At 60.9% G+C, this 54,080-nt stretch carries 44 protein-coding genes (1 of these 44 running past the window's edge); 17 read left to right on the top strand and 27 right to left on the bottom strand.

Going from position 1 to position 54,080, the window contains the following annotated elements:
• Positions 1-274: 274 nt before the first annotated feature.
• From HBO41_RS24905 to tssA, 12 genes are all read right to left on the bottom strand, one after another.
• Positions 275-940 carry a hypothetical protein gene (locus tag HBO41_RS24905; protein ID WP_169988100.1) on the bottom strand — a complete coding sequence of 222 codons (666 nt, stop codon included), beginning with the start codon at positions 938-940 and terminating at the stop codon, positions 275-277.
• Positions 937-5,268 carry an RHS repeat-associated core domain-containing protein gene (locus HBO41_RS24900; RefSeq protein WP_169988098.1) on the bottom strand — a complete coding sequence of 1,444 codons (4,332 nt, stop codon included), beginning with the start codon at positions 5,266-5,268 and terminating at the stop codon, positions 937-939. The genes HBO41_RS24905 and HBO41_RS24900 overlap by 4 nt, the downstream gene beginning before the upstream one ends.
• Positions 5,269-5,280: 12 nt before the next feature.
• Positions 5,281-5,715, bottom strand: a complete 435-nt coding sequence (locus HBO41_RS24895) for a DcrB-related protein (protein ID WP_169988095.1) — start codon at positions 5,713-5,715, stop codon at positions 5,281-5,283.
• Positions 5,716-5,730: 15 nt separating this feature from the next.
• Complete coding sequence (locus HBO41_RS24890; protein WP_169988093.1) at positions 5,731-7,671, bottom strand: type VI secretion system Vgr family protein; 1,941 nt, start codon at positions 7,669-7,671, stop codon at positions 5,731-5,733.
• A gap of 187 nt (positions 7,672-7,858) precedes the next feature.
• Positions 7,859-10,513 carry a type VI secretion system ATPase TssH gene (gene tssH, locus HBO41_RS24885; protein WP_169988091.1) on the bottom strand — a complete coding sequence of 885 codons (2,655 nt, stop codon included), beginning with the start codon at positions 10,511-10,513 and terminating at the stop codon, positions 7,859-7,861.
• Positions 10,506-11,549: a type VI secretion system baseplate subunit TssG gene (tssG, locus tag HBO41_RS24880; RefSeq protein ID WP_017135819.1), complete on the bottom strand. Its 1,044-nt coding sequence runs from the start codon at positions 11,547-11,549 to the stop codon at positions 10,506-10,508. The genes tssH and tssG overlap by 8 nt, the downstream gene beginning before the upstream one ends.
• Complete coding sequence (tssF, locus tag HBO41_RS24875; RefSeq protein ID WP_099550248.1) at positions 11,513-13,372, bottom strand: type VI secretion system baseplate subunit TssF; 1,860 nt, start codon at positions 13,370-13,372, stop codon at positions 11,513-11,515. Before tssF ends, tssG begins: the two co-directional genes overlap by 37 nt.
• The gene (gene tssE, locus HBO41_RS24870) at positions 13,369-13,884 is read right to left on the bottom strand and encodes a type VI secretion system baseplate subunit TssE (RefSeq protein ID WP_026013585.1); all 516 of its coding nucleotides are present in this window, start codon (positions 13,882-13,884) and stop codon (positions 13,369-13,371) included. Before tssE ends, tssF begins: the two co-directional genes overlap by 4 nt.
• A gap of 78 nt (positions 13,885-13,962) precedes the next feature.
• Positions 13,963-14,451: a type VI secretion system tube protein Hcp gene (locus HBO41_RS24865; RefSeq protein ID WP_005792512.1), complete on the bottom strand. Its 489-nt coding sequence runs from the start codon at positions 14,449-14,451 to the stop codon at positions 13,963-13,965.
• 172 nt (positions 14,452-14,623) lie between these two features.
• Positions 14,624-16,120, bottom strand: a complete 1,497-nt coding sequence (gene tssC, locus HBO41_RS24860) for a type VI secretion system contractile sheath large subunit (protein WP_017135822.1) — start codon at positions 16,118-16,120, stop codon at positions 14,624-14,626.
• A gap of 2 nt (positions 16,121-16,122) precedes the next feature.
• The gene (gene tssB / locus HBO41_RS24855; protein WP_017135823.1) at positions 16,123-16,629 is read right to left on the bottom strand and encodes a type VI secretion system contractile sheath small subunit; all 507 of its coding nucleotides are present in this window, start codon (positions 16,627-16,629) and stop codon (positions 16,123-16,125) included.
• Positions 16,630-16,683: 54 nt separating this feature from the next.
• Positions 16,684-17,703, bottom strand: coding sequence for a type VI secretion system protein TssA (gene tssA, locus HBO41_RS24850; protein WP_169988089.1), 1,020 nt, complete (start codon positions 17,701-17,703; stop codon positions 16,684-16,686).
• A 393-nt stretch (positions 17,704-18,096) separates the two neighbouring features.
• Here tssA and tagH point away from each other — a divergent pair, with 393 nt between their 5' ends.
• From tagH to HBO41_RS24785, 13 genes are all read left to right on the top strand, one after another.
• Complete coding sequence (tagH, locus tag HBO41_RS24845; protein WP_017135825.1) at positions 18,097-19,419, top strand: type VI secretion system-associated FHA domain protein TagH; 1,323 nt, start codon at positions 18,097-18,099, stop codon at positions 19,417-19,419.
• A gap of 56 nt (positions 19,420-19,475) precedes the next feature.
• Complete coding sequence (gene tssJ, locus HBO41_RS24840) at positions 19,476-19,985, top strand: type VI secretion system lipoprotein TssJ (RefSeq protein WP_169988087.1); 510 nt, start codon at positions 19,476-19,478, stop codon at positions 19,983-19,985.
• A gap of 16 nt (positions 19,986-20,001) precedes the next feature.
• Positions 20,002-21,336, top strand: coding sequence for a type VI secretion system baseplate subunit TssK (tssK, locus tag HBO41_RS24835; RefSeq protein ID WP_169988085.1), 1,335 nt, complete (start codon positions 20,002-20,004; stop codon positions 21,334-21,336).
• Between the two features lie 6 nt (positions 21,337-21,342).
• Positions 21,343-22,632: a DotU family type VI secretion system protein gene (locus tag HBO41_RS24830; protein WP_169988083.1), complete on the top strand. Its 1,290-nt coding sequence runs from the start codon at positions 21,343-21,345 to the stop codon at positions 22,630-22,632.
• Positions 22,629-26,129 carry a type VI secretion system membrane subunit TssM gene (tssM, locus tag HBO41_RS24825; protein ID WP_186353551.1) on the top strand — a complete coding sequence of 1,167 codons (3,501 nt, stop codon included), beginning with the start codon at positions 22,629-22,631 and terminating at the stop codon, positions 26,127-26,129. Before HBO41_RS24830 ends, tssM begins: the two co-directional genes overlap by 4 nt.
• Positions 26,126-26,779, top strand: a complete 654-nt coding sequence (gene tagF / locus HBO41_RS24820; RefSeq protein WP_169988081.1) for a type VI secretion system-associated protein TagF — start codon at positions 26,126-26,128, stop codon at positions 26,777-26,779. The genes tssM and tagF overlap by 4 nt, the downstream gene beginning before the upstream one ends.
• Positions 26,780-27,499 carry a PP2C family serine/threonine-protein phosphatase gene (locus HBO41_RS24815; protein ID WP_017135831.1) on the top strand — a complete coding sequence of 240 codons (720 nt, stop codon included), beginning with the start codon at positions 26,780-26,782 and terminating at the stop codon, positions 27,497-27,499.
• Positions 27,496-30,474 (top strand): serine/threonine-protein kinase, encoded by a 2,979-nt coding sequence (locus HBO41_RS24810; RefSeq protein ID WP_169988079.1) that lies wholly within the window; start codon positions 27,496-27,498, stop codon positions 30,472-30,474. Before HBO41_RS24815 ends, HBO41_RS24810 begins: the two co-directional genes overlap by 4 nt.
• Positions 30,474-31,178: an ABC transporter ATP-binding protein gene (locus HBO41_RS24805; RefSeq protein WP_017135833.1), complete on the top strand. Its 705-nt coding sequence runs from the start codon at positions 30,474-30,476 to the stop codon at positions 31,176-31,178. The genes HBO41_RS24810 and HBO41_RS24805 overlap by 1 nt, the downstream gene beginning before the upstream one ends.
• Positions 31,178-32,362, top strand: coding sequence for an ABC transporter permease (locus tag HBO41_RS24800; RefSeq protein ID WP_017135834.1), 1,185 nt, complete (start codon positions 31,178-31,180; stop codon positions 32,360-32,362). Before HBO41_RS24805 ends, HBO41_RS24800 begins: the two co-directional genes overlap by 1 nt.
• Positions 32,355-34,067: an SUMF1/EgtB/PvdO family nonheme iron enzyme gene (locus tag HBO41_RS24795; protein WP_099550256.1), complete on the top strand. Its 1,713-nt coding sequence runs from the start codon at positions 32,355-32,357 to the stop codon at positions 34,065-34,067. Before HBO41_RS24800 ends, HBO41_RS24795 begins: the two co-directional genes overlap by 8 nt.
• An 84-nt stretch (positions 34,068-34,151) precedes the next feature.
• Positions 34,152-35,078, top strand: coding sequence for a type VI secretion system-associated lipoprotein TagQ (gene tagQ / locus HBO41_RS24790; RefSeq protein WP_017135836.1), 927 nt, complete (start codon positions 34,152-34,154; stop codon positions 35,076-35,078).
• A 124-nt stretch (positions 35,079-35,202) separates the two neighbouring features.
• Positions 35,203-35,583 carry a hypothetical protein gene (locus HBO41_RS24785; RefSeq protein ID WP_017135837.1) on the top strand — a complete coding sequence of 127 codons (381 nt, stop codon included), beginning with the start codon at positions 35,203-35,205 and terminating at the stop codon, positions 35,581-35,583.
• Between the two features lie 57 nt (positions 35,584-35,640).
• Here HBO41_RS24785 and HBO41_RS24780 read toward each other — a convergent pair whose 3' ends face one another.
• From HBO41_RS24780 to exbB, 7 genes are all read right to left on the bottom strand, one after another.
• On the bottom strand, positions 35,641-36,531 hold the full coding sequence (locus HBO41_RS24780; protein WP_169988077.1) for a hypothetical protein: 891 nt from the start codon (positions 36,529-36,531) through the stop codon (positions 35,641-35,643).
• 320 nt (positions 36,532-36,851) lie between these two features.
• Positions 36,852-38,252 carry an aminoacyl-tRNA deacylase and HDOD domain-containing protein gene (locus tag HBO41_RS24775; protein WP_169988075.1) on the bottom strand — a complete coding sequence of 467 codons (1,401 nt, stop codon included), beginning with the start codon at positions 38,250-38,252 and terminating at the stop codon, positions 36,852-36,854.
• Between the two features lie 77 nt (positions 38,253-38,329).
• The gene (recG, locus tag HBO41_RS24770; protein WP_026013586.1) at positions 38,330-40,405 is read right to left on the bottom strand and encodes an ATP-dependent DNA helicase RecG; all 2,076 of its coding nucleotides are present in this window, start codon (positions 40,403-40,405) and stop codon (positions 38,330-38,332) included.
• A gap of 8 nt (positions 40,406-40,413) precedes the next feature.
• The gene (locus HBO41_RS24765; protein ID WP_017135841.1) at positions 40,414-41,334 is read right to left on the bottom strand and encodes a hydrogen peroxide-inducible genes activator; all 921 of its coding nucleotides are present in this window, start codon (positions 41,332-41,334) and stop codon (positions 40,414-40,416) included.
• 177 nt (positions 41,335-41,511) lie between these two features.
• Positions 41,512-42,261 carry an energy transducer TonB gene (locus HBO41_RS24760; RefSeq protein ID WP_017135842.1) on the bottom strand — a complete coding sequence of 250 codons (750 nt, stop codon included), beginning with the start codon at positions 42,259-42,261 and terminating at the stop codon, positions 41,512-41,514.
• Positions 42,258-42,683 carry a TonB system transport protein ExbD gene (exbD, locus tag HBO41_RS24755; RefSeq protein ID WP_003195519.1) on the bottom strand — a complete coding sequence of 142 codons (426 nt, stop codon included), beginning with the start codon at positions 42,681-42,683 and terminating at the stop codon, positions 42,258-42,260. The genes HBO41_RS24760 and exbD overlap by 4 nt, the downstream gene beginning before the upstream one ends.
• 6 nt (positions 42,684-42,689) lie before the next feature.
• Positions 42,690-43,673, bottom strand: a complete 984-nt coding sequence (exbB, locus tag HBO41_RS24750) for a tonB-system energizer ExbB (protein ID WP_017135843.1) — start codon at positions 43,671-43,673, stop codon at positions 42,690-42,692.
• Between the two features lie 189 nt (positions 43,674-43,862).
• On the opposite strand from exbB, the gene HBO41_RS24745 reads away from it, so the two are divergent.
• A complete protein-coding gene (locus tag HBO41_RS24745; RefSeq protein WP_017135844.1) occupies positions 43,863-44,714 on the top strand; it encodes an SDR family oxidoreductase in 852 nt (283 codons plus the stop codon).
• Between the two features lie 126 nt (positions 44,715-44,840).
• Here HBO41_RS24745 and HBO41_RS24740 read toward each other — a convergent pair whose 3' ends face one another.
• The 6 genes from HBO41_RS24740 to HBO41_RS24715 form a co-directional block, all read right to left on the bottom strand.
• The gene (locus HBO41_RS24740) at positions 44,841-45,584 is read right to left on the bottom strand and encodes a hypothetical protein (RefSeq protein ID WP_169988073.1); all 744 of its coding nucleotides are present in this window, start codon (positions 45,582-45,584) and stop codon (positions 44,841-44,843) included.
• A 56-nt stretch (positions 45,585-45,640) separates the two neighbouring features.
• The gene (locus tag HBO41_RS24735) at positions 45,641-46,021 is read right to left on the bottom strand and encodes a RidA family protein (RefSeq protein ID WP_003176922.1); all 381 of its coding nucleotides are present in this window, start codon (positions 46,019-46,021) and stop codon (positions 45,641-45,643) included.
• Positions 46,022-46,045: 24 nt separating this feature from the next.
• Entirely contained in the window at positions 46,046-48,151 is a 2,106-nt protein-coding gene (gene spoT / locus HBO41_RS24730) for a bifunctional GTP diphosphokinase/guanosine-3',5'-bis pyrophosphate 3'-pyrophosphohydrolase (RefSeq protein ID WP_016975931.1), read from the bottom strand.
• Between the two features lie 60 nt (positions 48,152-48,211).
• Positions 48,212-48,475, bottom strand: a complete 264-nt coding sequence (rpoZ, locus tag HBO41_RS24725) for a DNA-directed RNA polymerase subunit omega (RefSeq protein WP_003176920.1) — start codon at positions 48,473-48,475, stop codon at positions 48,212-48,214.
• Positions 48,476-48,642: 167 nt separating this feature from the next.
• Entirely contained in the window at positions 48,643-49,263 is a 621-nt protein-coding gene (gmk, locus tag HBO41_RS24720) for a guanylate kinase (protein ID WP_010168203.1), read from the bottom strand.
• A 10-nt stretch (positions 49,264-49,273) separates the two neighbouring features.
• Positions 49,274-50,137, bottom strand: a complete 864-nt coding sequence (locus HBO41_RS24715) for a YicC/YloC family endoribonuclease (RefSeq protein ID WP_099550260.1) — start codon at positions 50,135-50,137, stop codon at positions 49,274-49,276.
• Between the two features lie 219 nt (positions 50,138-50,356).
• On the opposite strand from HBO41_RS24715, the gene rph reads away from it, so the two are divergent.
• On the top strand, positions 50,357-51,079 hold the full coding sequence (gene rph, locus HBO41_RS24710) for a ribonuclease PH (RefSeq protein WP_003213280.1): 723 nt from the start codon (positions 50,357-50,359) through the stop codon (positions 51,077-51,079).
• Positions 51,080-51,101: 22 nt separating this feature from the next.
• Positions 51,102-51,470, top strand: a complete 369-nt coding sequence (locus HBO41_RS24705; RefSeq protein ID WP_017135847.1) for a DUF4870 domain-containing protein — start codon at positions 51,102-51,104, stop codon at positions 51,468-51,470.
• Positions 51,471-51,528: 58 nt separating this feature from the next.
• Here HBO41_RS24705 and HBO41_RS24700 read toward each other — a convergent pair whose 3' ends face one another.
• On the bottom strand, positions 51,529-52,308 hold the full coding sequence (locus HBO41_RS24700) for an exodeoxyribonuclease III (protein WP_003176915.1): 780 nt from the start codon (positions 52,306-52,308) through the stop codon (positions 51,529-51,531).
• Between the two features lie 82 nt (positions 52,309-52,390).
• On the opposite strand from HBO41_RS24700, the gene pyrE reads away from it, so the two are divergent.
• Complete coding sequence (pyrE, locus tag HBO41_RS24695) at positions 52,391-53,035, top strand: orotate phosphoribosyltransferase (RefSeq protein WP_017135848.1); 645 nt, start codon at positions 52,391-52,393, stop codon at positions 53,033-53,035.
• A 168-nt stretch (positions 53,036-53,203) separates the two neighbouring features.
• Here the strand turns inward: pyrE and argB are convergent, their stop codons facing one another.
• Positions 53,204-54,080, bottom strand: the 3' portion of a protein-coding gene (gene argB, locus HBO41_RS24690; RefSeq protein WP_015886532.1) for an acetylglutamate kinase. Its footprint extends 29 nt past the window's final position; only the last 877 of its 906 coding nucleotides appear in the window; the start codon falls outside the window, past its right edge; its stop codon occupies positions 53,204-53,206.

Below are 54,080 nucleotides of genomic sequence, written 5' to 3'. Positions count from 1 at the left end.
CATTGGTCTTGGAGAGTACGCCATCTTTGAGGCCCGTCTCTTTATAGTCAACGGTAGAAATGTCCTTATGGTCGTTGAGCATGCTCACCCCTTCGTTATTGACGGTCGCTACCACGCGGTACTCTTCACGGCGAAAAAGGGGATGAATTATGATGCTTGAACGAGCCGGAAATAATCTGTCCCCATACTTTTTATTGGGCGAATATCGGTGTGTGCTGACGCTTTAATGCTTGATCGAACTCTGAGTTAAACATGATGTTGCGGACTACGTGCGTCATAGCTTATCGAGGCTGGCAGCGGTGGTGGTGTAAAACGGCATGCCTGACTTGTCGATGACTTTTATTCTTCCGTTTTCTTCCTTGATATCCTTTAGGTAAGGAAGGAAGACCACTTCATCGGGAGCTGTTCGCAAGATCTCTTTGTCGAGCACACAGGTGTTGCTCTTCAAAACTTTAAAACTCAATAAGAAAAAATCGATTGTCAGGCGGCATTCAAGTACGCAGGTACACGCAGGGTTTTTTATTTTTTTACTCTTGAAAACCCACTCGTTTTTAAAGTGGTTACGGCGAAACTCATCAAGGGTGTCTTTGAATAGGGCGACAGGAAGCGCTATGTGCTTTATCGCTTTTGCCAACCCATTCAACAGCAGGCTTATAAAAAACTCATTGAGTTCGTCGGACGTTACGCAGTTTTTATAGGCGACCTCGTCCATAGTCACCGGCACAATGAGTGCGCTGCTGGAGTTCACGTAGACCTCCTGCGTAGTTTGCCTGGTTCCGACAAAACAAATTTTTTTGAAGCCCACCGCCTCGAATTTTTGGGCGCTCAAATGGCGTTCCAGGAAATTGCAGACAGACCGGCTTTGATCGCGGAACGGATGAATGATCTCGTCGCTGTATTCGGTCAAGTCCGGGTACAGATACACTTCTTTTAAAATCATGGCCTTGAATGCCTCGCTGGGTCTAATTCCTGCCTGCGGCGGTTCGCATTTCGTTGCTCCCAACGCTCGATTTTCCACCGAGCGCCGGGGCCAGCCGGCACCTTTTTGATTACTCTGGACTCATACCGTCCCGTATTACCCGGTTCTGCGTTCCAGTCTCTAACCTGTTTTTCGGCTCGCGCCGATTTTCCATTTTTCTTTATTCTGCCGCCACTCACACCGGTCTTCGCAACTTTTCCGGTGCGCGTGTCTACGACTTCATAGCCGTGTTGTGCCTTGCGGCTTTTTCTCGAGTTGCCGTGGCATGACCAGCCCCAAGGATCTATCCACCCTAAAGGGTTGGGAGCGTATTGGTAAAGGTTGATTCCCCCCAATAGCTCGATGGGGTCTGGTGTGGTGAATCGCCCAATATCCGGATCATAGAAACGAAAGGTATTGAAGTGCAGGCCTGTCTCGCGATCCAAATATTGGCCCTGGAATCGCAGATTCTGCTCTTCGATGTAGTGAGGCTCACGAACCTCTTCAATGGTATTGCCCCAAACCCGATAACGAGCATGCCAGACGATATTACCCGTGGCATCCGATAGTTGTTCGGGCAGTCCGTTCTGATCATTGTGGTAATACCGAATTTTCTGTTGGGCACCCACACCATCCACACGTGAAAGCGGCTCATGGCTGTCTGTTCCATAGAGGTACAGGCTGTTCAGACTGTTCTTTTGCTCTTGAAGCAGCCGCAATCCGTCCCAGATGAAATAGGTCTCGCCTAGTGGAAACCCTCGGATGTCATGTTCAGTTTTTAGTGTCCTTCGACCGAGGGGGTCGTAGCACATTTTGACGACAGTTTCTTGAACTCCGTTGATGTTGTGAACTTCAATCAAACGATGCTCTGCATCATAAAAGAAGCGTTGCACTCGATGACTACCGGTACGCTTCTCTACCATTCGACCGAAGGCATCGTAGCGATATCGTTTGTCCTGATAGGTCAGTAGTTTGTTATGTACCACCAGCCCTGCACCGGGCTGGGGACCGTCCAGCAAGTTGGCGGCAGCGTCGTAGGCAAACGTTTCGCTCAGCCCCTGAAGGTTGTCTTGGTTGGCGACAATACGTCCCGTCGCATCGTAGTGGAGCAATTGTTGACGACTGGCAACCGGCGTACGGTCAATGCGGGTGATCAGATTGTCGTTGGCGTCGTAATTGAACTGCTTCTGTATTCTGGGCGGTAGCAGTGTTGGCTGGTCGGCATTGCGCAGTATGCGCGAACGCAGGCGCCCACCACGGTCATACTCGCTCCGCGTAGTAATGTGTCCCTGAGTACGCAGAACCTCACGATGCAGCCGGTCCCGCTCGAAATCACTGATCAACTGACCATCGAGGTTCAGTTGGTGCAGATGACCACTTCCGTAGTAGAGACGGTTGATATGGCGCCCATCGGGCAATTGCGTTTGTATCAGGTTACCCAGTTCGTCGTAGTGATGACGCAGGCTGCCTGCTGAGCTTTGTTCTTCCAGCAATTGGCCGACAGCATCGTAAGTAAATGACAGGCTTTGCTCGCAGCCTCGGGTATCTGTGAATGTGGCAACGGTAAGTTGGTTGACGCTGTCGTAGGTGTAGTCGGTTCGACCATCGGCCGTTACTTTTCCGATCAATCGGCCAGCGGCGTCCCGTTCCAAATGATGAGTGATGGGATCTATTGGTGTATCGGGTACAAGTGCCAGTCCAGAACCATAGGGGGCGGGTATATGGGACTCGAGAATGGCATTGCCTAATCCGTCGTAGGCATAGCGTCGGGCGCTGCCATCCAGGTCTTGTTGCTCGACGATTCGGTCGACCGCATCCCAGATAAATCGATACTGTTCACCATTTTCATTGGTCAGTGCCTGGAGACGACCATAGGCATCATAGTTAAATTGAACGTGGCGTCCGTGGGCGTCGATGCGTTGGCGAACTTGCCCACGTCCATCGTATTGATAGGCGGTGGTGTGGCCGGCCGCATCGATGTGTTGGGTGAGCTGGCCACTTGTGTCACGCAGGTATTCTTCAACGCGACCATCTGGCAGCTGATAATGCAGCAGACGCCCGCGAGCGTCATGCAGGAAAGTCGTGCGCTCGCCGAGCGCATCGGTGATGGTCTGTAAATAACCGCGATGGTCGTAGTTGAACTTTGTTGAGTAACCTGAGCAGTCGATATGCTCTGACAGCTGCCCGTATTTATTCCAACGCAAGGTGTTGCTTTTACCTGCGGGGTCGACAATCTCTACGATCTGGCCACCAGCGTTATAACGGTAGCGAGTGACGAGACCCAGCGGGTCTGTTTCGCGGACACAATTGCCGCTGGCGTTATATTCGTATTGCCAACTGCTGCCGGCACTATCGGTTTCAACCAGTGGAAGAGACCAATGTTCCAGCCATAAAACGGATTCAATACGGCCCAAGGGGTCACTGGATGTACTGAGGTTACCGCTCTCATCGTAGCTGTACTCATAGCGCCCACCCAGAGGATCAGTCGCGCTGAGCAACTGACGTTCGTCATTCCACTCGAACAGCCAGGTCTGGCCAAGGTTGTCGCTGTACTGAATGATCTGATGCTGAGTGTTCCAGTACCGCGTACTCACGCGCTGCAGGCCGTCGGTGATGCGCGTGAGGCCAGCCTGCAGGTCATAGTCGAACTGGTAAGCGTCGCCCTCATCGGTCCAATGCCGAACCACGCGCCATTCCAGGCCTTCGATCAACGCCCACTCATAGAAACAGCGCAATCCGGTGGGTAATTGATGCTCCACCATTCGGCGCCCGGCATCGTAGGCAAAACGCCGCTGCACTTGATCGGTTGCATCACGCACTTGCGCGAGATTGCCTGCCGCGTCGTAGCCATAGCTCACCAGCACTTCGCGACGTTGTTCCGGGTACAGGCGTTCAATGCGGTTCACATGGCCCTGATCACGGATCAGCTCAACCTGCACCAGATCGAACGTATCGCGCAGACGCACCAGGCGCCCCGCTTCGTCATAGTCGATATAGATACGGTTGTCGTTACGATCACCCAGTTGGCTCAGACGCAGTTGCGACGGGTTCGCTGGCGCAGCTTCGAACAAGCGGTACATGCCGTCGTCGCTTTCGATCAGCAACTGCCCATTGAGGTGTCGTCGCACCGCAAGCCCTTCACCGGCGCTGAACACTGCGCCGCCCAAGGGAATGGTGCCCATGTCGATGGGCCGGCCCTGCTCGTCGGTATAGACCAGCGTTTCGCCGCCCTCGGGATGCGGCTGAATGTCGACGCATACTTCGTAGGGCACGCTCCAACCGACGCCAAACAGGCTGCCCTGGCGTTCATCACGGCTGTTGTAGAAGCGCTGCCAGTCGATAGGCAGAATGCCGGGCAGCACAAAATCCAGGTCGTCGACACCGCCCAGTACCTTCGCGCCCGTCGCGGCATGCACCGGGTTCGACGAGCCCATCGCGGCGTTGGCCGCAGCGTCCATCGCGCTGCTGATGGCCATCGACGTCGCGCCGCTGACCAACATGCATGGCAACTTGCTGAAGAACTTGCCCTTGCCACCCTTGAGCATCAACAGCGCTGTAACCGCCAACCCGACGCCAGGCGTCTTGCCGCTGCGAATCTCACGCACCACCACCGAACCGCCACCAATGGTCACGTTGGAGGAAATCAGCCCGGACGACACCACCGTCGCATCGCAGGTACTGCGATCACCACTGCGCACGGCGGGTTGGCCGTTGATCGTGACCTTATCCGAGCCTTCGGCCAGAAACTGCGGCGGCATGGGCGGGTGCTTCATGCACACCACCAGGTCCAGCGGCTTGGGCACGGCACCCGGCGCAGGTGTGGCGACGGTAGGGCGCCACATCTGCGAAAAGAAACCTGCGGCCATGTCCAGATAACTGGCTTCGGGTTCCGGTTCGGGCGCTTCCAGCTCGGTACCGGCCGGTGTGACATGGGAACTGATCGCCCCGGCCGCACGAGCCGCAGGCATGTTATTGGTCAGGGTGTCGGTGGAACCGGTGAGAATGTTCGCCTGCACCGTGGGCGGAAACAGGGCGTTACTGAAGGCATCGCATATCTTGGTCAGCCCTTTGTCCGCGCCACTTTTGCTCATGGCCAGGCCAACAATCGTGCCCACCACCGCACCCAGCAGGAAGCAGCCGAGGCCACCGGTGACCACGGTAATGCCGGTGGCCGCAACCACGGCCGCCGTCGCCACCGCCGTGATCGCGATATTGGCCGCCACTTCCAGCACACCGCCGAGGATGTCCGCCATCATCGAGGTGTGGGAAAGCGCATCGCCCATCCGGGCTGCCCATAACGGGTCAGACATACAGGTGGCTCATCAAGAAATGGCGTCGAACGACAACGAGCTTTTTATCAATGCCCAGTGCGCCGCCTCGGCATCGCCGAGCGCCTGCGCCTTTACGTAACTCAAGGCGAGCATCTTGCGGGTGCCAGGTATTACCAACGCCAGCTGATACTGGAAAACCTTGTCATTGCCCTTGTTGAACTGGCTGCGCAGCTCGATAGCGTCGACTTCCTGTGCCGCACCCAGGCGCACATCGATGCCGGGCTGGCAGCGCAAGTCCTGCACCTGTTTTTCCAGACGCTTGAGCTGGTCGTCGAAGTTGCTGTGCAGGGTTTCGCCTTCGGTGAGCATGCTGCGGCTGATGATCAAGGAGGTGCCTAGCTCGGGGAACTTGAGGATATTGATCGTCGCGTCCAGCAGCTCTGTGGTCGGCAGTTGAAACTGGAATTCGTTGATTCGGTACGTCATGGCAAACAGGTCTCGTCAGGAGCTTTTAGGCGCGGGGAAGACCGCTTTTATATTGGCGTCGATGCTTTTTTTGTTGCCCTGGCCCTCGGGGGTGGCGCCGGGGCCGTGGCCGTTGTTCAGGTGCAGTACGCCCTTGGTGTTGAACTCTGCGTCGCCGCTGGCATAAAAGCTGATATTCACCCCAGTGAGGTTGATCTGCCCGCTGGCATTCAACTCCAGGATGCTTTCGCCGCACACAAGGCGCAGGTTTTCCCCCACTTCAATCACGTAGCTCTGGCTGATGCTGTCGGTCTTGCGCTGGCCCACCACCAGCACATCCTCCTGCTTGACCATGCGCGTGCGGTTATTACCAATGGTCACCGTCTCGTTATGCCCAATGCTCTTGTTGCGGTCATGCCCCACCGAGTGGCTTTCATCCACCTCCACCACGATGTCCTGATTGCGCTCGGCGTGGATATACAGCTGCTCCAGCCCCTTCTTGTCCTCCATACGGATTTCATTGAAGTTGGCCGGCGTGCCGCCTTTGCTGGAGCGGCTTTTCATGCCGCTCTGGGTGGCGTTTTCCGGCAGGTCGTAAGGCACGGTCTGTTCGGCGTTGTAGACACGGCCGGTGATGATCGGGCGGTCCGGGTCGCCTTCCAGAAAGCTCACGATCACTTCCTGGCCGATCCGTGGGATCTGCATCGAGCCCCAGTTTTTACCGGCCCAGGACTGCGACACACGAATCCAGCATGAGCTGTTTTCGTTGGATTGGTCGTGACGGTCCCAGTAGAAGTGCACCTTCACGCGGCCGTACTGGTCGGTCCAGATTTCCTCGCCCTTGGGACCGACCACCAGCGCAGTCTGCGGGCCTTTGACGATGGGCCGATAGGTGCTGGCCAGCGGTCGGAAGCTTTGTTGGGCGTCAATACAGGTGAGGCTGCTTTCGAACTGCGCCGACCCCGAGCCGCCGCCGGTTTCCAGGCTTTCCTGGACGATGGCATAGCGGCAACCGACGATCAGGTACTCGCGGTTCTGGTCCTGGCGGCTGAAACCGGTGAGGCTGAACAAATGGCCTGAGCCCAAGCCCCGCGCATTACCGTTGAACTCGATCTGCTCATGCAGGGTTTGCAGGGCTTCGATGCGGGTGCGCGCATAGTGCTCACCGTCGGCGCTTTGCACGTAGGTGCCGGGGTAGTCGTACAGCGGGTAGTCGCCGGCGGTGTGCGGGCGCGGCATGGCCGAGCGCACGTCGATACTGGCGCTGGGGCGCTGGAAGTCGTAGTCGTTAAGCTCCAGCGACCCAGGCTGCACTTCCTGCGCCAGGTGCCAGTTGTGCATATGGTCGCGTTCGCGCTGCTGCTCGTCCTTGGGGTAGTACGGGATCGACGCATAGCCCGGCACCGTGGTGTGGGCGCCATAAGCATCGGCCAACACCAGCACATGACGGTCCTGTTCATGGCGGAAGAAGTAGTAGATACCTTCCTGTTCCATCAAGCGGCTGACGAAATCGAAGCTGGTCTCGCGGTACTGCACGCAGTATTCCCACTCGCGATAAGGGCGGCTCAGCGCGTCTTCGAAGTCGGAGAAGCCCAGGTCGCGGAACACTTGCTTGATGATCTGCGGGATGCTCAGGTTCTGGAAAATCCGGCAGTCCGAGGTGCGGCTGAGCAGCCAGAACCATGGGCGCAGGGTCACCTGATAACTGGCGAACTGGCCTTGGTCGATATTCTGGCTGCAACGCGCAACGATGCCGTGGAAGTGCCGCTCGCCACCGTCCGCCAGCTGCACGCCAACGCTCATCGGCTTGCCCAGCAACTGGTTAAGGTCGATGTTGGCGTCCAGAGAGGTCAGTCGCAGCTCATAGTTGAACAACCTGCCCAGCTCTTCGCCGCCGCCCATTTCATTGAGCAGCAGCACATCCGGCCCGAGCGGGCTGGTGATCTTGGCCAGGCGTGAGGCTTGGTTGAATAGCATCGGTAGTCCCGTAAATACCTAAATAACTGAAGAAACCGAATCCAACTGTGGGAGCTGGCTTGTGTGGGAGCCGGGCTTGCCCGCGATGCAGGCACCTCGGTGTGGCAGGCGCACTGAGGTGATGCTATCGCAGGCAAGCCAGCTCCCACACAAGCCCACTCCCACAGTTGAATTGCGTTTCGTCAGGTCAATCGCTGAAGTCGTAGTGCAATTCATTATCCCGGCTGCTGATACGCACACCCGCCAGTGCCTTGCCTTCGAGCATGCGCGTAAGAAACTCACGGCTCATGTCCGGCAGCAGGCTGTTGGTGAGAATGGTGTCGATCATGCGCCCGCCACTTTCGGTTTCGGTGCAGCGCGAGACGATCAAATCGACCACAGCGTCGTCGTAATCGAAGGCGACTTTGTGGGTGTTCTCCACGCGCTTTTTGATGCGGCCCAGTTGCAGGCGGGTAATCGCCTTGAGCATTTCGTCGCTCAGCGGGTAATACGGAATCGTCACCAGACGGCCCAGCAGTGCCGGCGGAAAAATCTCCAGCAGCGGTTGGCGCAGCGCCTTGGCGATTTCTTCCGGCTCCGGGATGTTCGCCGGGTCTTTGCACACGTGGGAAATCAGCTCGGTACCGGCGTTGGTGGTCAGCAGGATCAGGGTGTTCTTGAAGTCGATCACCCGGCCTTCGCCGTCCTCCATCACGCCCTTGTCGAACACCTGGAAGAAGATCTCGTGTACATCCGGGTGGGCTTTTTCCACCTCGTCCAGCAGCACTACGCTGTAGGGTTTACGCCGTACCGCTTCGGTCAGCACGCCGCCTTCGCCGTAGCCGATGTAACCCGGTGGCGCGCCCTTGAGTGTGGACACGGTATGGGCTTCCTGGAACTCGCTCATGTTGATGGTGATGACGTTCTGCTCACCGCCGTACATGGCTTCGGCCAGGGCCAGGGCGGTTTCGGTCTTGCCCACACCCGAGGTGCCGGCGAGCATGAACACGCCAATCGGCTTGCTCGGGTTATCGAGCCCGGCGCGGGAGGTCTGGATGCGCTTGGCGATCATCTGCAAGGCATGGTCCTGGCCGATGATGCGTTTCTTCAGGTGCTGGTCGAGGTTGAGCACTGTCTCCAACTCGTTGCGCGCCATGCGGCCCACCGGGATGCCGGTCCAGTCGGCGACCACCGAGGCCACGGCCTGGTAATCCACGGTCGGCAAGATCAGCGGGGTTTCGCCTTGCAGCGCAGTGAGGCGTTGTTGCAGGTCGAGCAGTTGGGCGCGCAACTCATCGTTGCCGCTGTCTACCACGCCAGCTTTTTCGCGCAAGGTCGCGCGAGTTGCCAATAGCTCATCAACCAGGGTTTTTTCTTCGGCCCAGCGGCTTTCCAGAGTCGCCAGGCGCTCACGTTCGGCGCTCAGCAAGGTTTCGCTATTGGTTTGACGCGCACCAATGGCGATACCGATGGCATGCTCGCGGGCGATGATTTGCAGCTCGGTTTCCAGCGCTTCAATGCGACGGCGGCTGTCGTCCACCTCGGCCGGGACCGCATGCAAGCTGATGGCGACGCGGGCGCAGGCGGTGTCCAACAAGCTCACGGATTTATCCGGCAACTGGCGCGCCGGAATATAGCGATGCGACAGTTTCACCGAGGCTTCCAGCGCTTCATCGAGGATCTGCACCTGATGGTGTTTCTCCATGGTCGAGGCCACGCCGCGCATCATCAGCAGCGCTTTGTCTTCCGACGGCTCGGCCACCTGTACCACCTGGAAGCGGCGGGTCAGCGCGGGGTCTTTCTCGATGTGTTTTTTGTACTCGGCCCAGGTGGTGGCGGCCACGGTACGCAAGGTGCCACGGGCCAGCGCAGGCTTGAGCAGGTTGGCGGCGTCGCCAGTCCCGGCGGCGCCACCGGCACCTACCAGGGTGTGAGCTTCGTCGATAAACAGAATGATCGGCTTGGGCGAAGCCTGCACGTCTTCGATGACCTGGCGCAGGCGCTGTTCGAACTCGCCCTTCATGCTGGCACCGGCTTGCAGCAGGCCCACGTCGAGGCTGCGCAGTTCCACATCCTTGAGCGCAGGCGGCACGTCACCGGCGACGATGCGCAGGGCGAACCCTTCGACTACAGCGGTCTTGCCCACGCCGGCTTCGCCAGTGAGGATCGGATTGTTCTGACGTCGACGCATCAGGATGTCCACCAGTTGGCGGATCTCTTCATCACGCCCCACGATCGGGTCGAGTTTGCCACTGCGCGCTTGTTCGGTCAGGTCGACGGTGAAGCGCTTGAGCGCTTCCTGCTTGCCCATCGCACTCGGCGCCATGGCACCGCTGGCTTCGCCAGGTACGCCGGCGTTGAAGCCATCGCTGGCGCTCAACGCATTCTCCGGTGAGTCGCCGACGTATTCGTCAAAACGCTCGCTCAAGGCTTCGGGTTTGATCTTGTCGAACTCGGCGGACAAGCCCAGCAGCGCATGGCGCAGGCTCGGTGTCTTCAGGATACCCAGCACCAGGTAGCCGGTACGCACCTGGCTTTCGCCGAACATCAGGCTGCCGTAGACCCAGCCGCGCTCTACGGCTTCTTCCACATGCGACGACAAGTCGGTGATCGACGTCGAACCACGCGGCAAGCGGTCCAGCGCTTCGGTCAGGTCACGGGCCAGGCGCGCCGGCTCCACGTTGAACTGGCGGATGATGCGGTGCAGGTCCGAGTCCTGCAGTTGCAGCAACTGGTGAAACCAGTGGGCCAGTTCCACATACGGGTTGCCCCGCAGTTTGCAGAACACGGTGGCGGCTTCGATGGCCTTGTAGGCCACGCTGTTGAGTTTGCCGAACAGTGCGGCGCGACTGATTTCACCCATGCTCTGGATTCCTTGAGGTAGTGGCGTGATCGGCGTAATGCCGGGCCAGGATTAGGTCGTTGGCGTCATGCTCGGGTTGGCCGAGCCAAGTGTTGAAGCCCAGGCGGAATTGGCCATTAAGTTGCAGCTTTGGGACTTCGGGTTGTTGCAAAACCAGGTTCAAGTCCCAGTCCAGTTCATGGCCCAGGTACTCGGCCACCCACGCCACCAGCTCGTTGAACGGCTGGCTGCCGGGCAGCATGCCCATGTAATCGTCCAGCTTGAGCGGGCCGAGGCGGATGCGGAATTTATGCTGGCGATCCCACACATGGCTGCCCAGGCAAAAGTCCACGCCCAACTGGTTGGCGCTGACACTCACGCGGCTGCGCTCTGGCAGTTCCAGCCACTGGCCGACGTATTCTTCAATCTCTACCGGCAGGCCGAAGTACTCGCTGAGAATGGCCTTCAAGCCGTCCGGGTAGCGGGTTTGCGCCGACAGGTGACCGCTGTAGTGCAGCTTCGCGGTATCCGGAATCAACCCCTGGTTGAGCAGGCTCGGCATGCCTCGACCACACAGCGCTGCGAGGCGCGCGGACCAGTAGTCATCATCCGGGCGGTCGTGGCTGACGGTCGGTCGCGCCTCGGCCCAGGCCCGGTAAAACAGGCTGAGCAGGCGATGGTGGAACACATCCAAAAACTGTTTGCTGGTGCTGTCGGCGTTGTTGCGCTGGCGTTCGCGCACGTACTCGGTGATATGCAGCGGCAACGGGCCGTTGGGGCCGCCGAGGCCGAAAAAGAATTGCTCCAGCCGCGCTGGTTTGCCATCGCCGCCAGGGTCGACCGAGGCCAATGTGGCCGGTGCGAAGGTGCAGTCCGCCTGCTGCCCCAGGCGCAGCGGGTCATCGGCCAGGCGCAGGGAATGGCCCAGGCGCGGCAGCGCTGGCGATTCGCACTCGATACGTCGCAGCGCCTGGAAGAAATCGTATTCCCAGGGCTCCTGATGCATCGCATCCAGTGTGTTCACAGGGTCGGACGTCGACCGGGCTTGGCTTTCCATCGCATGATCTCGCCGCGTTCGGTGGTACGGATCACCGTCTCGGTAAAGCTGTTGATCGACACATAACGTGCCAGGAAGCGTTCCAGCACCGCACCGAGCAGGAACACGCCGGTGCCGCGAAACGCGTTTTCATCGAATTCCAGGGTGATTTCCAGACCGCGCCCAAACACGATCGGGCCGGGCATCGGCAGGCGCCGGGTCACCGCTTTGCTGCTGACCTCACGTAAACCTTCGATCTGTAATTGCAGCGCCGCGTCGTTGCTGTCGCCATACAAGCGCAACAGTTCGCGCAAGGCGCCGGCGCCCTGGCCCTGCTCGCTCAGCGACAGGTAGTTGAGCGACAACTGGCTGATCAGGCGCCAGGCCTTGGCGTCATGGGCATGGCTGGCACGCGGGCGACTCGGCCCGGCCACGCAGCGCACCGACAACACCGGCGCGCTGTCGGCCAAGGTGAAGTCGGTCTTGCCGTTGCCCACGCTCATGAACAGCGGCAAATCGCGGTTGGTACACAGCGCGGTCACGCCGAGCTGGCGCAAATCATGGCGGTACGGCGCTTGCTGGCTGTCGACCAGGCTGACAAAGGTTTCGCTGCCCACATAGGTAGAGCGCGGGCCGTTACGGCGTTGGTCGCTGGACAACACGCGAGGTTCACGGCGCAGGGTGTAGTACGCCTGGTCGCGGCCATAACGCGATGGATCACGCACCGCATAGAACGGCAGGAACGGCTGCTCCGGCCCAGTGCCATGGCCGGTGATGCCGCTCAACGAGTGAATTTCGAAATCCATCGGCCGCGTGCGGTCGGCGATGACATGGTGTTCGTTGACACGGTCCGACAGGTGAATGCGGTCCACGCGTTTGGGAAACAAGTTGATCGCCGGCGTGCAGAACGGCATGAACTGCGCCGCGCCGACGCTGCCTTCCAGGCTCGGCTCGTGACGGTCGAACAGCACGATCAGCTCCAACTCCTGGCCGTCGCAGCGTTTCACCGCACGGCTCAGCTGCGCGAATTCAACGAACAGGAAGCGGTGGGGCAGGGCGAAGTATTCCTGCAGTAGCCGATAACCCTGAAACGCGCGCGCCACCACCGGCATGGCCGCATCGGCATCGTCAAAACCACGGGAGCGCAGCGCGTCTTGCGGCAGGCGCTCGACCCAATCACCACCGGGTTTGCGAGCAAACACGGCGCAGGCGTTGCCGAGTAACTGTTCGTAGAGCCGAAACGGCTGCTCATCGGCACCGCTGAGGTACAGCGGCAGGTTATCGAGGTCGAGGCTGTTGAAGGGTAATTCGGCGCCGGTGCGCAGAGTCAGGCGCAGGCCGGCTTTGGCTTTGGGCTCGCTGGCGGCCAGGCGTCCCAACACAGCGGCGGGGTTGCCGAAGTACTCAGCATTACTGACTTGCAACGGCCACAGCGTCACCGGGTGCGCGGTGCGGTACTCGCAGCAGGTCTGGGTTTCGCGGCCCAAGGCGGCGCGCAACACTGTGTCGCGCGGCAATAGGAAACCACTGGCCAGCGAGCCTTCGTCGGGGTCGGTCTGCATTTGCACCACGGTCATCGACGGCGTGGGCGCGAGGTAGTGCGGGTAAGCGATTTCCAGCAGGTTATGGGTGAAGGTCGGGTACTCGGCGTCGAGCTTGAGCTGCACCCGGGCAGTCAGGTAGGCAAAGCCTTCGAGCAAGCGTTCGACGTACGGGTCGGCGCAGTCCATGCCGGACAACGTCAGCCGACTGGCGATCTTCGGGTATTCCTTGGCGAACTCGGCGGCGCTTTCGCGCACGTGGTGCAGTTCCTGGTTGTACAGCTCCAGCAGGCGCGGGTTCATGGGCGCCTCCGCTGGTCGGCATTGACCACACGCACATGCCCGGATTCCAGATCGAGGTCGGTTTGCAGCAGCAGGCGCAACGGCACCGGCTGCGCCCACAGGTCGCCTTCGATCTCGAAACTCAATGCGTTGTGGTTCATCTCGCCATGGCCCACGCGGGCTTTTACGCGCAGCGTGTGGCGCAAAATACGTGGTTCAAAAGTGGCAATCGCCTGGTAGATCAAGGCTTCCAGGGCTTTGATATCCACACTGGAAACGCTGTTGCCGGCCAGCGCAGGCAGGCCGTAATTGACCACCGATGTGCCAGCCGGGGTGTGCAACGTGGCATCGGCGTCGAGGAGCGACGTGGTGTTAAGCAACCACGCCAGGTCACGCAGCACCGAGGCTTTTAATTGGGTCAGGGACAGCACGCGTTTGTCGGCGCTTTCCTTGAGGTTGGTTGGGTCATCGTCGGTCAGCCGGTCCAGCAGGGACGGTTGCAGACGGTCGCGGGAAGCGATTTCAGTTACCACCAAAGCAGCTCCACGGACGGGCTAAGAGAGGGACAAGGTGCCAGGGGCCGCAGCGAGGTGCTGCGGCCGCCAGGGCTATCAGCGCTTGGTGTTGGAACGGATGTTCCAGCCAAACTTGATCGCGCCGCCGTCTTTGGTGCCGTCGGCTTTCTGCGGCTGGTAGTCGACCATCACCTGGGCGAAGTTCAGGGTGACGTTTTCGGTCAGGCGATCATCGGTGCCCGAGCCGCCGGTGCTCAGGGACGTGACCAGCACTTCTTCCAGGTTGATCACCATGTACTCGACCTGGCTTTCGCCGCCAGCCTTGCGCACGGTCAGCTTGACCTTGTCGATGTGCTTACCGCTGGCGCAGTGCATCATCAGGTTGGGCGAAGCCTTGTCGACGTACTTGGTCAGCGACAGGTCCTGGATATTCACCTTGCCCGCGCCGCCACCGCCGCCCACATGCATGTTGCCGGACTGGGCCATGCCCCAGCTCCAGTTCAGCACGTCGATTTCGTCCTTGTGGGCCTTGTCCATGGACTCGCCCTTGATGTCGCCGATCTTGATGAAAATATCAACAGCCATGTTTTCTCCCTGTGTGGCACGGGCCACTGAATTTGGTGATGCCCAAAGGGGCAATGCTGTTCTGTGGGAGCTGGCTTGCCTGCGATGGCATCACCGCGGTCTGACTGACAAACCGAGGTGCCTGCATCGCGGGCAAGCCCGGCTCCCACAGAAGAGCCGGTTCAACCGTTAGTTATGCGCTTTTTGCCGAAGGCAGTTTCGATACCAGGCGCAACGACACGGTCAGCCCTTCGAGCTGGTAGTGCGGGCGCAGGTAGAACTTGGAGTTGTAGTAACCCGGGTTGCCTTCGACGTCTTCCACGATCACCTCGGCGGCGGCCAACGGGTGCTGGGCCTTGGTGGTTTCGGTGGAGTGCGCAGGGTCGCCGTCGACGTAGTTGAGGATCCAGTCCTGCAACCAACGCTGCATCTCGTCCTTCTCTTTGAAGGAACCGATCTTGTCGCGCACGATGCACTTCAAGTAGTGGGCGAAGCGGCAGGTGGCGAACAGGTACGGCAGGCGCGCGGCCAGGTTGGCGTTGGCGGTGGCGTCCGGGTCGTCGTATTCGGCCGGTTTCTGCAACGACTGGGCGCCGATGAACGCGGCGAAGTCGGTGTTTTTCTTGTGCAGCAGCGGCATGAAACCGTTCTTCGCCAACTCCGCTTCACGGCGGTCGCTGATGGCGATTTCGGTCGGGCACTTCATGTCCACGCCACCGTCATCGGTAGGGAACGTATGGGCCGGGAGGTTTTCCACTTCACCGCCGGATTCCACGCCACGGATGCGCGAGCACCAGCCGTAGTGTTTGAACGAGCGGTTGATGTTCACCGCCATCGCGTAGGCGGCGTTGGCCCAGGTGTACTTGGAGCTGTCGGCGCCGTCGGTGTTTTCTTCGAAGGCGAAGGCTTCCACCGGGTCGGTTTTGGCGCCATACGGCAGGCGCGCCAGGAAGCGCGGCATGGTCAGGCCGATGTAGCGCGAGTCTTCCGATTCACGCAGCGAGCGCCAGCCAGCGTATTCCGGGGTGGTGAAGATCTTGGTCAGGTCGCGCGGGTTCGACAGTTCCTGCCACGAACCCATGCCCATCACGGTGGGCGAAGCAGCGGCAATGAATGGCGCGTGCATGGCGGCGCAGACCTTCGACAACTCACCCAGCAGCTCGACGTCCGGTGGAGACTGGTCGAAGTAGTAATCGCCCACCAGGCAACCGTACGGTTCGCCGCCGAACTGGCCGTATTCTTCTTCGTACATCTTCTTGAAGATCGGGCTCTGGTCCCACGCCGTGCCCTTGAATTTCTTCAGGGTCTTGTGCAGTTCAGGTTTGGCGATATTGAGCACGCGAATCTTCAGTTGCTCGTCGCTTTCGGTGTTGTTGACCAGGTAGTGCAGGCCACGCCAGGCGCTTTCCAGCTGCTGGAAATCCGGGTGGTGGATGATCTGGTTGACCTGGGCGGTGAGCTTGGCGTCGATGGCGGCGATGATCGATTCGATCGATTTGATCGCGTCATTGGAGACCAGGTCCGTCTGCGCCAGAGCCTGTTCGGCCAGGGTACGCACGGCAGTTTCCACGGCTTCGCGGGCACGCTCGGTCTTGGGTTTGAATTCTTGCAGCAGCAGGTTGGCGAACTCGCTGGCTTCTTCGGTAGCACCCAGGATCTGGCTGCCTTCGCGGGCGGTATTGTCGGTCATGATTACTGGTCCCCTGCTGGCTTAGGCGCGCTGGCAAGTGCCTGAAGCAGTGCCGGGTCCTTGATCGCCTTCATGATGATTTCTTCAGCGCCGGTCTTGCCGTCCATGTAGGTCAGCAGGTTGGCCAACTGGGTGCGGGCTTCGAGCAGTTGCTTGAGCGAATCGACTTTGCGGGCCACGGCGGCCGGGCTGAAGTCGTCCATGCTTTCGAAGGTGATGTCCAGGCTCAGGTTGCCTTCGCCGGTCAGCTCATTCGGTACGTGGAAGGCTACGCGTGGCTGCATGGCCTTGAGGCGCGAGTCGAAGTTGTCGACGTCTACTTCAAGGAACTTGCGATCAGCCACAGGCGCCAGCGGCTCGGCAGGCTTGCCGGCGAGGTCGGCCATCACGCCCATCACGAAGGGCAACTGGACCTTTTTCTCGGCGCCGTAAAGCTCGACGTCGTACTCGATCTGCACTCGAGGCGCACGGTTGCGCGCGATGAATTTCTGAGAACTTTGCTTCGCCACGTTGCTGCTCCTGGTCGCTTGAGCGACGGTGTTGTTACTGCACAGTCCGGCGGCTTATTCGCTTTCCGGGCCGCGCAGGTTTTCAAATTGGGACATGCCGTCGGGGATCAGGTTGCGCACGATGGCCGCAAAGTCGGCGTGCACCAGATGCTTCGCCCGGTTCAACAGCACCGGCAGCGGGCTCGAAGGCTCGTGCCGGGTGTAGTACGCAAGGATCTTGTCGAGGCTGCGCAGCACGTCATCGCGGGTGGCGATGTCGCCCGTTGGGCGCGGTGCTGCGGGGGCAGCGGCGAAATCGACCGAGGGGGCATTGTCTTCACTGACAGCCTCGGGTTCGCTGCTGCCTGCAGGGTCGGGTACGGCTTGATTGAGGATCTGCAGCGCCTGCTTGAGCGGTTGCTTCAGCAGGCTCAGGTCTACGCCCTGGGCCGAGCCGACCTGGTCGTTGACCTGTTGTTCGATGGCCTCGCAGGCGGCACGCGCGGCACTCAAGGCGTCGCGCGTGGCTTGCAGTTGTTCGGAGTCACTGTCGAGGAACGCGGCGTTGAGTTGCTGGGCGCCGAGTTGCTCATCCGGGAAGTTCGACAGGCCGCTGGCGTTGAGCGCCGCGCGCAGGCTCACTGGCCCAAACGTGCGCGAGCGCGTGAGGATGCTCTCGCGCAGCAAGCGTATGGTCGCGTCGCTGGTCAAGCCGGACAGGGCGTTGATGCGCACGGTGGGGTCGTTATCGTCGTCGGCATCCAGGCGCGGGTACAGGTCGGCCCAGTATTCGCGCAGCAGCGCGTTGATCAACGTAAGGACTTCGGCAAGCCCGGCCACACCCTGGAGGGCGAGGGAGCTTTGCAACAGGAAATGGGTGATGCGCAGGTCTTTGCTGCGTTGCAACAAATCGAGGCTTTGCTGCTGGATGCTACGCCACTGCGGGGGTTCGGCGGGCAGGATCGAGTCGCCCATGCTGCGCTCGGGTTGGCCCTTGGCGTCACGTTCCAATTGAAGGAATTGCGCGTCATATTCCATGTCTTCACCACAGGGCGAAGTCGCGGAAACGGCGGCGAGCAGCAACGGCACATCCACTTGATTCGATCTCCTTATCAGCCCGTTAGACGGCGGGCAATGCATGCATAAGTTACGCAATGAACTTTGCATGTTTTCTTGGTCATATACTCAGTGCGCCACTATTGCGCCATCACTTATGTTCAAGAAGTTGTGCATTTTTGGTGTAGTAGTTACGCGTTGTCAAGGTAAGCTACTCGCCCTCTGTGACAGATGTGCGGTGTTTAACACACTGCGCGACTGACGGGTCTGACGGCGGCCCAGGACAGGGTTTTTGTCACAGAAGCCGGTTAAGATCAGCAATCATGCTGACAAAAGCAGATTTTACGGTCGTTTGCACGACTTGGCAGGGCGCTTGCGGGAGGCGCCCTCCCTTGGAATAGGCCGCGCGCGATGTATCAGCAAGGAGGCAAGATGTCGCTGTGTTTGACTATCACTAGTTATCACAAGATTACCCCTGGGCAATGCCCTGAAAAGTCCATGGATCAGGGCGTGATGGCTATTGGCCGCAATTCCGACAATGACTGGGTACTGCCTGACCCAGAGCGGTTAGTCTCCTCGCAACATTGCGTTATTCAATACAAAGATGGCCGTTACTACCTAACCGATAACAGTACGAACGGAGTGGAGCTGGTTAACGCCGGCATCCGAATGCGTAGAGGGAACAGCGAGCCGTTGCAAGATGGCGAGTTGATCCGCATCGGCGATTACGAGATCCAGGCACGTATCGACTTCAACGTGCAGGCGCTTGATAGCCAGCCGTTCAGCGGCGATTCGCCGAACAGTTTTGAAGCGCTGATGGGCGCGGTGGCGAACAAGCCTGCACCTGCACCTGTGATCGCGCCGCAGTTCCAGGGCGCCTCGTCGATGGACACGCTGCCGGACCTGTTCGACTTCCTCACTCCGACCACCGTGCCGCCGCCAACTGTGGCGGACCACGTACCCAGCGAGCAGCACGATTTTCGTCCGCCAACGCCGGTCGCGGTGCCTGTGGTCGAGCAACCCGTGGTGTCGGGCTCGGTTATTCCTGAAGACTGGGATTTGTTCGGCGACACGCCCGCGCCCGTTGTTGCAGCGCCACAGCCGGTTGCACCACCTGAACCGCCAGCAGCGCCGGTCGTCCAGCCAACCGCCCCGGCCATCACCCAACAGCCCGACTTGCTGCAAGCCTTCCTGCGCGGCGCCGGGCTGGACCAATTGCGCCTCGACAAGGCTCAAGCCGAAGCACAAATGGAAAGCATCGGCCGCAGCTACCGCCTTATGGTCGAAGGCCTGATCGACGTGTTGCGTGCCCGCGCGAGCCTCAAGGGCGAGTTCCGCATGCAGCAGACGATGATCCAGCCGGCTGAAAACAATCCGTTGAAATTTGCGCCGAATGCTGACGAAGCCTTGCTGCTGCTGCTTCGTCATGGCAACCAAGCGTTTATGGCGCCGGACGTCGCCGTGCGCGAGAGTTTCGACGACCTGCGCGCTCACCAACTGGCAGTAATGGCCGGTGTGGAAGCGGCGATCAAACACCTGCTCACGCGTTTTGAACCGGCACAGCTGGAAGAGCGCATGGGCAAGCCCGCCGGGCTGTCGAGCCTGTTCAACGGCTCGCGCCAGGCGCAGTACTGGCAGCAGTTCACCGAGCTCTACAGCAATATTTCCCGTGAGGCCCAGGAAGATTTCCAGGACCTGTTCGGTCGCGAATTCAGCCGAGCATACGAAGAACACAGCGCACGACAGCGACGCTAAAACGCGCCGCAATAATGGATAAAACGGATAGCTAAGTACGTCATTGAGGACGCAGGATGATTCCCAGGTTTTTACTCGCAGCCGCCACCGCGCTGTTGCTGACGGCGTGTGCCAAGGACGCGGTCAAACCCGAGGTTACCGCTGAAGCCGAAGCGGGCACTGCCGCAGTCGAGCTGCACTTTCACGCCATTGCCGGGCTAAACCCCGGTGCCAACGGCCAGGCTGCTCCGGTGCGGGTGCGCATTTTCGAACTGAAAAACGCCGCCACCTTCAGTCGCTCCGACTACTTCGCCTTGGCCGATCGCGCGCAATCCACCCTTGGCCTGGACCTGCTGGACCAGGATGAAGTGATGATCCGACCCGGCCAGCAACTGAGCATCCAGCGCGACCTTGACCCTTCCACACGCCAGATCGGCTTGTTGGTGGGCTATCGCGAGCTGGACCGCGCGCAATGGCGCACGGTGCTCACGGTTCCGGCGCGCCAATACACCGAATATCAGATCAGCCTCGATGTGCGCGCCGTACGCGCCGACGTCGTGGTTCCCCCATCCAGCCCTGCCCAATAAAACCCTCGGAGCCCCCATGTCCTGGAACAATCGCGTGGTCTGGTCGGAAGGCATGTTCATCGGAACGCAGCACTTCCAGCAGCATGACCGTTACCTGGAAAACCTCATCGACGCGCGCAGCCGACCGTTGTCCGCCGGTGCCTGGGGCTTTTCCGAGTTGCTTATTGATCAGGGCCTGCTGGCCCAGGGCAAGCTGGCGATCGTGTCGGCGCGTGGCCTGTTGCCCGACGGCACGCCGTTCAATATTCCCCAGGACGACTTGGCGCCGAGCCCGCTGAATATCGACGACAATCTGCGCGACGGCCTGGTGTACCTGGCCTTGCCGCTCAAGCGCGCCGGTGCGCGAGACACGGTGGATGAAGGCGAAGCGCTGGAAGCGGCACGGTACGTCAGCCAGGTGCGCGAAGTACGCGACGACAACGCGCCGTTTGAAAACCGCGCGCCAGTGGCTGTGGGTTCCCGAGCGCTGCGCCTGTTGACCGCGCAGGATGGCATCAGTGACTACGCCGCCATCGGCCTGGTGCGCATCAAGGAAAAGCGTGCCGACCGTGCATTGGTGCTCGACGACACGTATATCCCACCGGTTTTGGACGTGGCCGCGAGCAAACCACTCACCGCCTTTCGCAGTGAACTGCTCGGCCTGCTGCACCAGCGCGGCGAAGCCCTGGCGGGCCGCGTGGTCGCCTCGGGCGCGGGTGGTGCTTCGGAAATTGCCGACTTCATGCTGCTGCAGTTGGTCAACCGGGCGCAGCCGCTGATCCAGCATTTGAGCCAGTTAAGCCCGCTGCACCCTGAGCGGTTTTTCAGCGAGCTGGTGAGCTTGGCCGGTGAGTTTTCGACCTTCTCAACCTCGGGTCGCCGCCCTCAGGAATACCCGCAATACCAGCACGATGACCTGATCCTGAGTTTCGCCCCGGTGATGGCGGCCCTGCGTGAAGCGCTGTCGATGCTGATCGACAGCAAAGCCACGCCGATCCCGATTGTGGAAAAAGCCTATGGCATCCACGTGGCCATGCTCGCCGACAAAACCCTGCTCGACAGCGCCAGTTTCATCCTCGTGGTACACGCCGACGTGCCCGGCGAAACCCTGCGCGCCCGCTTCGGCCAGCAGAGCAAAGTCGGCTCGGTGGAGCACATCCGCGACATGGTCAACCTGCAATTGCCAGGTATCGGCCTGCTGCCGTTGCCGGTTGCGCCACGCCAGATCCCGTACCACGCAGGCAGCACCTATTACGAGCTGGACCGTGGCAGCGAGCACTGGCAGCAACTGAACAACTCCGGCGGCTTTGCCTTCCATATCGCCGGGCAGTTCCCGGGCTTGAACCTGGCCTTCTGGGCGATCCGAGGATAATTGGCGATGCATCCCAATGATGATGACCGCACCCAGTTCATGCCTCGCCCAGGTGGTCGTGCACCGGAACCTGCACGTGCCGAACCGGCGCCTTTGTCGATGCCGGCCGCGCCGATCCTCACCGGCAAAAGCCAAGGCCTGAACCCGTTGGAAAGCGCCGCCGGGCCGCTGTTGGCGCTGTTGACGCGCCTGCGCAACACCATCGCCCATCCGGCGCCGGCCAGTTTGCGTGCGCAGTTGCTGGCCTACCTGCGCCAGTTCGAAGAGCGCGCCGAAGCCGCCGGTGTGGCGCGCAACGAAGTGCTGCTGGCGCGTTACGCGCTGTGTACGGCGCTCGATGAAGCCGTGCTCAGCACGCCGTGGGGCAGTGCCAGTGACTGGGGCAAGCAGAGCTTGTTGATCACCGTGCACAACGAAGCCTGGGGCGGCGAAAAAGTCTTCCAGTTGCTCGACCATTGCCTGCAAAGCCCGCGTGAGCGCCTGTACCTGCTGGAGCTGCTGTACCTGTGCATGTGCCTGGGTTTTGAAGGCCGCTACCGCGTGATGAATGACGGTCGCAGCCAGCTGGAAGCCTTGCGTGAACGCACCGCCGCAGCGATTCGCAGTGCGCGTGGTGAGCACGAACGCGAACTCTCGCCGCATTGGCGCGGCGTGACGGTGGCACGTGATCGCCTCGCGCAATTCATGCCGCCGTGGATCGCTGTGGCCATCGGCCTGGCGCTGCTGCTGGCGTTGCTGTTTGGCTTGCGCATGAAACTGGCGTCGGATGCGGAGCCGGTATTCAAGAATATCCATGCCCTGGGCGAGATTCCGGTGCAGGCCATCGACCGCCCGGTGGCGCAGCCCAAAGTCATTGAGCGGCCGCGTCTGGCCGGCTTTCTCGTGGAAGACATCAAGGCGGGCCGCGTGGCGGTGGAAGACAAGGTCGACCGCTCCGTGGTGACGATTCGCGGCGATGAACTGTTCGCGTCTGCCAGCTCCAGCATCCGCGATGACTTCGAGCCACTGATGCTGCGCATCGCTGACGCCATCCGCAAGGTCAAGGGCCAGGTCCGCGTGACCGGGCACAGCGATAACCGCCCGATTGCCACGCTGCGCTTCCCGTCCAACTGGGCATTGTCCGAAGCGCGGGCCAAGTCGGTGCTGGACATCCTGGCGGCCAAGACCGGCCAGGCGGATCGCTTCAGCGCTGAAGGCCGCAGCGACACCGAGCCGGTGGCGACCAACGTCACCGCCGAAGGCCGTGCCCGCAATCGTCGGGTTGAAATCACCGTATTGGCGGAGGGCGTCGAGTGAAGGCGTTTTTCAGTTTCATGATTCGCTGGGTGATCCCCGTGCTGGGCCTGATTGCCCTGAGCCTGATCATCTGGTTTGTGGGGCCGTTGCTCGATGTGCTGGTGCCGGAAGGGCGGCGCTGGGTGTTGATTATCTTGGTGTTTGCGCTGTGGATCGCCTACCGCGTAGTGCGCATTATCCAGGCGCGCCGCCAGGCCGCCGAAGTGATGCGCAGCCTCGCCGCCGAAACCCCGGCCGACCCCAACAGTGTCGCCACGGCCGAAGAGTTGTCGACCTTGCGCCAGCGCATGGACGAAGCCCTGGCATTGCTGAAAAAGGCCAAGCTCGGCGGTGATGAGCGCCGCAATCTCTATGAGCTGCCGTGGTACGTGATCATCGGGCCGCCGGGTTCGGGCAAGACCACCGCGCTGGTCAATTCCGGCCTGCACTTTCCACTCGCTGCGCAGTTGGGCGCCGGTGCTGTGCGCGGCGTTGGCGGTACGCGCAATTGTGATTGGTGGTTTACCGACCAGGCCGTTTTGCTCGATACCGCTGGCCGCTACACCACCCAGGACAGCAACTCCACAGTGGATAAAGCCGCGTGGCTGGGCTTTCTCGATCTGTTGAAAAAGCAGCGTTCGCGTCGGCCCATTGATGGCGCGTTTATCGCCATCAGCCTCTCGGATCTGCTGCTCGGTACGGAGGCCGAACGCGCCGCCCATGCGGCGGCGATTCGCCTGCGGATCCAGGAGCTGTACACCCAATTGGGCGTGCGTTTCCCGATCTACCTGATGCTGACCAAGCTCGACCTGGTGCCAGGCTTCATGGAGTTCTTCGACAACCTGAGCAAGGAAGACCGCGCCCAGGTGTGGGGCATGACCTTCGCCCTGGACGACGGCAAAAACAGCGACAGCCCGCTGGCCCATCTGCAAAGCGAGTTTGCGGGTCTTGAGCAGCGCCTGAATGAGCGGCTGGTGGAGCGCCTGCAACAGGAGCGTGACCCGGCGCGGCGTGACCTGATCTACGGCTTCCCGCAGCAGTTCGGCGCGTTGAAAGATTGCCTGCAAAGTTTCCTCGAAGGCGTGTTCAAACCCAACGCCTTCGAAGAGCGCGTGTTGCTGCGCGGAGTCTATTTCACCAGCGGCACTCAGGAAGGCAGCCCGATTGATCGCTTGATCGGCGCCATGGCCCAGAGCATGAATCTGGACCGCCAGCACCTGGCACGACAGAGCGGCACCGGGCGCAGTTATTTCATCGAAAAGTTGTTCACCGCCGTGGCGTTTGCCGAGCGTGGGTTGGTGGGCGTGAACCCGAAAGTCGAGCGCCGCCGCAAGTGGATTGCACGCGGTGTGCTGGCCGCTACCATCGCCCTTGTGGTGGTGGTCAGTAGCCTTTGGTGGGTGAGTTATCGTGCCAACCAGGCGTATATCGCCCAGGTTGACCAGAAGGTTGCGCCGCTGGGCCAGACCGTACAAAACCTCAGCCCGGCGCAGCGTGAAGTGCTGGCAGTGTTGCCGCTGCTCAACGCGGTGAAGAACCTCGCGGGCGATTCGCCGAGCTGGTCCGAAGGCCTGGGCCTGTATCAGGGCGATATGCTTGAAGCCGAATCCGCCAGTGTCTATCGCAAGCTCTTGATCGCCGTGTTCGCGCCGCGACTAGTGACGCGCATCGAAGAGCAACTGCATGGCGGCGGCAATTCCGACTTCCTCTACGAGGGCCTCAAGGCCTACCTGATGCTCGCCGATAACGAGCACTACGACCCGGACTTCATCAAGGCCTGGGTCGCCCTGGATTGGGACCGCAACCTGCCGCGTGACCTGCCGGCCGATCAGCGCCAGGCGTTGACCGGGCACTTGCAGGCGTTGTTCGACCGCCACCCGCCGAATGCGCGGCTGGACCCACGCCTGATCGATGACCTGCGTCGCCAACTGCAACAGCTGCCGGTGGCGCAACGCGTGTACGACCGGGTCAAGCGCCAGAAGCTGCCCGAGGGCATCCCCGACTTTCGCCTCAACGAAGCCGCCGGCCGCGATGCTGCGTTGGTGTTCAGCCGTAAAAGCGGCAAGCCATTGGGCGAACCGTTGAGTGGGTTCTTCACTGCCAAAGGCTATCGTCAGGCGTTCCTGCTCAGCAGCCTGAACCAGACTGGCACGCTCGCGGAAGAACAATGGGTGTTGGGCCGTGAGCAAGCCGATCAGCAGAACGTGGTGAGCCTGGCCGCCGACGTGCGCCGCCTGTACTTCCAGGACTACCAGCGCCAATGGGACGCCTTGCTCGCGGACATCGACTTTGTGCCGATCACCAGCGTGGCCCAGGCGGCCGATGTGCTGCGGGTGATTTCCGGCCCCACTTCGCCGCTTAAAAAGCTGCTGGTAGCCGTGGCCAAAGAGACCGATCTGCAAGCTGAAGAACGCCAATTGGCCGCCAAAGGCGTGCCGGTGGAAGGCGGTGTCGACAAGCTCAAGGAACGCCTCGGCAGCCTGCTCGGCCAGGAGCAACCAAGCGCTAATGCACCGCAAGCGGCGGACGATCCGGTGACCGCGCACTTTGCCGAACTCAATAGCATCGTCAGCAAAAACGAAGGCGAACCGGCGGCCATCGACGGCCTGTTGGCGGACATGAACGCGCTGTATGTGCAAGTCAGCGCCATGGTCGGCGCCAGTGGCGACGCCTTGCTTGGCGAGGCCAAGAACCAGGCGGCCGCTGCGGCCACGCGGGTCAGCTTGAATGCCGAGCGCCAGCCGCCGCTGGTGCAGGGCATGGTCAAGTCGGTGGTCAACTCCACCACCAACAGCATGATGGGCGGGGTGCGTAACCAGCTGAATGCGGCGTGGGTGAGTGAAGTGGTCAACGTGTATCGCCAGTCTCTGGCGGGGCGTTATCCGATGTCGCCGGGCAGCGCGCGGGACGCCACGCTCGATGACTTCGGCCAGTTCTTCGGCGTTGGCGGGGTGATGGATAACTATTTCCGCAAATACCTGCAGCCTTACGTGGATACGTCCGCACAGACCTGGCGCTGGCAGCCGGGCGCGGCGCAGAAGCTTGGGATCGCGCCGGGCGTGCTGCAAACCTTCCAGCGTGCGGCGGCTATTCGTGACGCGTTCTTTAGATCGGGGGGCACCCAGCCGATCGTGCGTTTCGAGCTCAAGCCGGTGTCGATGGACCCGACCATCACCCAGTTCCTGCTCGACCTCGACGGCCAGCAACTGAGCTACGACCACGGCCCAAGCCGGCCGGTAGCGATGCAATGGCCGAACCCCGGCAGTATCGGCGTGGTGCGTATTTCGATCACGCCGCCGTCGGCCAGTGGCCGTTCCGGCGTGACCCTGGACGGCCCATGGGCATGGTTCCGTTTGCTGGAGCAATCGGACCTGAGCGCCGGCAATTCGCCGGACCGCTTCAACCTGCGTTTGCGGGTTGATGGCGCGAGCATCGCCTACGAGTTGCGCGCCAACAGCGCCTTCAACCCGTTCAAGAGCCGCGTACTCAGTGGCTTCAGCCTGCCGGAGCGGCTATGAACACGCTGGGCTTCTACGGCAAGTTGGCCAGCCGCGGTGACTTTGTCAGCCGCGCCTTGCCCCAGAGTTTTATCGGCCCGTGGGACAGCTGGCTGGCCGCAGGTTTGCTCGCCAGCCAGAGCAGCCTGGGTGGCGATTGGCTAAACGTCTATCTGGTCAGCCCGTTGTGGCGTTTTGTGCTGGCGCCGGGCGTATGCGGGCCGGACGCGGCGGCAGGCGTGGTGATGCCAAGTATTGATCGGGTCGGGCGCTATTTCCCGTTGGCCGTGGTGGCGTTGCTTGATCACGACACTAACCCGGCGTCATTGGTGGGTGGCCCGGATACGTGGTTTGAGCAGGCTGAAGAGCTGTTGCTCAGCACCCTGGATACTGGCGCCACGTTTGAACGTTTCAACGATGGCGTCGACAGCCTGGGCATCCCGGCCAGTGAACCGCGCGCGGTAGACAGTCGCTTCGCGGGCCTGCAGCGGGTCGCCGCCACCGTGCCCCACAGCCGCATGACCGCACTGGCCGAGCAGGCTTGTGAGGGTGCCAGCCTGTGGTGGGGCCGTGGCTCACAACGTATTTCCCCAGGTTTATTGCGGTGCCAGGGTTTGCCGGCTGCCGGCGATTTTGCGCAGTTTTTGCTCGGACAAGAAGGTGTGGTGTAGATGGGGGCGACGTTTAAATCCGCGAGCAAAAGCCATGTGGGCATGGTGCGCCAGGTCAATGAAGACGCGTGCCTGGACCTGCCGGAAAACCGCCTGTGGGTGGTAGCCGATGGCATGGGCGGGCATGCGGCCGGCGATTACGTCAGCAGCTTGATCGTCGACAGCCTGCGCAACGTGCCGGTGGGGCGCTCTCTCGATGAATACTCGGCGGCCTTGCGCAATGACCTGATCCGCATCAACGCCACGGTGCGTGAAGAAACCGCCAACCGTGGCGTGAGCATGATGGGCAGCACCGTGGTGGTGCTCGCCGCACGTGGCCTGCGTGGCGTGTGTTTATGGGCCGGCGACAGTCGCCTGTACCGCCTGCGCGAAGGGCAGTTGGACAGCATTTCGCGCGATCACAGCTACGTGCAGGACCTGCAAGACAGCGGCCTGCTCAGCGAAGCCGACGCGCGCGTGCATCCTCGCGCCAATATCGTCACCCGCGCCGTGGGCGTGGAGGCGCAGCTGGAAGTGGCGGTGACTGACCTGCTGATTTCCCCCGGCGACAGCTACCTGCTGTGCAGCGATGGCCTGAACAAGACCGTCGAAGACCATGAAATACGTGAAGTGCTGAGCCACGACGCGCCGGACGAAATCGTGCGCAGCCTGGTGCACCTGGGGCTCAACCGTGGCGCGCCGGACAATATCACTGCCATTGTCGTGAAGGTCTCGCCATGAACATTGTGATCCCTGGCTACGACATCGAAGGCGAGATCGGCGAAGGCGCCATGGCCAGCGTGTACCTGGCGACCCAGCGCTCGCTGGAGCGCAAGGTGGCCTTGAAGGTGATGGCGGCGGCGCTGGCGGCCGACCCGAGCTTCTGCGAGCGCTTCCTGCGCGAGGGCAAGACCCTGGCGCGCCTGTCGCATCCGCACACGGTGACCATCCATGACATCGGCAATGTCGGTGAGCTGTACTACATGGCCATGGAATACCTGCCCAACGGCACGCTGAAGGAGCGTATCGCCGCCGGCCTGACGCCGGAGCAGGGCGTGACGCTGATTCGCCAGATCGCTTCGGCGTTGGGCTATGCGCATGCACAGGGTTTGGTACACCGCGACGTCAAACCAGCGAACATTCTGTTTCGCGCTGACGGTACCGCCGTGCTGTCGGACTTCGGCATCGCCAAGTCCCTGGACGATCGCACCCAGTTCACCCAAGCCGGTTTTGCCGTGGGCACGCCGAGCTATATGAGCCCGGAGCAGGCGCGTGGCCAGGAAATTGATGGCCGCGCCGACCTGTATGCGTTGGGCGTGGTGCTCTACGAAATTCTCGTCGGCAAGCTGCCGTACAGCGGCACCGATGCGCTGTCCACTGCGCTGGCGCATCTGACCGAGCCGCTGCCGGAACTGCCGGTGCACCACGGGCGTTATCAGGAGGTGCTGCGCAAGCTGTTGGCCAAAGACCCGGCCGAGCGTTTTCCGGATGCGGCGGCGTTGCTGCGCGCGCTCGACCAACTGCCCGCGGATCCGCCGGAAGCCACGCTGGTGCGGCCGTTACCGATTCCGCTGAGTTTTGACTTGGCCGGAATGACGCCAGTGTCCATCGAGATTCCGACCGACAAACCCCAGCCGCAACCGGTGCGTCAACCGGTGGTAACTCCCACGCAACACCGCGCCGTGTCCGAGCAGCGCCGTGGCCCGGTGCTGGCCCTGGCCGCTGTCGCTGTGGCGGTTGCACTGGCTATTGGTGGCGCCAGTTACTGGTGGCTGAGCGGCAGCGATGAACCTGCCAAACCGTCTGTCGCCGTGGTGCCCAAGACCACACCACCGCCGGAGGTAAAGCCGGTGGTGGCCGAGGCGGATGGCGGCCAGCGGCCGTTGCTGATGGCCGGTAAAAAGACCTTGTTCCAGCGCGTGCTCAGCAAGCCGGGCGCCAAGCTGTCCCATGATGCCGGTGGTGCAGCAGACGAAGCCCTGCCGGCGTTTTCGGTGCTCTATGTTTACCAGCGCAAAGACATCGACGGCAGCCCGTGGGTGCGTGTCGGCGCCGCAACCGATGGGCGTAGCGATGGTTGGTTGCCCGCCGCTCAAGTCAGCGACTGGAAGCAAAGCCTGGTGCTTAAGTTTACCGAGCGCTCGGGCCGGGCGCCGGTGATGTTCCTGCGCCAATCGGCGCAGGTGGAAAAGCTGTTGGCTGATCCCGCCGCCGCCAAAAACGTGTTGGCCAAGGCGCAGAAGAACCGCGAAGACAATCAACAGGTGCTGGCGCTTGAGCCGACAGCCAGTGCTGTGCCGCAAAACCAGTTTTACCTGCTGCCGATTTTTGATTCCAAAGAGAGCTTCGACGAAAACGGCCAGCCGGTGCAGTTGCTCAATGTGGCGTCCATCGACCCGGGCAGCGCGGCGGCCAAGCCGGCCACCAAAGCAATCGCCGCAGACGCTTTCCGCACGGCCGTGGTGTTAGTGGTCGACACGACGGTTTCGATGCAGCCTTACATCGACCAGGTTCGCGATGTGGTGCATGAGTTGCAAACTCGCATTGCCGAGCGCGGTGAGCTTGATAGCGTGAGCTTCGGGCTGGTGGGCTTTCGTAACAGCATCAAGAAAACCCCTGGTTTGGAATACGTCGCCAAGACGCTCATCAGCCTTGATCAGGGCCGCGACCCGCAGCGCTTCCTCGATATGGCGCGCCAGGTCAAAGCGTCCACGGTGTCCAGTCACTCGTTCAATGAGGACGCGTTTGCCGGGGTGATGCAGGCGGTCGATGGCATGGATTGGTCTGGCTACGGCGGGCGCATCATTTTGCTGGTCACCGATGCCGGCGCGCTGCGCAAGAACGACCCGTTCGCCGCCACCCAGATGAACGAAGCCGAAGTGCGCCAGGCGGCACTCGGCAAGCAGATCAAGATTTACGCCCTGCACCTGCGTACCGATGCCGGCAAGAAAACCCACGCCGGTGCCGAAACCCAGTACCGCGTGCTGACCGCAGACGCCAACCCGCAGATCGGCGACCTTTACACGCCGGTGCCCGGGGGTGATGTACACAAGCTGGGCGAGCGGGTTGATGAGATTGGCACAGTGTTCGCCAACCTGGTGCACCAGGTACGCAGCGACACACCGCAACCGGTGCCGCTGCTGAGTAGCGCGCCGAGCCTGGCGGATAAATCCGCAGCAGTCGGCTACGCCATGCACATGGACTTCCTCGGCCGTAAAACCGCCAGCCAGGCGCCGCAACTGGTCAGCGCCTGGACCGCCGATCGTGACCTGACCAATCCGGCGCTGCCGGCGTTCCAGGTGTGCGTGATGCTCACAAAATTGCAGCTAAACGACCTGCAGCAATCGCTGAAACTGATCGTGGATGCCGCGCGTAAAACCCAGACCTCGCCCAAGGATTTCTTCCAGGAAATTGCCAGCGCTTCAGCCTATATGAGCCGTGACCCGCAGGCCCTGCGCAAGGGCGGCAACCTGGCTGACGGTGGCCTGCTCGGTGAATACCTGGAAGGCCTGCCGTACCGCAGCAAGTCGCTGAACATGACCCAGGACTTGTGGTTGTCGCTGAGTGTGGCCGAGCAGGAAGACTTTATCGACGAGCTGGATTCGAAAATCCGCCTCTACGAAACCTTTCACAATGATGTGGCCAACTGGGTCCGTTTCGGCGATGCCGAGCCGGGCGATGCGTTGTACCGCGTACCGTTGTCGACGCTGCCGTAATGCTGAACTTGAGCGCGGTGCACAAAAGCCGGGGCACGGGAAACCAGCGTTACAGCCTGGTGATTCCGGCCTTGCAGCTGCGTGCCGGTGAGCAGTTGGCGATTATCGGGCCCAGTGGCTGCGGCAAAAGCACTTTGCTGGATTTGCTCGCGCTGGTGTTGGCGCCGGATCAGGCGGGCCGGTTTGAATTTGACAACACCGATATCGGCGGGCTATGGCGTGCCGATCAGCAATCTACCCTGGCTGCGCTGCGCAGCCAGCACTTGGGTTACGTGCTGCAAACCGGCGGCCTGCTGGGTTTTCTCGATGTGCGAGGCAATATCGCCTTGTCGCGGCAATTGCTGGGTTTGAAGGATGACGGCAGCGTGGCGCGCCTGGCTGAACAGCTGGAGATCAGTGACCAGTTGGCGAAGAAACCGGCGGACCTGTCGGTGGGCCAACGCCAGCGCGTGAGTTGCGCCCGTGCCCTGGCCCATGCGCCGCAATTGGTGCTCGCGGATGAGCCGACCGCGTCGCTGGACCCACTGAATGCCGAGCGCGTGATGCAGGCGTTGCTGGCCCAGGCCCGCGAACACCGTGCCGCCTGCGTGATCGCCACCCATGACGAACCCCTGGCCCGCGCCAGCGGCTTGCAGGTACGGCGCATCGGTTGCCGCCGCGACCCTGATGGCGGCGTCACGGCCACGCTCGGGGAGGTGTGCTGATGCGCATCGGCTTGGTGGCCTCGCTGGCCTGGCAGGATTACCGCAATGACGCCTGGCTGTCGGCCTGTTCGGTGCTGGCGCTGGTGGCGGTGATCGCGCCGCTGCTGGTGTTATTTGGCCTGAAATTTGGACTGGTTGGCAGTTTGACCGAACGCTTGGAGACCGATCCGGCCACCCGTGAAATTATCCCATTGGGCGGTGGTCGATTCAGCAGCGAATTTATCCAGCAGCTAGGTCGGCGCAGCGATGTGGCCTTTGCCGTGCCGCGTACCCGACAAATTGCGGCGACCGCGCAGGTGGGCACGCTGGCGTTGGAAATGCTGCCGACGGCGGCGGGTGACCCGTTGCTCAGTGGTTTGCCAATGCCCAAGGGCCTGGACCAGATCGTGCTGAGCCACACCGCAGCCGAAAAGCTTGCGGCGCGGCCTGGGGATTGGCTGGAAACCCGCTTTGCGCGGCAAGTGGCGGGGCGCGTCGAAGCCCGCAACGCGCGCCTGCAGGTGCTGGCGGTGTTGCCGTTGGAAGCCTTCGCCCGTGACGGCTTGTTTGCTGATTTGGGCTTGCTGGAAGCGGCGGAAGATTACCGCGATGGCCGTGCCGTGCCGGTGTTGGGCTGGGACGGGGATGAGGTCGGGTTGAACGAGCAGCGTGTGTACCCGGCGTTTCGTCTTTACGCACGCAACCTTACTGATGTGGAGCCGCTGCGGGTGTATTTCGCCGGGCAGAATCTGTTGGTGTCGACCCAGGCACAGACCATCGCCCAGGTGCAGTCGTTGAGCCGCAACCTGTCGTTGGTGTTCTGGATTATTGCCGGGCTGGCCTTGGTCGGGGCGTTTGCAGCGATCTTCGCCGGGGCGCTGGCGGCTGTCGCGCGCAAGCGGCGGGAATTGTCGGTGTTGCGCCTGTTGGGGTTTTCCACCGGCGCACTGTTGTTGTTTGTGGTGTTGCAGGCGCTCTACAGCGCGGGGTTTGCCGCCGTGCTAAGCGCCGGGCTGTATGGCCTGGCCGAGGCTGCTTTGAATAAACTATTTGTGCAAGGGGCGGGCGAATATGCCAGTCACCTGCTGGCGCGTCACTACGTCCTGGCCCTGGTTGCAATCCTCGGCGTCAGCGCCGTGGCGGCGGCCTGTGGCGGTTGGCGAGTGGCGCGGATCCAGGCTTCTGAAGGAATCAGAGATGTATAAGTTACTGGGCGCCTGTGTGGCGCTGAGCCTGGCCTCGTTGGCCTGGGCCGATGAAGCGAGTGACAAACTGGATAACCCCAAGCCGTTGCCGGATGACGTGAGCCTGCCGCTGCCCTGCGAAGGCAATATGGTGTTCCGCTACGCCTACGTGCTGGCCCAAGGCACGCTGGATGACCGCGAGATCAGCCTCGGTTACCCCTTTGCCGAAGGCGAGGCGGGTTATCAGCAATCGTTTATTTCCGGCTACCGCCGCGACTTTATCAACGGCCAGTTCACGCTCAAGGATTTGCCAAAGGACTGGAACAAAGTCATCGCGCCGTTGATGCCGAAAACCGACGCCAAAACTCCGCTCAAGCCGATGCTGTATTTCATCGGCAAGTACGAAGTGACTGCCCGCCAGTATGCGCAGGTGATGTCCCAGGCGCAGTCGCTGGCCAGCGGCGAACCGGCTCCAGCCTGTGATGCGCCGACCGGCATGGCCGCACGTTTGCCCAAGGTAAAACTATCGCGTTTCGAAGCTGAACGTTTCTCGGCGGTGTACAGCGCCTGGCTGATGAAATACCACCGTGAGCTGCTGCCGGTGAGCGGCCGCGGTTCTTCGGCCGACGACGGCGGCCTGGGTTTTGTGCGCCTGCCCACCGAAGTGGAATGGGAATACGCCGCACGCGGTGGCCAGGCGGTGAGCCGTCAGGAACTGGAAGGGCGACTGTTCCCGCGCCGCGTCGACGGCAGCGAGAGCGACGGCCCGCTGGGTGATTACGCGGTGTTCAACCAGGTTGCCGGCGGCACCGGTCAGGCTGCGCGCTTGATGCCCATCGGCACCAAACTGCCCAACCCGATCGGCCTGTTTGACGTGATCGGCAACGCAGCGGAAATGGTCCAGGAATCGTTCCAGCTGGTGCATGCCGGGCGCCGCCAGGGCACCTACGGGGGCTTTGTGGTCAAGGGCGGCAACTACCTGGAAGGCGAGGGCACGCTGTTTACCGGCATGCGCCGTGAGTACCCGTTGTTCGCTGCCGATGGCACTGAGCAAAGCAACGAAACCACCGGTTTTCGCGTGGCGATCGGTGCACTGTCGGCGCCGCGTTCGCGCTACAAGGAGCTGTTCGACCAGTGGCAGAAAGAAGGCCGCCTGGCGTCGCTGACTGACGCCATCGATGACGCCCAGGACCCGACCAAGCGCCTGGACAGCATCATTGCCGCCAGTGTCGACCCCAAGCTGCAAGCCGAACTCGGCCTGGTCAACGAAGAGCTGAAACGCAACGTTTCATTGATCGCCCAGCAGCGCGAAGAAGCCGCGGGCAACCTGATCCAGTCGGCCGCGTTGGTGGCCGAGACCATCAGCAATTACAACATCCGCCTGGCCAACCTGCAGAAGAGTCGCCAGCAGGCCAAAGACAACAAGGATGAGGCCAGCGCGCAGCTGTTCGACATGGCCATCACCAATGGCCGCAGCGCCCTCGACGGCGCAGTGGCGATTTACATCGACAACCTGGCCACCGGCACGCGCTACACCGATGCGGTGATCCAGGCCCAGTTTCAAAGGATCAAGGAAGAGTTGGATCGCAAGCCAGTGCTCGGCAAGAGCCTGGTGACGCGCGCGACACTGTTCGTTCGCCATGTCGGCAACTACCGCAAGCAACAGCGGGCCGACCCGGCAACGATCTTGAAGGAATTGCTCGCAGCGAGCGGTCAGCGGTCTTGACCGCTGGTTGTATGGCGAGCTTGGAAAGGACTCAGGCGGCGGTGGGCCGTGCTGGGCAAGTCAAACTTAAAAGAGAACACACCTATGCTTTTTTCCCGTAAGGCGGTTTCCAAGCGTCACCTGCTGCTGATCGCAGCTGGTTTCAGCACCGTGTTGACAGGTTGCGCCACGTCGCCGGCTTCCAAGGTCGCGTCGAGCACCAAGGTCGAGTACTACCCCAACTGCTACGAGCCGGTGCAGCACTTGCGTGCAACCGATTCGAATATGACCAAGTCGGTCGTCACCGGTGCGGCGCTTGGCGCAGCCGGCGGTGCATTGCTGGGCGCGCTGACCGGCGACTCCGACAAGCGTGGCCGTAATGCCGCCATCGGTGCAGCGGGCGGCGCCCTGGCGGGTGGCGCAGCGGGTTACTACACCGAGCGTCAGAAGCAGATCACCGATGACAACCAGCGCATCGCGTCCTACTCCACCGACTTCAATAAAAGCGCGTCCGACATCGACCGCAGCACGGCCTACGCCAAGGCGTCCCAGCAGTGCTATCAGAGCGCATTCACCAAGCTGGTGGCCGACCGCAAGGCCAAGACCGTCAACGACACTGAAGGCCGCAAGCGCCTGGCGGAAATCGTGGCTGGCTTGAAAGAGTCCAATGACCTGATCGTTGCAGTGAACGGCAAGGCCAGCGAAGACTTGAACAACTACACCCAGGCTTACGAGCAAGATCTGAAACAAGTGGGTGTGCAGCGTGCTGACGTAGTGACCGTGGCCCAGGCCGACACGACGCCGCAGGTGGTGCCGGCGAAGAAAGGCAAGACGCCTGCCAAAGTCGCCAAAAAACCGGTGCTGCCAACCGTGCCGAAAGAAGCGGTGACCACCGAGAAGAGTATTCAGACCGTGCAAACCAAGCAGGCTGAAAGCAAGCAGGTCGCCAGCGCTGGCAAGGCGCAGATCGAAGGCACCTGCCGCGATCCGAACCTGGCCGACTGGGCGCCAGTGCCGTGCCCTAACGTTTAAGCAACATGTTGCTATAAGCGTTAAACGCCTGCCGATCTCCTGCTAAAGCGCGAGATCGGTGGCGTTCTGCCGGTAAATCGTTACACTGCTGCGGCCACTTAATAAATACACTGAGGCTGTGTGCATGAAATTTCGTCTTCTGCTGTGGGTGCTGGGCCTGATGATGGGCAAAGCCAGCCGCACCAATCCTGCCTTTCAGCAACAGCTGGGTGATAAAGACCTGGCGTTCCAGTTGCAGACCCTCGACGGCAAGGTTGCCCGTCACTTCATCGTCAAAGACCAGCGCATCACCAGCCGCTCAGGTGTTCACCCGGCGCCAGCCTTTGCTATCGCCTTTAAAGATGCCGCCTACGGCTTCGCCACGATGCAGGCGAAGAACAAGCAACTGGCGTTCATGACGGGGATTCAGGACAAGTCGATCCAGATCAAGGGCAACCCGGCGTTGGTGATCTGGTTCCAGGGGCTGACCAAGTATTTGAAGCCGCGTAAAAAAACAGCTGGTTAGCTTTCTGGAGTCCTCGGGGCACTGAAAACCCCGAGGAGAGCGCCTGTAAGTAGGTCTTTAGTCCTGTTGGTTCACACGTATACGACGGTCTTTGGCTGGGTCGAATCTGCCTGAAAACCGTATGTCTCCATCGGTCACATGTTGCCGGCTCTTATATTCGTTGGTTTCGGTATTTCCGGCACTTTCATGAATGTCGACTTCGCTATCAAATTGCCGGTAAAGTTTTATAGAGGTGAATTGAGCCTTGGTCTGGATATACGTGTTGTCAGAGCGGCCAATAATAGTGTCGCTTGTACCTTCGGCGGAGATCGCTGTTCGAGATGAATCGCTGGGTGTACCACCCCTTATAGTGTTTTTTCCCGCGCCACCATTAATGAAGTTACTGCCTGTGCCTCCTGCCAAGGTATCATCGCCGTTTTCACCGTATAATTCTCCGCCGCCATAGGCTAGTTCAGCGGTATCATTGCCGTCGCCCAGATATACTTGAGCGTAGCCGCCACCCGTGCTCACGGTGTCTTTGCCTGGGCCAGTGTGAATGGTTACACTGGTCTTGACGTCAGGGGCTATCTTTACACTGTCATCGCCACCGCCGCTGTCTATGAACAGTTTGCCTTGATTGCCCTCGGGGTTAGAGGCGTCGATGTCCAGCTTGACGGCGTGCCCATTGATAATGGCGACGACGCGATCATTAATAACTTTTATATCGATTTTATCATCCGCATGTCCCGTATAAATTCTTACTTCGGAGGCGGGGTGATAAGTGCGGCCATTGACGTTTTGTGGTGCGCCTGGGTCAGGCGTCGTTACAACCAGTACGGTCCCATATTGGTCTCTGCGAGGTGTAAGACTGCCGTTGATGTTTACAGAGGGTTCGGTAGCTGTAGGTGAAGGGTAGGCGCTTATTGGGTTGTTAGTTATAAAGTTGCTAACGGTGGATGAAATAGACATAGGCAGAATCCAGAGTTTTAATGGTAAGAAAACTTACCGACATGCTCTATGTGGATTAGTTGGGCGGGACAGTTCCGTATCAGATGTTACTTCATATTTGTAAGTTGTTAGAGTGCCATGATTTCGTTGGGTAGGTATGTCACTTTCGCCTTCGCCGCTCAAAAGGCGAGGAGTAATTAACTGGGCATTATGATGCGATTCAGGATCAGACCATCCAGATCAGGGCAACCCGCTCCCACATTCGACCGCGTTCTACAGTTGGAACGCAGTTAAGTGTGAGAGCTGGTTTGCCTGCGAAAGCTATGTAGCAGGCGACAGACTTATGCCTGGCTGAACTGGGACGCGAGTTCGCGTAGCAGCACCTCGGCATCCAGTACCTTGCCGACCACTTCCTCAGCCTTTTCCCGGCTCAAGCCCAAACGTTCGATCAGGGCGTCGGGTATCGCCTCATCCGGCCCGGAACCAATTCCACGACTGCGCAGCAAACGTACCGCCAAGCACACCAGGTTGGGATATTCAGCATATTGCCCGTCATAGGTCGGGTCGTGCTGAAAGCGCAGGGCGGTGGACAGTTCGTCCGGCATGTCCCAGTAGCGCATCAGCCAGGCGCCGATTTGCTCGCGGCTGATGCCCAGCAGGTGCTGCTCGACATAGCTGTGGCACAGGTGCGGGTTGACCTCCAGGTGGCGACAGATCAGCGAGAAGTGCGGCGGGAACACATGGGCCAGCAGCAAGTAACCGAAGTTATGCAGCAGGCCGGCCAGGTAGGTCAGGCCAGCTTCCGGGCGCTGGGCGCGGGGCATGGCGCGGGTCAGGCCTTCGATCACAGCAGCGGTATAGATCGACTGGTGCCAGTACGGCGTGGACTGGTGCGGGTGGTCCTTGGGCAGGCTCAGGGTTTTGCCCAGGGCCAGGCCCAGCGCCAGGTTGATCACCAGGTCAAAGCCCAGCACGCGCACGATGGCGTCCTCCACTGAGCGAATCTTGCCCGGCGAGGCGTAGTACGGCGACGCTGCCCAGCTCACCACTTGGGCGGCGAGGGCTGGGTCGGTTTCGACGACGCTGGTGATGTCATCGATGGTGGCGTTGGGGTCGACGCGCAGCTTGATGATTTTCTGCGCGGTGTCGGCCAGCGGCGGAATCTCGATGGTCGCTTCCAGACGCTGCTGGATTCGGCGGGCGGTGAACGCCTGCATCGCCTGGGTGATTTCCTCGCGGTCATCGTTCGGGCGATCGAGGTTGGGGCGGATGTTGCTCAGCGGTTCGCCGAAGTGCCCGGCGCTGGCCTTGGTGAGCATGGTCTTGAAATCGATGCTGGCGATTTCCAGCAGCAGCCCGGCTTCGCCGGAATGCACCAACAGGCTGGGTTCGCTGAGCAGGCTGCCTTCATACAGGCACGGCGAGCTGGTCAGTACCGGCAGGCCGGGCAACAGGCTCAAGTCGTGCTTGGCCAGCATGCGCTCGATGCGGTCCGGCGACACGGCCGTGAGGCGGCGGCCGGTGAGTTCAGCCAGGCGGTTGAGGTCGAGTAACTGGCTTTGCGGGAACAGCACCATGAGTGCGCCCACGGCATCTTCCAGCAGTACTGCCTGGACTGTTTGTGCGGGATTCAGGCCGGCGTGTTCGGTCACTTCCGTGTAGGGGATGGCGAGTTTTGCGAGCAGAGCCCGAATGACCGGCGGGGCGGTCAGTGGGGCTGTGGCGAGGGCAACTTCTGACATGGCCTGATCCAATTTCGTACAGTCACCGAAGTATAACCAGCTTGATACAACTGTTGGTTGGATAAGTGAGTCAGGCGTCACACTTGGCCGTATTGCTGCCCATGCCTGAGCCAGCGATCGAGCAAGGGGCTGACATGTTCCGGCCAACGCTCCAGCAGCGCTTGCGCCGCATCACGCACAGCGGGCAGCAAGTCGGCATCGCGCATCAGGTCGGCGACCTTGAATTGCAGCAGGCCGGTCTGGCGAGTACCAAGCATTTCGCCGGGCCCGCGCAGTTCGAGGTCTTTTTCGGCGATGACAAAACCGTCGTTGGTCTCGCGCATGATGCCCAAGCGCTGACGGCCGATCTGGGACAGCGGCGGGTGGTACAGCAGCACGCAGTGGCTGGCGGCGCTGCCCCGGCCGACACGGCCGCGCAGTTGGTGCAGTTGGGCCAGGCCCAGGCGCTCGGGGTTTTCGATGATCATCAAACTGGCGTTGGGCACGTCCACGCCGACTTCAATCACCGTGGTGGCTACCAGCAGTTGCAGGTTGCCAGCTTTGAACTCGGCCATCACCGCGGCTTTTTCCACAGGCTTCATGCGCCCGTGGATCAGCCCGACCTTCAGCTCGCCCAGGGCACTGGTGAGGTCCTCAAACGTGGTCTCGGCGGCCTGGCAGGTCAGCTCTTCGGATTCTTCGATCAGCGTGCACACCCAATACGCCTGACGGCCTTCGGCGCAGGCGCCGCGCACGCGTTCGATGACCTCGACGCGGCGCGTGTCGGTGACCAGCACGGTATTGACCGGCGTTCGGCCGGGCGGCAGCTCATCGAGGATCGACGTGTCGAGGTCGGCGTAGGCGCTCATCGCCAAGGTGCGCGGGATTGGTGTGGCGGTCATGATCAACTGGTGCGGGTTCATGCGCCCGCCCACGCCTTTCTGGCGCAGGGCCAGGCGCTGTTGCACACCGAAGCGGTGCTGTTCGTCGATGATCACCAAGGCGAGGTTCTTGAACTGCACTTCGTCCTGGAACAATGCGTGAGTGCCCACCACCATCGGTGCGCCACCGGCAATCTGCTCCAGCGCCGCTGCGCGGGTCTTGCCCTTGAGCTTGCCGGCCAGCCACGCCACTTCCAGGCCCAGCGGTTCGAGCCAGCGCTTGAAGGTGATGAAGTGCTGTTCGGCGAGAATTTCGGTGGGCGCCATCAGCGCCACTTGGTAACCGGCTTCCAACGCCTGCAAGGCGGCGAGGGCGGCCACCACGGTTTTACCTGCGCCCACGTCGCCCTGGATCAGCCGCAGCATGGGTTCGTGCTGGCTGAGGTCGTAGGCGATTTCATTGCCCACGCGTTGCTGGGCCCCCGTTGGCGCAAAGCCGAGGTTGGCCAGGTATTGCGCAGGTAGTCGCGTGGCCTTGGGCATCGCCGGCGCGCGCAGAGAGCGCATACTTTCGCGCAGGCGCTGCTGGGACAGTTGGTGCGTCAGCAGTTCTTCAAAGGCCAGGCGATGCTGGGCCCAGTGATGGCCCAGTGCGAGTTCGTCGACGTCGGCGTCGGCGGGTGGGTTATGCAGGTAACGAATCGCATCGTCCAACGGCGCCAGTTGGTAGTCGCGCGCCAGCTCCAGAGGCAACCAGTCGGGCAAGCTTTTGGGGCCGAGCATCGTCAGCGTTTGCATGCACAGCTGGCGCAGGCGTTGTTGGGTCAGGCCTTCGGTCAGCGGGTAGATCGGCGTGAGAGTGGTATCCACCGGAGGCGGCTCGTCGCCGGTGATTGCGCGGTACTCCGGGTGGTAGATTTCCAGGCCGGATGCGCCGGGGCGGGCTTCGCCGTAGCAACGCACGCGAGTGCCACGCTTGAGGCCTTCCTTTTGCGCGTTGCTAAAATGGTAGAAACGCAGGCTCAGGCCGCCGGTGCCGTCCTGCAGGCGCACGACTAAACTGCGGCGCTTGCCCATCACCACATCGGCGCCGCTGACGGTGCCTTCGACCACAGCATCCTGCCCAGGGCGCAAGTGGCCAATGGGCACCACACGCGTGCGGTCCTGGTAGCGCAGGGGCAGGTGGAACAGCACGTCCTGGAGGTTCTCCAGGCCGACCTTGGCCAGCTTTTCGGCCATGGCGTCACCGACACCTTTGAGTGCGGTGACCGACACCTGCGACAGCTCTGTCATACCGTTAATCAGCTCGCAGCATTCGGCTTGGCCACCGAGCACAGACGAACCGAGTCGGCCAGGATCTCAATGGCTTTCGGGCGCGGGAAGCTCGCGCGCCAGGCAATCGCCACAGTACGGAACGGCACCGGCGGCGTGAGTGGGCGCACTTCGATCACGCCGGGGGCGTAGTGATGGCTGTCCACTGCCGACAGCGGCAGGATCGAAATACCCAGGCCGGAAGCGACCATATGGCGAATGGTTTCCAGGGAGCTGGATTCCACGGTGGTATGTTTGGCGCCGTCGTTGCCCTTGGTCAGGGTCGGGCAGGCTTCCAGTACCTGATCGCGGAAGCAGTGACCTTCGCCCAGCAGCAGCAAGCTCTTGTCGTTGAGCAGGCCGGCGTCGATGGTGTCCTTTTGCGTCCACGGGTGGGAGGCCGGCATCAACACGTAGAACGGTTCGTCGTAGAGCGGCAGGGTCAGCACGTCTGCTTCGTTGAACGGCAGGGCGATGATGATCGCGTCCAACTCGCCATTGCGCAGTTTGTCGCGCAGTACATGGGTGAAGTTTTCTTCGATATACAGCGGCATCTGCGGCGCAACGCGGTGCAGTTGCGGAATCAGGTGCGGGAACAGGTACGGGCCGACGGTGTAGATGGCGCCGACTTTGAGCGGTGCAGTCAGCTGGTTCTTGCCGGCCTGGGCCAGCTCGCGGATGCTTTGGGCTTGCTCCAGTACCTTTTGGGCCTGGGCGACGATGCCTTCGCCCACCGGCGTGAGGCGCACGGCGCTCTTGCTGCGCTCAAAAATCAGCACACCGAGTTCGTCTTCAAGCTTCTTCACACCCACCGACAGCGTCGGTTGGCTGACATGGCAACGCTCGGCCGCGTGGCCGAAGTGCTGCTCTTGGGCGAGGGTCACGATGTAGCGTAATTCTGTAAGAGTCATAGCGGGCGTCCATGAGGTTGCGGGCCAAGCATACCGGCTGCAATCGATAGACGCACGTTATCAGAACTTTGATGGGGATTGAGCGGGGAATGTTGAGGATTTTGCTGAAGTGGTGAAACCAAATGTGGGAGCTGGCTTGTGTGGGGGCTCCCACACCAGCCGGCTCCCGTTTGCCGCTTACCGGCGGCGCTTCTCAATGTTGTAAACAAATGGCGCGACGATTTCGACGCTGCCGCCTTTCAACATATCGGCCGGTGGTTTGGGCAGTGGCTGGGCTCGACGGATCATGTCCAGGGTCGCACGGTCCAGATCGGCGTTGCCGGAGCGGCCCACCAACTCGTAGGACAGCACGTTGCCTTCGGCATCGACCACAAAGCGCAGGCGGTTCAAGCCTTCCTTGCCTCGCTGTTGGGCACCTGGCGGATACTTCTTGTACTTCTGCAAGTGCGCCAGCAGGGCGCCTTCCCAGGACGCTTTGGCTGCGACCTGTTGTGGCGACGGGCCCGGAACCGGCTGGGCAGACTTTTCAGCTGGCGCATTGTTTTGTGGCGATTCGCTCGGCGGTTCTTCGGAAGGTTTTTCCTTGGGCGGCTCGGGCTTCTTTTCCACCGGCTTGGGCGGCTGCGGCTTCGGTTTTGGCTTGACCGGCTTGGGCACCTGGATCGTTGGTTTAGGTGCCTCAGCCAGTTTTGGCAGGGGCAGCTCTTCCACGGGGGCAGGCGGCTGCGGCGGTGTGACAACCTTGGGTGGAGCCGGCGGCGGCGGTGCAGGCATCGGCGCGAGGTCGATGACCATCGCCGCCGGTGGCAGTGTTACCGGATGCGGCGCGGACCACTGGAGCGCGATGATAATCGCGACGGCATGCACGCCCAGCACGACGGCGAGGCTGGTGCCATAACGCGTCAGTTTGTGGCGCGTCGTGATCATTTCTTGGCTGCCGTCTCAAGTCCGACCAGGCCTACCTTGAGGTAGCCGGCTGCCCGCAGGGCATCCATCACACTCATCAGGTCGCCGTAGTCCACGCCTTTGTCGGCCTGGAAGAAGATCGTCGTGTCTTTCTTGCCTTGGGTCTTGGCGTCGAGCACCGGGCCCAGGGTTTCAGCTTTGACTTCTTCTTCGCCCAGGAACAGGCGTTGGTCCGCCTTGACGCTGAGGAAAATCGGCTTCTCCGGCCGCGGCGCAGGCTTGGCGCTGGACGCGGGCAGGTCGACCTTGATATCCACGGTCGCCAGCGGCGCGGCCACCATGAAGATGATCAGCAGCACGAGCATTACGTCGATAAACGGCGTGACGTTGATCTCGTGGTTCTCGACGAGTTCGTCGTCGCCTTGATTCAAATGCAGGCCCATGGCCGATTACCCCACTTTCACCATGTGCGGTTGCGAGCTGCGCTCGGTAGGCAGGTGATCGAGGTCGCGGCTGACCAGCAGCAGGACTTCTGCCGACGCGTCCGAAACCTGGGCCTTGTAGCCGGCAATCGAACGGGCGAAGACGTTGTAGATCACCACCGCAGGGATTGCTGCAACCAGGCCCAGCGCGGTTGCCAGCAGGGCTTCGGCGATGCCGGGGGCGACGACGGCGAGGTTGGTGGTCTGGGTTTTTGCGATGCCGATGAAGCTGTTCATGATGCCCCACACGGTGCCGAACAGGCCGACAAACGGTGCGGTGGAACCGATGGTGGCCAGCACACCGGTGCCGCTGCTCATGTTACGGCCGCATGCTGCAACCAGGCGTTCGAGACGGAAGCTGACGCGTTCCTTGATGCCTTCTTTTTCGCGGGTATTGACCGACAGACGCATTTCTTCCAGAGCGTCGTGTACCAGCAGGTTGGCCAGGGTGCCCTTCTTGGTCGCGCTCTCGCTGGCTTCCTTGAGGGTGGTGGCTTTTTTCAGGTGGACGATCTCAGCGCGCAGACGGCGCTTGGCGCCCAGCAGCTCGAAGCCCTTGGCGATCCAGATGGTCCAGGTGATGATCGAGGCGATGGCCAGGCCGATCATCACGGCTTTTACCACGACGTCAGCGTTCTGGTACATGCCCCACGGCGACAGGTCATGGGCCATGCCCAGGCTGTTGTCTTCTTCCAACACTACACCGGTTTCGTCGGCAGGTGCGACGTCGCCTGCAGCCTGGGCCGGGTCGGTGGCCACCGGTGCGGCAACAGGAGCAGCTGGCGTAGCGCCGGTGTGCTCGGCAGCAGCCGGTGCGGCTGGGGCGGTGGCATCAGCGAAGGCAGCGGTCGGTGCCAGCAGTACGCTGAACAGCAGCGCAGCAATCGCACGCCAGGCGCGGGATGGGCTGTGAAGCTTGGTTGGCGAAGCGGGGTTTGTATTACGTGTCATGCTGGCCGGACCTGAGAGGAAAAATTGAGTGATCGTCCTGCCAGACCCTTGAGGGTCGAGGACAAATGGGCCGTTATTATTGCAAGTAATTCTTGTTAACAAAAGTAATACAGTAACTTTATTTGTGCTTTTTCTGGCCGCTCGTCATCTGCGAGGGCTAATCTAGACCTTTAAGAACGGAGTTTTATGATGTCTGCGCCTTCTGTTGTGATTGCCGGTTGCGGCGATGTGGGGAGCCGGCTGGCTAGCCAATTGCTCGGCGCGAATTGGGAGGTTCATGGCCTGCGCCGTGATGTTTCAAAGCTCCCCGATGGCGTGATCGGCATTGCCGGCGACCTGTTCAAAAAGGATTGCCCTGAGACCTGGCCGATCGGCGCAGTGGATTACCTGGTGTATTGCGCGGCCGCCACCGACCACGATGAGGCCGGGTATCGCGCGGCATACGTGCAAGGGTTGCAGCATGTGTTGGAGTGGCTGAGTGACTACGGCCAGGCGCCCAGGCACCTGCTGTTTGTTTCCAGCAGCAGCGTGTATGGCCAGCAGAATGGTGAGTGGGTCGACGAAACATCTGATACCAGGGCGACGGGCTATTCCGGCCAGGTCATGCTGGAGGCCGAGCAGGTCGCGCTCAACAGTGGGATCCCGGCGAGTATCGTGCGCTTGACCGGGATTTACGGCCCGGGCCGCGAATGGCTGCTGACCCAGGTACGCCAGGGCTATCGCGTGGCAATCGATCCGCCGTTGTATGGCAACCGGATTCACGCGGATGATGCGGCAGGTTTGCTGGCCTTTTTGCTGCGTCATGTAGAGCAGGGCGGCTCGCTGGAAAAAATCTACATCGGGGTCGACGATGCCCCAGCGCCATTGGCGGAGGTGGTGGGCTGGTTGCGCGAGTACCTGGGCGTGACGGAGTGGGCGGATGACGCCAGTGTAAGGCGTGCCGGCAGCAAACAATGCAGCAACGCCCGGGCTAAGGCGTTGGGCTGGGTGCCGACCTACCCGACTTATCGCGAAGGGTATGCGGCGATTCTCAAGGGCTGAAACGCAGTCAAAAAATGTGGGAGCTGGCTTGCCTGCGATAGCGAAGTATCAGTCGACCTGTATCTCGACTGAGCCACCGTCATCGCAGGCAAGCCAGCTCCCACATTTGCTTCAGGGTGATGCTGGTTATTTCTTCTCAAGCAGCCATTGGCGCGGGCCGGGCGTGAACTGCGGCACCTCGTCGGCCAGCGCGGTGTTGATCGCTTGGAATATCGCCAACTGCTTGCCTTTGCGCGTGAAGATCCAGGGGTTGCCCTGGCCGTTCAATTGCAGCCAGATGCTGTCGTAGCCGCCGCTCATAGAGGCGCAGTCGCCCGCCAGACACAGCGAGTAGCGGTCGACGCCTGGCAGGCCGGCGACCTTTCCGTCGGCCTGGAACTGCACTGTGGAACCGTCGCCGTTGCCGTCGGTAATCTTCCAGTCGCCGCCCATATAGGCTGCATACAGTGCCCGTTCGAAGTTGGCACCCAGTGGCGCACCTTCCGGGGCGGGATCCTTGGCACGGGCGAACAGTTGCTCGGGCTCGTTATCGTTGGCCACTTGCAGCAGTTGTTTGCCTTTGCGCTTGAGTTCGGTGGCGGAGCTGCCGTAGAACTCAACGTTCCAGGCGCCGGATTTACCCCCGAGCAACTTGCCTTCGGCGACTTCAAAGCCGTTGTAGTAGCGCGCCTGCAAAGCCTTGGTATTGACCTCCCATTCGAGGTTCGGGCCAAAACTCTGCAGCGCTTCGCGCAAAGGGCCGCCCTTGGCTGCCGCGTTGATGGCGGCCTGGTTGATCCAGGTGCCACTCACATCCAGGTCGGCGGGGTTGCTGGCGCAGCCGCCGAGCAACAGGGCGAGCAACGAAGTGGCTACAAGCGCTTTGCGCATCATGAAATCCTTCTGAAACGAAGTCGGCGCAGCCTGTTGAGGCTGCGCCGGGTGTTTTACTCGATGACCAGAATCGCGTCCATCTCAACCTGTGCGCCCTTTGGCAGCGCAGCAACGCCGATGGCAGCGCGGGCTGGGTACGGCTGTTCGAAGTATTTGCCCATGATCTCGTTGACCTTGGCGAAGTGGCTCAGGTCGGTGAGGAAGATGTTCAGCTTGACGATGTCCTTGAACGAACCGCCGGCGGCTTCGGCTACGGATTTCAGGTTTTCGAAGACTTGTACGGTTTGTGCTTCGAAGCCTTCAACCAGTTCCATGGTCTTTGGGTCCAGCGGAATCTGGCCGGACATGTAGACGGTGTTGCCCGCCTTGATCGCCTGGGAGTAAGTGCCGATGGCGGCCGGGGCTTTGTCGCTGGTGATAACAGTCTTGGTCATGAGTTGCTCCTTGTAAGAGAGGGGCTATGCACGCATACGGGTGATGCGGATCACTCCGGTCAGGGCGCGCAGTTTCTTGATCACGCGGGCCAGGTGCACGCGGTCGTGCACGCTGACCACCAGCTGGACCACGCTGATGCGCCCATCGCGTTCATCCATGCTGATTTTTTCGATATTGCCGTCGGCCGCGTTGACGCTGCTGGCAAGCAGTGCGATCAGGCCGCGCTGATGCTCCAGCTCCACACGCAGCTCGACGTTGAATTCGCCGGTGACATCCTTGGCCCAAGAGAGCTGGATGCATTTCTCCGGGTTGTGGCGGATTTCAGTGATATTGCGGCAGTTGTCCAGGTGCACCACCATGCCTTTGCCCGCCGACAAGTGGCCGACAATCGGGTCGCCCGGGATCGGCGTACAGCATTTTGCGTAGCTGAGCACCAAGCCTTCGGTGCCGCGAATCGCCAGTGGACCTTCCGGGCTTGGCAATTGTTCGCCTTCGCCGAGCAGGCGACGAGCGACTACATAGGCCATGCGGTTACCCAGGCCGATATCTTCCAGCAGGTCTTCGATGGTTTCCTGGCGATACTCGTGGAGCATCGCTTGTACGCGCTCTGTCGGAATTTTGTCCAGGGCACTGTCGAAACCGTTGAGGACCTTGTTCAACAGGCGTTCGCCGAGGCTGATGGATTCGGAGCGGCGTTGCAACTTCAGGGCGTGGCGGATGTGTGTCCGCGCTTTACCGGTGACCACGAAGTTGAGCCAGGCCGGGTTCGGGCGCGCGCCGGGAGCACTGACGATCTCGACCGTGGAGCCGCTTTGCAGCGGTTCGGACAGCGGCGCGAGGCGACGGTTGATCCGGCAGGCAATGCAGCTGTTACCGACGTCGGTGTGCACCGCGTAGGCAAAGTCGACCGCCGTGGAGCCTTTGGGCAGCTCCATGATTCGGCCTTTGGGCGTGAACACGTAGACCTCGTCCGGGAACAGGTCGATCTTCACGCTTTCGATGAATTCCAGGGAGTTGCCGGCACGTTGCTGCATTTCCAGCACGCCTTTGACCCACTGGCGAGCACGGGCGTGGGTGCCTTTTGGCTGTTCGTCACCGCTGGATTTGTATAGCCAGTGGGCGGCGATGCCGTTGTTGGCCATCTCTTCCATTTCCCGCGTGCGGATCTGGATCTCGATCGGCACCCCGTGCATACCGAACAGCGTGGTATGCAGCGACTGATAGCCGTTGGCCTTGGGAATGGCGATGTAGTCCTTAAAGCGTCCCGGCAGGGGTTTGTACAAATTATGTACAGCACCCAGCACGCGGTAGCAGGTGTCTACCTTGTCGACGATGATCCGGAACGCGTACACGTCCATGATCTCGTTGAAGGCTCGGCGCTTGCCGCGCATCTTCTTGTAGATGCCGTAGATGTGCTTCTGCCGGCCGCTGACTTCGCCTTCAATCTCGTCGATCGCCAGGCAGTGGCTCAGCGACTCTTCGATCTTGTTGACGATTTCCTTGCGGTTGCCCCGTGCGCGCTTGACCGCCTGGTAGATGCGCGCCGAGCGCATCGGGTGCATGGCCTTGAAGCCGAGGTCTTCGAATTCGATACGAATGGCATGCATGCCCAGTCGATTGGCGATGGGCGCGTAGATTTCCAGGGTTTCCTTGGCGATGCGCCGGCGTTTTTCGCCGGACAGCACTTCCAGCGTGCGCATGTTGTGCAGCCGGTCGGCCAGCTTGACCAGAATCACACGGATATCCCGCGCCATGGCCATGGCCATTTTCTGGAAGTTTTCTGCCTGGGCTTCAGCCTTGGTCTCGAAGTTCATCTGGGTCAGTTTGCTGACCCCGTCGACCAGTTCGGCCACGGTTTCACCAAATTGCGCGCTAAGCGCTTCCTTGGCGATGCCGGTGTCTTCGATCACGTCATGCAGCATCGCGGCCATCAGGCTCTGATGGTCCATGTGCATGTCGGCAAGAATATTTGCCACCGCAAGAGGATGGGTGACATACGCCTCGCCGCTTCGGCGGCGCTGGCCGTCGTGGGCTTGTTCGGCGTAGAAATACGCTCGGCGGACCAGGTTGACCTGGTCTGGGCCGAGGTAGGCCGATAAGCGATCGGCGAGGGCGTCTATGCTCGGCAAAGTATGAACTCCTGCCGTTGGCTGTGACCCCGCGCCGTGCTACGTCGACCAGGCATAGGCTTAGACGGCCTCGTTGGACTCGTCCTCGAACGCTGCAAACAGCGGTTCGTCTTCAACGATTTCAGCGTTGGCGATGAACTCGTAGCTCATCAGGCCTTCAGCGATTTCACGCAGGGCTACAACGGTAGGCTTGTCGTTTTCCCACTGGACCAGGGGCTCTTTGCCGCCGGTGGCCAGTTGACGGGCACGCTTGGTAGAGAGCATGACCAGCTCAAAGCGGTTATCCACGTGTTCTAGGCAGTCTTCAACGGTTACGCGGGCCATGGTATTCCTCGGAGCGAATGCAAGATGCGCGCTGCCCGGTTGGGCGAGCGGACTAAACAGTTTAAAAAATCACCAGCGTTTAGGGAAGCGCTGATTTTCCCCGCGCCCTCGCAAAACCGCTACAAGTGCCAATGTAAAGCCCTTGCAGCGGTTTTGGGAAGCGCCAATCAACCAAGCAGTTCAGCGAGTAATTTGCCAAAACGCTGCTGTTGGCGCTTTTGCTGGAGCTGATTGGTGCGAAAAATCGCCTTCAAGTCATCCAGTGCGTGGGCAAAATCGTCATTAATGATCAGGTAGTCGTAGTCGACGTAGTGGCTCATTTCGCTGACGGCTTCGCGCATGCGGCCTTCGATGATCTCGTCGCTGTCCTGGCCGCGGTTGGTCAGGCGCTGGTGCAACGCTTCCAAAGACGGCGGCAGGATGAAGATGGAACGCGCCTTGGGCATCAGTTGGCGCACTTGTTCGGCGCCCTGCCAGTCGATCTCCAGGATCAGGTCGTGGCCTTCGTCCAGCGTCTGCTGCAGGTGGCTTTGCGAGGTGCCATAGAGGTTGCCGAACACTTCCGCGCGCTCCAGAAAGTCGCCGTGTTCGATCATCTTGACGAACTCGGTGCGCTCGACGAAGTGATAGTGCACGCCGTTCACTTCACCTGGGCGCATGGCGCGGGTGGTGTGCGAGACCGAAATGCGGATTTGCTCGTCGGCGTCGGTCAAGGCTTTGACCAGGCTGCTCTTGCCCGCGCCCGATGGCGCAGAAATGATGTAAAGGGTGCCGGTGCTGTGGGTCATGGAAGTTGCCTTACTCAATATTCTGTACTTGTTCGCGCATCTGCTCGATCAACACTTTGAGGTTGACCGCAGCCGTGGTGCTGCGCGGATCAAACGCCTTGGAACCCAGTGTATTGGCTTCGCGGTTGAGTTCCTGCATCAGGAAGTCCAGGCGCCGACCGGCGGCACCCGCTGATTTGAGTACGCGGCGCACTTCGAGGATGTGGGTGCTCAGGCGGTCGAGTTCTTCGGCTACGTCGCTCTTTTGCGCCAGCAGCACCATTTCCTGTTCCAGGCGCACCGGGTCGAGGTCGGCCTTCATGTCGGTGAAGCGGTCCAGAACCTTCTGGCGCTGGGTGGCGAGCATCTGCGGCACCAGCTCACGCAGGGTGACCACGTCTTCTTCGATCGAAGTCAGGCGCTCATTGATCAGGCGGGCCAGTTCGGCGCCTTCGCGCTCGCGGCCGGCCTTGAGTTCCTTCAAGCCCTGGGTGAACAGGGCGAGGGCTTCGGCATTGAGGGCTTGCGGGTCGGTGGCGTCGGCCACCAGTACGCCGGGCCAGGCCAGCACTTCCAACGGGTTCAGCGCGGCCGGTTGCTTGATCAGGCCGGCGATGGTTTCGGCGGCGGCTACCAGTTGCGCGGCGCGATCGCGGTCGACCTGCAGCGGCTTGCCGGTGGTTTCTTCGGTAAAACGCAGGGTGCATTCCAGCTTGCCCCGCGAGATACCCTGGCGCAACGCTTCACGCACGGCGCCTTCGAGGTCGCGGAAGGATTCCGGCAGGCGCAGGTGCGGCTCCAGGTAGCGGCTGTTGACCGAGCGCAGTTCCCAGCTCAGGGTGCCCTGGGCGCCGGCTTTTTCGACGCGGGCGAAGGCGGTCATGCTGTGCACCATGGAAGTACCTCGCGATGCAGACCCGCAAATGCGGGCTGATGGGTAAATTTTGAAGCCGACAGGCTGCGAAGGCGCAGGATTGTAGCGCAGTGGGGCGAGCGCGCCCAAACAATGGGCGCCGACCAGGCCATTCGTAACCGAATTTTTTAGAAGTGCCCCGAAACGGTTCGCGGCTCTATAATGCTCGGCAGTTTTTCGTCCTTCGTACAGGTATCCCCTATGAAACGTCCAAGTGGTCGCGCTGCCGATCAGCTCCGCTCGATCCGCATTACCCGCAACTACACCAAACACGCCGAGGGATCTGTACTGGTCGAGTTTGGCGATACCAAAGTGATCTGCACCGTCAGCGTCGAAAACGGCGTGCCGCGCTTCCTTAAAGGCCAAGGTCAGGGTTGGTTGACTGCCGAGTACGGCATGCTGCCGCGCGCTACCGGCGAGCGTAACCAGCGTGAAGCCAGCCGTGGCAAGCAAGGCGGTCGCACCCTGGAAATCCAGCGCCTTATCGGCCGCTCGCTGCGCGCAGCCCTGGACATGTCCAAGCTGGGCGACGTGACCCTGTACGTCGACTGCGACGTGATCCAGGCTGACGGTGGCACCCGCACCGCCTCCATCACTGGCGCCATGGTGGCCCTGGTAGATGCGCTTAAAGTGATCAAGAAGCGCGGCGGCCTCAAAGGCGGCGACCCGCTCAAGCAGATGATCGCCGCTGTGTCGGTTGGCATGTATCAGGGCGAGCCTGTGCTGGACCTGGACTACCTGGAAGATTCGGCCGCCGAGACCGACCTGAACGTAGTGATGACCAGCACCGGTGGTTTCATCGAAGTGCAGGGCACCGCCGAAGGCGCGCCATTCCAGCCAGCCGACCTGAACGCCATGCTCGCCCTGGCCCAGAAAGGCATGACCGAAATCTTCGAACTGCAGAACGCCGCACTGGCCGACTGAGCCTGCCTCAAGGAGAAGCGCCATGAATGACAGCCAAATGCCCGTACCTACGCCTTCCTACGAAGTGCGCCAGGGAGCCATGTTGTGTCATCTCGCGGCGTTTCTGGGGTTTGTGTTCCCTTTCGGCAGTGTCGTGGGGCCGCTGATCCTGTGGCAGATGAAGAAGGAAGTGGACCCGTTCATTGATGATCAGGGCAAGGAAGCCCTGAACTTCCAGATCACCGTAGCCATCGCCTGGATGGCGTGCATTGTGCTGGCCTTCGCGGTGATCGGGTTTTTCCTGATGTTTGCCCTGGCAATCGCCACGGTGGTGCTGACGATCATCGGTAGCATCAAGGCCAACAAGGGGATTGCCTATCGCTACCCCTTGACCTGGCGAGTGGTCAAATAATGAGCAGGCACAAAAAAACCGACAGCGATGTCGGTTTTTTTGTGCCCGGAAAAAGACCTTAGATGGTCAGCGTCCAGTCGTAGTCCACGATCAGCGGCGCGTGCTGCGAAAAACGCGGCTGACGCGGCAGACGTGCGCTGCGAACGAACCGGCGCAGACCTGGGGTCAGCAACTGGTAGTCAAAACGCCAGCCCAGGTTGAGCATCTCAGCCTGTTCGTTATCCGGCCACCAGCTGTACTGGTCGCCTTCACGGCTGACTTCGCGCAGGGCATCCACATAGCCCATGTTGCCGACAATCTCGTCCATCCAGGCCCGTTCCGGCGCCAGGAAACCCGGTGATTGCTGGCTGTCACGCCAGTTCTTGATATCCAGCTTCTGTTGCGCCACGTACAGCGAGCCACAGTAAATGTACTCGCGACGTTTGCGTCGCTGTTTATCCAGATAACGGGCGAAATCGTCCATTAGCTTGAACTTCTGGTTCAAGTCTTCATCGCCGTTCTGCCCCGAAGGGAGCAGCAAGGTCGCGATGCTGACCTTGTCGAAATCGGCTTGCAGGTAGCGCCCGTAGCGGTCGGCTGTCTCGAAGCCGAGGCCGCTGATGACCGCCTTGGGTTGCAACCGTGAGTACAGAGCCACGCCACCTTGGGCAGGGACTTCGGCATCACAGGCATAAAGGAAGTAGCCATCCAGTTGGAAGGCTGGGTCGTCCAGTTCAAAGGCGGAGGCGCGGGTGTCCTGCAGGCAGATGACGTCGGCATTCTGTGCTTGCAGCCAACTGAGCAAACCACGCTCGACTGCAGCCTGAATACCATTGACGTTCACACTGATGATCCGCATAAATGGCCCCAAAAATCGCGTGCGTGTATGATACACGCCGTCTACCTAATTAGCTAAATCCGTGGTATCTGAGGCTTTTTTCATGCAGGCGTATCAACGCGATTTCATTCGTTTTGCCATCGATCGCGGCGTTTTACGCTTCGGTGAGTTCACTTTGAAGTCCGGGCGCACCAGCCCTTACTTCTTCAATGCAGGCCTGTTCAACTCGGGTTCGGCCCTGGCTCAGCTGGGTCGTTTCTATGCGGCAGCCATCGTCGATAGCGGTATTTCCTTCGACGTGTTGTTCGGGCCAGCTTACAAGGGCATCCCTCTGGCGGCCGCTACGGCCGTGGCCCTGGCTGAACATCATGAGCTGGATTTGCCATGGTGCTTCAACCGCAAAGAGGCCAAGGCTCATGGCGAAGGCGGCAGCCTGGTCGGTGCGCCACTCAAGGGCGACGTGCTGATCATCGACGATGTGATCACCGCCGGCACCGCCATCCGTGAAGTGATGCAGATCATCGCGTCCCAGGAAGGTGCCAAGGCCGCCGGCGTGCTGATCGCGCTGAACCGCCAGGAGCGCGGCAACGGTGAGTTGTCGGCAATCCAGGAAGTGGAGCGTGATTTCGGTATTCCGGTGGTGAGCATTGTTTCGTTGAACCAGGTGCTGCAATACCTGGAAGATGACGCGCAGCTCAAGCAGCATTTGCCTGCAGTGCGTGCGTACCGTGAGCAGTTCGGCGTCTGACACCGAACCCCTGTGGGAGCGGGCTTGCCCGCGATAGCGGTATGTCAGGCGGTGCAGTTCTTGAATGTGCCGCCGTCATCGCAGGCAAGCCAGCTCCCACATTGGAACTGTGAAAACAAAAAAGGCCCCGCTCAATTGGATTGAGCGGGGCCTTTTGGTTTTTGGCGTTTAAGGCCGCTTGCGGTTACTGATCAGCGTACCCACACCCGTATCGGTGAAGATTTCCAGCAGGATCGCATTCGGCACGCGGCCATCCAGAATCAGCGAACTGCCCACGCCGCCTTGCACGGCTTCCAGCGCGCAACGGATCTTCGGCAGCATGCCGCCGTAGATGGTGCCATCGGCAATCAGCTCGTCCACTTGTTGAGTGGTCAAACCGGTCAATACCTTGCCTTCCTTGTCCATCAGCCCGGCGATGTTGGTCAGCAGCATCAGCTTCTCGGCTTTCAGTGCTTCAGCCACTTTACCGGCGACCAGATCGGCGTTGATGTTGTAGGACTCACCGTTGGCGCCCACGCCGATGGGCGCGATCACCGGGATGAAGTCGCCCTTGACCAGCAGGTTCAACAAGTCGGTGTTGATGCCGATCACTTCGCCGACCTGGCCGATGTCGATGATTTCCGGCTGGGTCATTTCCGGCGTCTGGCGGGTCACCGTCAGCTTTTTCGCGCGGATCAGTTCCGCGTCCTTGCCGGTCAGGCCGATGGCACTGCCGCCATGGCGGTTGATCAGGTTAACGATGTCCTTGTTGACCTGGCCGCCAAGGACCATCTCCACCACGTCCATGGTCTGCGCGTCGGTGACGCGCATGCCATCGATGAAGTGACTCTCGATCGACAAGCGCTTGAGCAGGTCACCGATTTGCGGGCCGCCACCATGGACGACCACCGGGTTGATCCCCACGGCTTTCATCAACACGATGTCGCGGGCAAAACCGGTTTTCAGCTCGTCGCTTTCCATGGCATTGCCGCCGTACTTGATCACCAGCGTCTTGCCGACGTAGCGTCGAATGTAAGGCAACGCTTCGGACAGGACCTTGGCAGTG

Source organism: Pseudomonas sp. WS 5146 (genome assembly GCF_012985495.1).
Taxonomy (GTDB): domain Bacteria; phylum Pseudomonadota; class Gammaproteobacteria; order Pseudomonadales; family Pseudomonadaceae; genus Aquipseudomonas; species Aquipseudomonas edaphica.
This window is presented reverse-complemented; position numbering and strand designations above follow the sequence as displayed.

Excerpts from the sequence above, each read along its gene's own strand:
- HBO41_RS24815 (WP_017135831.1), top strand. The coding sequence starts at position 26,780 with ATGGGGGCGACGTTTAAATCCGCGAGCAAAAGCCATGTGGGCATGGTG.
- tssJ (WP_169988087.1), top strand. The coding sequence starts at position 19,476 with ATGATTCCCAGGTTTTTACTCGCAGCCGCCACCGCGCTGTTGCTGACG.
- HBO41_RS24800 (WP_017135834.1), top strand. The coding sequence starts at position 31,178 with ATGCGCATCGGCTTGGTGGCCTCGCTGGCCTGGCAGGATTACCGCAAT.
- HBO41_RS24865 (WP_005792512.1), bottom strand. The coding sequence starts at position 14,451 with ATGGCTGTTGATATTTTCATCAAGATCGGCGACATCAAGGGCGAGTCC.
- HBO41_RS24740 (WP_169988073.1), bottom strand. The coding sequence starts at position 45,584 with ATGCGCAAAGCGCTTGTAGCCACTTCGTTGCTCGCCCTGTTGCTCGGC.
- HBO41_RS24795 (WP_099550256.1), top strand. The coding sequence starts at position 32,355 with ATGTATAAGTTACTGGGCGCCTGTGTGGCGCTGAGCCTGGCCTCGTTG.
- HBO41_RS24905 (WP_169988100.1), bottom strand. The coding sequence starts at position 940 with ATGATTTTAAAAGAAGTGTATCTGTACCCGGACTTGACCGAATACAGC.
- HBO41_RS24780 (WP_169988077.1), bottom strand. The coding sequence starts at position 36,531 with ATGTCTATTTCATCCACCGTTAGCAACTTTATAACTAACAACCCAATA.
- HBO41_RS24735 (WP_003176922.1), bottom strand. The coding sequence starts at position 46,021 with ATGACCAAGACTGTTATCACCAGCGACAAAGCCCCGGCCGCCATCGGC.
- tssC (WP_017135822.1), bottom strand. The coding sequence starts at position 16,120 with ATGACCGACAATACCGCCCGCGAAGGCAGCCAGATCCTGGGTGCTACC.
- HBO41_RS24900 (WP_169988098.1), bottom strand. The coding sequence starts at position 5,268 with ATGTCTGACCCGTTATGGGCAGCCCGGATGGGCGATGCGCTTTCCCAC.
- rpoZ (WP_003176920.1), bottom strand. The coding sequence starts at position 48,475 with ATGGCCCGCGTAACCGTTGAAGACTGCCTAGAACACGTGGATAACCGC.
- recG (WP_026013586.1), bottom strand. The coding sequence starts at position 40,405 with ATGACAGAGCTGTCGCAGGTGTCGGTCACCGCACTCAAAGGTGTCGGT.
- tssF (WP_099550248.1), bottom strand. The coding sequence starts at position 13,372 with ATGAACCCGCGCCTGCTGGAGCTGTACAACCAGGAACTGCACCACGTG.
- pyrE (WP_017135848.1), top strand. The coding sequence starts at position 52,391 with ATGCAGGCGTATCAACGCGATTTCATTCGTTTTGCCATCGATCGCGGC.
- tagQ (WP_017135836.1), top strand. The coding sequence starts at position 34,152 with ATGCTTTTTTCCCGTAAGGCGGTTTCCAAGCGTCACCTGCTGCTGATC.
- gmk (WP_010168203.1), bottom strand. The coding sequence starts at position 49,263 with ATGACCCACAGCACCGGCACCCTTTACATCATTTCTGCGCCATCGGGC.
- HBO41_RS24785 (WP_017135837.1), top strand. The coding sequence starts at position 35,203 with ATGAAATTTCGTCTTCTGCTGTGGGTGCTGGGCCTGATGATGGGCAAA.
- HBO41_RS24895 (WP_169988095.1), bottom strand. The coding sequence starts at position 5,715 with ATGACGTACCGAATCAACGAATTCCAGTTTCAACTGCCGACCACAGAG.
- tagF (WP_169988081.1), top strand. The coding sequence starts at position 26,126 with ATGAACACGCTGGGCTTCTACGGCAAGTTGGCCAGCCGCGGTGACTTT.
- HBO41_RS24830 (WP_169988083.1), top strand. The coding sequence starts at position 21,343 with ATGCATCCCAATGATGATGACCGCACCCAGTTCATGCCTCGCCCAGGT.
- tagH (WP_017135825.1), top strand. The coding sequence starts at position 18,097 with ATGTCGCTGTGTTTGACTATCACTAGTTATCACAAGATTACCCCTGGG.
- HBO41_RS24765 (WP_017135841.1), bottom strand. The coding sequence starts at position 41,334 with ATGACTCTTACAGAATTACGCTACATCGTGACCCTCGCCCAAGAGCAG.
- tssK (WP_169988085.1), top strand. The coding sequence starts at position 20,002 with ATGTCCTGGAACAATCGCGTGGTCTGGTCGGAAGGCATGTTCATCGGA.
- exbB (WP_017135843.1), bottom strand. The coding sequence starts at position 43,673 with ATGACACGTAATACAAACCCCGCTTCGCCAACCAAGCTTCACAGCCCA.
- HBO41_RS24775 (WP_169988075.1), bottom strand. The coding sequence starts at position 38,252 with ATGTCAGAAGTTGCCCTCGCCACAGCCCCACTGACCGCCCCGCCGGTC.
- tssG (WP_017135819.1), bottom strand. The coding sequence starts at position 11,549 with ATGGAAAGCCAAGCCCGGTCGACGTCCGACCCTGTGAACACACTGGAT.
- HBO41_RS24760 (WP_017135842.1), bottom strand. The coding sequence starts at position 42,261 with ATGATCACGACGCGCCACAAACTGACGCGTTATGGCACCAGCCTCGCC.
- HBO41_RS24805 (WP_017135833.1), top strand. The coding sequence starts at position 30,474 with ATGCTGAACTTGAGCGCGGTGCACAAAAGCCGGGGCACGGGAAACCAG.
- HBO41_RS24810 (WP_169988079.1), top strand. The coding sequence starts at position 27,496 with ATGAACATTGTGATCCCTGGCTACGACATCGAAGGCGAGATCGGCGAA.
- HBO41_RS24705 (WP_017135847.1), top strand. The coding sequence starts at position 51,102 with ATGAATGACAGCCAAATGCCCGTACCTACGCCTTCCTACGAAGTGCGC.
- exbD (WP_003195519.1), bottom strand. The coding sequence starts at position 42,683 with ATGGGCCTGCATTTGAATCAAGGCGACGACGAACTCGTCGAGAACCAC.
- HBO41_RS24890 (WP_169988093.1), bottom strand. The coding sequence starts at position 7,671 with ATGCTATTCAACCAAGCCTCACGCCTGGCCAAGATCACCAGCCCGCTC.
- tssH (WP_169988091.1), bottom strand. The coding sequence starts at position 10,513 with ATGGGTGAAATCAGTCGCGCCGCACTGTTCGGCAAACTCAACAGCGTG.
- HBO41_RS24745 (WP_017135844.1), top strand. The coding sequence starts at position 43,863 with ATGTCTGCGCCTTCTGTTGTGATTGCCGGTTGCGGCGATGTGGGGAGC.
- HBO41_RS24700 (WP_003176915.1), bottom strand. The coding sequence starts at position 52,308 with ATGCGGATCATCAGTGTGAACGTCAATGGTATTCAGGCTGCAGTCGAG.
- rph (WP_003213280.1), top strand. The coding sequence starts at position 50,357 with ATGAAACGTCCAAGTGGTCGCGCTGCCGATCAGCTCCGCTCGATCCGC.
- HBO41_RS24715 (WP_099550260.1), bottom strand. The coding sequence starts at position 50,137 with ATGGTGCACAGCATGACCGCCTTCGCCCGCGTCGAAAAAGCCGGCGCC.